This is a genomic window from Pseudoxanthomonas mexicana, from assembly GCF_046736355.1.
Lineage (GTDB): Bacteria > Pseudomonadota > Gammaproteobacteria > Xanthomonadales > Xanthomonadaceae > Pseudoxanthomonas_A > Pseudoxanthomonas_A mexicana_B.
The window spans coordinates 1651252-1708922 of sequence record NZ_CP157201.1 but is presented as its reverse complement, the minus strand read 5'-3'; the positions used below and the strand labels follow the sequence as shown (position 1 = coordinate 1708922).

The following is a 57671-nucleotide window of genomic DNA, read 5'->3' as shown; positions in this document are numbered from 1 at the left end:
CCCGCCTGGACGAGCCGGACGCGGTCAAGGACTACGACGAGCGCATGGCCAAGATCGAGGTCATCGTCGCCGGGCAGCAGAAGCTCTACGAGGCGCTGCCGCACAGCGCCGAAGAAAAGAAGCTGTATGCCGAGGTCAAGCGCAAGCTCGCCGCCTACTTCGACGCGCACCGGCAGATCGAGCAGGCGCTGGCCGCCGGCGATCCGGTCGCCGCGCAGGCGGTTTCCGACGAGCAGTCACGGCCCAAGCGGCGCGATCTGTTCGAGTCGCTGAAGGCGCTGAACGAATACAGCGTCAAGACCCTGGACGCGGAAATCGCCGAATCCAACCAGACCTACCGCGCCAGCGTGGCCGCGCTGATCGTCGGCATCGTCGTGCTCGCGCTGCTGTCCGTGCTGATGGGCGTGCTGATCGCCCGGGCCGTTTCGCGGCCGATCGTCACCGCCGTGCGCGTGGCCGACGAGGTCGCCGGCGGCAAGCTCGATGGCCATATCGACACCAATCGCAACGACGAGATCGGCGCGCTGCTCAAGGCCATGCAACGCATGCGCCAGGACCTGCGCGAACGGATGGAACGCGACCGCAAGGCCGCCGACGAGAACCTGCGCATCCGCGTGGCGCTGGACAACGTCGCCTCCAACGTGATGATGGCCGACGCCGACCGCAACATCATCTACGGCAACCGCCCGCTGATGGAGATGCTCTCGCGGGTCGAGCAGGATCTGCGCCGCGACCTGCCCAGCTTCAACGTCGCCAGCCTCATCGGCAGCAACATCGACATCTTCCACCGCAACCCGGAACACCAGACCCGCGTACTGGACCAGTTGCGCAGCACCCATCGCGTGCAGATCACCGTCGGTGGCCAGATCATGCAGTTGATCATCAACCCGGTGACCGATGCCGATGGCCAGCGCGTCGGCTTCGTGGTCGAGTGGGCCAATCGCACCGCCGAGGTACAGATAGAGCAGGAAGTCACCCGCATCGTCCAGCAGGCGATGGCCGGCGACCTGGACGGGCGCATCGATACCCACAACCAGGAAGGCTTCCTGCTGATGCTTTCCCGGCAGATCAACGAACTGCTGGCGACCACTTCCGGCAGCGTCGCGCAGGTATCGGCCGTGCTCGGCGCGATTTCGGCCGGCGACCTAACCGCGCGCATGGAGGGCGACTTCCACGGCGTGTTCGCCCGCATGCGCGACGACGCCAACGCCACCGTCGCCCAACTGACCGACATCGTCGGCCGCATCCAGCACGCCTCCGGCCATATCAACACCGCCGCCGGCGAGATTGCATCGGGCAACAACGACCTGTCGCGCCGCACCGAGCAGCAAGCCGCCAACCTGGAAGAAACCGCCGCCTCGATGGAGGAGCTGACCTCCACCGTGCGCCAGAACGCCGACTCCGCACGACAGGCCAACCAGTTGGCGGTAGGCGCGGCGTCGATCGCCTCGCAGGGCGGGCAGGTGGTGGGCCAGGTGGTCACCACCATGCGCGACATCGAACAGTCCTCGCACAAGATTGCCGACATCATCTCGGTCATCGACGGCATCGCCTTCCAGACCAACATCCTGGCCTTGAACGCGGCGGTGGAAGCCGCCCGCGCCGGCGAGCAGGGCCGCGGCTTTGCCGTGGTCGCCTCGGAAGTGCGCACCCTGGCCCAGCGCAGCGCCAATGCCGCCAAGGAAATCAAGCAGCTCATCGCCGATTCGGTGGGCAAGGTTTCCGAAGGTTCCACCCTGGTCAACCAGGCCGGCACCACGATGGGCGAAATCGTCGCTTCGGTGCAGCGGGTGACCGACATCATGGCCGAGATTTCCGCCGCCTCGCAGGAACAGTCCGCCGGCATCGAGCAGGTCAACCAGACCATCGCCCAGATGGACGAGACCACCCAGCAGAACGCCGCACTGGTCGAGGAAGCCTCCGCCGCCGCGCGCTCGATGGAAGAACAGGCCACCGCGCTGGCGCACACCGTGGCGGTGTTCAGGCTGGAGGCGCAGCAGGACAAGACTCCACCGGCAACGCGGCCCGCCGCGCGCAAGAGCGCCACCAAGCCGGTTGCCAGGGCGCCCCGACCGGCCTCCATCAGGACCGAACGCCTCGAACCGGCGGTAACCGAGGCCGGCAACTGGCAGGAGTTCTGAGCATTCGATTCAAATGCTTGTCCCGTCGTCCCCGCGAAAGCGGGGACGCGGCGACTTACAAACCTTGAAGCAAGCGCAAGGACACGGGATCTCCGTATTCGCCGGGATGGCAGGAGCCGGCATTCCCACGCTTGAAGGCAAAGGCATTCGCTAAAGTTTTCCGCGATTGCGACCGATGACGGACAGGTACGGCCTCACGCCTTCCTTCCCAACTCGTCAGGTACACCATGACCGTCGCAACGATTCCGGCCAAACCGGCCCGTCAAGGCAGCGTCGCAACGAGACTGATGCTGGGCACCGCGATCATCGCCCTGTTCTCGTTCGGCCTGACCGCCGCCATCAGTTACTGGAAGAGCAGCAGCGCACTACTGGGGGCCTCGCAGGCCTCGATGGAGAACCTCGCCCGGCTGGAGGCCGAACGCATCTCCGCCGAACTGGGCAGCGCCCACGACACCGCGCGGACGCTGGCCAGCGTGCTGCTCGCGCAGCGCCGGCAGGGAACACTGACCCGCGAGGACGCCGCCCAGCTCGTCCGCAGCCAGATCGAGGCGCATCCGGAATGGATCGGCGTGAGCACGCTGTGGGAACCGCAGGCCTTCGACGGCAAGGACGAGGAATACGTCGGCGCCGAGGCGCACGACGAGACCGGCCGCTTCATGAGCTACTGGGCCTGGGACGGCGACACCCTGGTGACCGAGGCGCTGCGCGACTACGAGGTTCCCGGCAACGGCGACTGGTACATGAAGCCGCGCGAGGCCAGGCAACCGATGCTGCTCGAACCGTACGAATACGAGATCGGCGGCAGGAAAATCCTGATGACCACGCTGTCGATGCCGATCCTGGACAACGGCGAATACCTGGGCGTGGTGACGGTCGACATCGCGCTGTCGGCGCTGCAGGAACGGCTGGCAAAACTGAGCCCGATGGGCCGGGGCCATGTCGAACTGATCTCGCCGGCCGGCACGGTGCTGGCCTCGCACGATGCCGCCGCCATCGGCAAGACCCGCGACGACGCGCTCACTCGGCAGATGCTCGCCGGCATCTCCAAGGGCGAGGTCTTCAGCGATTTCCAGTCCGACGCCAACGGCAACGTGGAAAGCTACGCGCCGATGCAGGTCGGCCAGACCCGCGAGCGTTTCGCGCTGGGCGTGGCGGTGCCGCGCACACTGCTGATGCAGCAGGCCCGCGAATTGCTGCTGCTGGTCATCGGCGTCGGCCTGGCGGTGGCCGCGGTGCTCTGCGCCGCCCTGTTCCTGTTGCTGCGCACGCAGGTGATCCGCCCGCTGGGCGAGGCCGTGCGCGTGGCCAACGACGTGTCGGCCGGCAAGCTGGACGGCAGGATCGACACCGGCCGCCAGGACGAGGTGGGCCAGCTGCTGTCGGCGATGGGCCGCATGCAGGCCCAGTTGCAGGCGGTCATCGCCGCGCAGGCCGAGATGGCCCGCCAGCACGATGAAGGCATGGTCAGCTACCGCATGGACGAGTCGGCCTTCCCCGGTGAATACGGCCGCATGATCCAGGGCACCAATGCCCTGGTCGCCTCGCACGTGACGGCCATCCTCTACGCGCTCGACATCATCAAGCGCTACTCGCAGGGCGATCTGTCGATGGATATCGAACGCCTGCCGGGCGAGAAGGCCGTGATGACCAACACCATCGACGCGGTCAAGGCCAGCCTGATGGCCATCAACGCCGAAATCAAGCGCCTGGCCGGCGCGGCGGCGCAAGGCGACTTCAGCCAGCGCGGCGACGTCGAACGCTACCAGCATGACTTCCGCGAGATGGTCCAGGGCCTCAACCACCTGATGGAAACCACCGACGGCAACCTGGCCGAAATCTCCGCCCTGCTGCAAGCCATCGCCCGCGGCGACCTGACCACGCGCATGCAAGGCGACTTCCACGGCGTGTTCGCCCGCATGCGCGACGACGCCAATGCCACCGTGGCGCAACTGACCGACATCGTCGGCCGCATCCAGCAGGCCTCCGGCCACATCAACACCGCCGCCGGTGAGATTGCGTCGGGCAACAACGACCTGTCCCGCCGCACCGAGCAGCAGGCCGCCAACCTGGAAGAAACCGCCGCCTCGATGGAGGAGCTGACCTCCACCGTGCGCCAGAACGCCGACTCCGCCCGCCAGGCCAACCAGCTCGCCATCGGCGCGGCCGGCGTGGCCTCGCAGGGCGGCCAAGTCGTGGGCCAGGTGGTCACCACCATGCGCGACATCGAACAGTCCTCGCGCAAGATTGCCGACATCATCTCGGTCATCGACGGCATCGCCTTCCAGACCAACATCCTGGCGCTCAACGCCGCGGTGGAAGCCGCAAGGGCCGGCGAGCAGGGCCGCGGCTTTGCCGTGGTGGCCTCGGAAGTGCGTACCCTGGCCCAGCGCAGCGCCAACGCCGCCAAGGAAATCAAGCAGCTCATCGACGACTCGGTGAGCCGCGTCACCGACGGTTCGGCGCTGGTCAACCAGGCCGGCACCACGATGGGCGAAATCGTCGCTTCGGTGCAGCGGGTGACCGACATCATGGCCGAGATTTCCGCCGCCTCGCAGGAGCAATCCACTGGCATCGAGCAGGTCAACCAGACCATCGCCCAGATGGACGAGACCACCCAGCAGAACGCCGCCCTGGTCGAGGAGGCCTCCGCCGCCGCGCGCAGCATGGAAGAACAGGCCACCGCGCTGGCGCAGACCGTGGCGGTGTTCCGGCTGGAAACGGAGCAGGCCAGGACGCCGCCGGCTGCAGCAACGCACAAGCACAGCGGCAAACCCGCGCTCAAGGCGGTCAAGCCGGTCGTGCGCGCCGCCGCGCCCAAGGTCCTCGCCGAACCCGCACTGGCCGGCAAGGAGGACTGGCAGGAGTTCTGAGGGCCGCATTCCCTGTCGCACCGGAACACAGCGGTTAAAGAATCGATATCCGGGTCGATATTGAAACAAAGGCCGCACGCCAGAGTGCGGCCTGCCCAGCCTGCACGATGATCATGACGGAAACCGCCGAACCCGACCGGATCGAACCGGTACGGTACGATGAGGAGGACAAGTACCTCCTGCGCAGCGAGCGCGAAATCCGCCAGGTGCTCAACGCCCTGGCGGAAAAGCGCGCGCTGGTCAGCGCGCACGCGGCACCGCGCAACCACGGTTTCCCGACCTCGGTCATCGGGCTGTCCGAGGACGGCGAGCACGTCCACATCGATGGCAGCCTCAACGAAGCCATCAACCGCAGCGTCGCCGAATGCCACCATCTCACCCTGGTCTCGCAACTGGATCGCATCCACATCCAGTTCCGGCTGGCCGGGCTCGAAAGGATGGAGCTGGACGGCCAGGTCGCCTTCCGCGCCCCGTTGCCGACGCAGTTGCTGCGGCTGCAGCGTCGCGAGCACTTCCGCCTGCAGGTGCCGTTGACCCAGTCGCTGACCTGCACCCTGCCGCATCTGCGCGAGCAGGGCCGCATCGAACACGTCGCTTATCGCGTGGTGGACATCAGCGTCGGCGGGCTGGCGCTGGCCGTGCCCGCCGACCATCCCGATTACCGCCCCTACCGCGAGTACACCGGTTGCCGGCTGCAGTTGCCGGACTGCGACCCGCTGGAAGTGCGGCTGATGATCAGGAACCTGTTCCGCCAGGTCAGTCCGAACGGCGTCGAAAGCTGGCGCGCCGGCTGCCAGTTCACCGAACTGCCGCGCGGAGGCGACGTGCTGGTCCAGCGCTACATCTTCCGGATGGAACGCCAGCGCAGCGCCCGCGAGCGCGGCGTGGCCTGATGCGGTTTCCGGCATTCCGTCACATTCCCGCCGGCTAAAGAACCACGCGCGCATGCCGATACCGGAGGTAGATGATTCCGCCATGCCGCCGGGCCGACCGGCGCCCCCCACTCCGGCACGACCGCCGCAGGAGCACAAACGAATGAGCGACACCAAATCCACCAGCGTCGAGGAATTCCTGAGCTTCACCCTCGGCGAGGAGCACTACGGCGTGGACATCCTCAAGGTGCAGGAAATCCGCGGCTACGACGCGGTCACCCGCCTGCCCGACGCGCCCGATTACATCAAGGGCGTGATCAACCTGCGCGGCACCATCGTGCCGGTCATCGACCTGCGCCTGAAGCTGCGCCTGAAGGAAGCGCGCTACGACGCCTTCACCGTGATGATCGTGCTCAACGTGGAGGATCGCGTGGTCGGCATCGTGGTGGACAGCGTCTCCGACGTGATCCCGCTGGAGCAGGAGCAGATCCGCCCGACCCCGGAATTCGGCGCCAGCGTCGACACCCGCTTCATCTCCGGCATCGGCACGGTCGACGAGCGCATGCTGATCCTGCTCGACATCGAGACGCTCATCAACAGCGCCGACCTGAGCCAGCACGAGCTGCCGGAACAGATCGCGGCCTGATCGCAACCGCTTGAAGTTCGCGTTCCATCGACGACCGCAGGCCCGGCCTGCGGTCGTCGCCGTTTGTGGAGTGGCGAAAAGCCGGCATTGCGTGATGCAGGCCCGGGTTTGCGACATGCGTGCCGCCCGCGGCTGCAATTCCCGCTGCCGCTGCCGCTAAGGAAAGGGCGTGACTGCAAACCCGCCTCCCCGGCGCGCCGGGGGTCGGCTTTCGTCACTCCCGCGTCACCGGCCACATGAAGCATCCGCACGCGCAATCGAGTCCCCATGAAGATCCAAGCCAGATTATCGTCCGCGCTTTCCGACATCCCGCTCAAGCGCAAGTTCCTGTTCCAGTCGTTCTGGGTCGCCGTGGGCATCATCGCGCTGGCGGTCACCGCCGCGCGCATGCAGTACCTCGATCTCACCCACACGCGCCAGCAGGGATTGAAGACGCAGACCGAACTGGCGATAGGCGTCATCGACGAATACGCCAGGCGCGTGGAAAAGGGCGAGATGGACCTGGAGTCCGCGCAGCGCGATGCCCTGCTGGCGGTGGGCAGGATGCAGGCCAATGGCGGCGTGGACTACTTCTATGTCCACGACGAGGAACCCAGGATGCTGATGCATCCCCTGCGCGAGGACCTGGTCGGCAAGCCGCTGGGTGACGTGCTCAGCCCGGATGGCAAGCACATCTATCCCGAGTTCGTGAAGGCCGCGCGGGCTGGCGGCGGCTTCGTCGATTTCACCTGGGCCAAGCCCGGCAAGGATCGCCCGATAGCCAAGACCTCCTATGCCGGGCTGTACCAGCCCTGGGGCTGGGTCATCGGCACCGGCATCTACCTGGACGACACCCAGGCGCAGGCGATGAAGTTCACCATCGTCATGACCCTGGTCGGCGGCCTGCTGGTGGTGCTGAACCTGGCGATCGGCTGGCTGATTGGCAACTCCATACTGGAACCGGTCGCTCGCGCCCTGGCCGCGATCAAGGGCGTCTCGCGCGGTGAGCTCACCGTGCGCACCGGCGCGCACGGCCGCGACGAAGTCGGCCAGATGCTCAAGGCCACCGACGAAATGGTGCACATGCTGGAGCGTTTCTCCAGCGAAACCCGGCAGATGATCCGCCTGCATGAGGGCAAGGACATCGGCCACCGCATGCCGCAGGATTTCCCCGGCGTCTACGGCGAGCTGGCCACCGGCATCAACACGATGATGTTCGAGCATCTGGATGCTTTCCACGATGCGATCGCCATCCTGGAGGAATACGCCAACGGCGACCTGAGCCGTGATGCGCGCCGCCTGCCGGACACCCGCGCATTCCTGCACGAGGCGATGGACGCTGCCAAGCGCAGCCTGCTGTCCATCAACTCGGAGATCAAGCGCCTGGCCGGCGCCGCCGCGGCCGGCGACTTCAGCCAGCGTGGCGACGAGAGCCGGTTCCGCGACGATTTCCTGGAGATGATCCGGGGCCTCAACGCGATGATGGAGGTCAGCGACCGCAACCTGGCGCGACTGTCGTCGCTGCTGCGCGCCATCGCCGAGGGCGACCTGACCGCGCGGATGGAAGGCGACTTCCACGGCGTGTTCGCCCGCATGCGCGACGACGCCAACGCCACCGTCGCCCAGCTCACCGACATCGTCGGCCGCATCCAGCACGCCTCCGGCCACATCAACACCGCCGCCGGCGAGATTGCGTCGGGCAACAACGACCTGTCGCGCCGCACCGAACAGCAAGCCGCCAACCTGGAAGAAACCGCCGCCTCGATGGAGGAACTGACCTCCACCGTGCGCCAGAACGCCGACTCCGCCCGCCAGGCCAACCAGCTCGCCATCGGCGCCGCCGGCGTGGCCTCGCAGGGCGGCCAGGTGGTGGGCCAGGTGGTCACCACCATGCGCGACATCGAGCAGTCCTCGCACAAGATTGCCGACATCATCTCGGTCATCGACGGCATCGCCTTCCAGACCAACATCCTGGCCTTGAACGCGGCGGTGGAAGCCGCCCGCGCCGGCGAGCAGGGCCGCGGCTTTGCCGTGGTGGCCTCGGAAGTGCGCACCCTGGCCCAGCGCAGCGCCAACGCGGCCAAGGAAATCAAGCAGCTCATCGACGACTCGGTGAGCCGCGTCACCGACGGTTCGGCGCTGGTCAACCAGGCCGGCACCACGATGGGCGAAATCGTCGCCTCGGTGCAGCGGGTGACCGACATCATGGCCGAGATTTCGGCCGCCTCTCAGGAACAGTCGGTCGGCATCGAGCAGGTCAACCAGACCATTGCCCAGATGGACGAGACCACCCAGCAGAACGCCGCCCTGGTCGAGGAGGCCTCCGCCGCCGCGCGCAGCATGGAAGAACAGGCCACCGCGCTGGCGCAGACCGTGGCGGTGTTCAGGCTCGGAACCGGGCAGGTCCATGCCTTGCCGATCGCAGCAGGCAGAGCCGCCGGCAGGTCCAGGACGGTATCGCATACGTCCCGTGCCCGCTCCGCGGCCGAGCCGGCTCCTGTCCATGCCGATGGCAGCGGGTAGGGGCATCGATCCCCACGCCCAATCCGCAAGCTGTTTCGTGTACCGATAGACGCCTTGCATCGGCGTGATTGGATCCATGTGCCCTTTCGTTGGCCGCAAGGGCTTCAGAGTCGTGCGCCATCGCCGATATGGGAGCATCCCCCGCACCGCGCGGGGCCTATCCTCATGGAACCCTCATGCAAATCGGCAACCTCCGCATCGGACCACGCCTCGCCCTGGGATTCGCCTTCGTCATCATGCTCATGCTGCTGCTCACCATCGTGGGCATCCAGCGCGTGGAGCGCATCGACCATAGCCTGACCACCATCAACGAAATCAACAGCGTCAAGCAGCGTTACGCCATCAACTTCCGCGGCAGCGTGCATGACCGCGCCATCTCCCTGCGCGACGTCGTGCTGGTCGGCGATGCCGGGGAACTGGCCGCCGCCGAGGCCGAGATCGACAGCCTCGCCAGCTTCTATGCCGAATCCGCCGCGCCGCTGGACAAGCTGCTGGCCGAATCCACGGACGGCAAGGAAAAGGAAATCCTGCAGAGCATCAAGGAAATCGAAAGCCATACCCTGCCCCTGATCGAACAGGTGCGCGCACTGCGCGCGTCCGGCGAAAACGAGGCCGCCCACCAGTTGTTGATGGCCGAGGTCCGCCCAGCCTTCGTCACCTGGCTGGCGCGCATCAACCAGTTCATCGACCTGCAGGAAGAGAAGAACCAGCAGGAAACCCGCGTCGCCGCCGCCACCGCGCATAATTTCGAACTGCTGATGCTGGGCCTGACCGGCCTGGCGCTGCTGGTCGGCGCGGTCCTCGCGTTCATCCTGACCCGCAGCGTGACCCGTCCGTTGCGGCAGGCACTGGAAGCGGCCGAGCGCGTCAGCAGGGGCGATCTCGACGGCCATATCGACACCCGCCGCCAGGACGAGGTGGGCCAGTTGTTGCGCACCATGCAGCGCATGCAGGTGCAGCTGCGCGAGGTCATCGCCGCGCAGGTCGAGATGGCCCGCCGCCATGACGAGGGCACCATCAGCTACCGCATCGACGAATCCGCTTTCCCCGGCGAATACGGCCACATGGTGCGCGAGAGCAATGCGCTGGTCGCCCAGCACATCGGCGTGAAGATGCGCTTGGTCGAAGTCCTCAGACAGTACGCGGTCGGCGATCTATCGGTGGACATGGATCGCCTGCCGGGCGAGAAGGCCGTCATCACCGAAACGATGAATACGGTGAAGAACAACCTGTCGGCCATCAATACCGAAATCAAGCGCCTGGCCGGCGCGGCGGCGGCCGGTGACTTCAGCCAGTGCGGCGACGTCGAACGCTATCAATACGACTTCCGCGAGATGGTCCAGGGCCTCAACCACCTGATGGAAACCACCGACGGCAATCTGGCCGAAATCTCCGCCCTGCTCCAGGCCATCGCCCGCGGCGACCTGACCACGCGCATGCAAGGCGACTTCCACGGCGTGTTCGCCCGCATGCGCGACGACGCCAACGCCACCGTCGCCCAACTGACCGACATCGTCGGTCGCATCCAGCAGGCCTCCGGCCACATCAACACCGCCGCCGGCGAAATCGCCTCCGGCAACAACGACCTGTCCCGCCGCACCGAGCAGCAGGCCGCCAACCTGGAAGAAACCGCCGCCTCGATGGAGGAACTGACCTCCACCGTGCGCCAGAACGCCGACTCCGCCCGTCAGGCCAACCAGCTCGCCATCGGCGCGGCCGGCGTCGCCTCGCAGGGCGGCCAGGTGGTCGGACAGGTGGTCACCACCATGCGCGACATCGAGCAGTCCTCGCGCAAGATTGCCGACATCATCTCCGTCATCGACGGCATCGCCTTCCAGACCAACATCCTGGCGCTCAATGCCGCGGTGGAAGCCGCAAGGGCCGGCGAGCAGGGCCGCGGCTTTGCCGTGGTGGCCTCGGAAGTGCGCACCCTGGCCCAGCGCAGCGCCAACGCCGCCAAGGAAATCAAGCAGCTCATCGACGACTCGGTGAGCCGCGTCACCGACGGCTCGGCGCTGGTCAACCAGGCCGGCACCACGATGGGCGAAATCGTCGCCTCGGTGCAGCGGGTGACCGACATCATGGCTGAAATCTCCGCCGCCTCGCAGGAACAGTCCACCGGCATCGAGCAGGTCAACCAGACCATTGCCCAGATGGACGAGACCACCCAGCAGAACGCCGCCCTGGTCGAGGAAGCCTCCGCCGCCGCGCGCTCGATGGAAGAACAGGCCACCGCGCTGGCGCACACCGTGGCGGTGTTCAGGCTGGAACAGGACACCCCTCCGGCGCCGTCGGCCGCCAGGTTGTCCGCCCCCCCGGCGCCGGTCCGGATCCGTCCGCCGGCCGCCAGGCCCACCGCGAAAGCCAGGCCGGCGGCCCGCGCCGCCACGGTCCGGAACGCTCCGGAACCGGCGCTGGCCAGCGAGAGCGACTGGCAGGAATTCTGATCCCGGTCGCGTTTCCAGCCTGGGCGATGACGACACACCCCGGTTCCCACCGGGGTGTGTTCGTTTGCGGCGGAAGCCGCAACGGCACGGCAACCGCGGCCTGCATGACCCTGCCGCGGCGCGGCAAATCACATGCTGCATCACATTTCCAACCTCGATCCGGCCCGGAATCGCGGCAACCGCTAAATCCACGCCTTCTGCCGCCGATATCACATTCGTGGGAGGAGCACCACCGGCACTGCGTCGCGACGCGGCGCCAGCCAGATGAACCATTGCCCGGTCCTGGAAAAGACCCGCGGCAAGTGATCGATCCACGCTTTCAGGGGATCCGCAATCCAGCGATTCCTCCATATCCACAAGCCATACAGAGTCCATGATGAATTCCAAGAAGCAACTGATCGCCCTGGCGATCGCACTGGCCTGCGCGCAGACCGCGCTGGCGCAGGACGGGCAGGACCGGTTCACGCTGAGCGGCTTCGGCACGCTGGGCGTGGCGCACTCGACCGAGGACCTCGCCGACGTGGTTTCCGACTTCCAGTCCGACAAGGGCGTCGGCGCCAGCGACGGCACTTCGGCCCGGCTGGATTCGCGTTTCGCGCTGCAGCTCAACGCCAATTTCACCGATGACTTCACCGGCGTCGTGCAGGCCGTGAGCGAGTACGCGGTGACCGATTCGTACAAGCCGGAAATCTCGCTGGCGCACGTGAAGTACCGCTTCTCGCCGGCCTTCAGCGCCCGCCTGGGCCGCATCACCGCGCCGTTGTACATGCTGTCCGAATACCAGCGCGTCGGCTACGCCATGCCGTGGGTGCGCCCGCCGCACGAGGTCTACAACTACCTGCTGGCGATGGACGGCATCGAGGGCCTCTACACCATCAATGCCGGCGACACCGTCATCGGCGTGCAGGCGTTCTACGGCCAGATCGACTCCGAGAAGGCCGATGTGGACGACCTGCACGGCCTGGGCGTGCAGGTCGATCGCGGTGCTTCCAGCTTCCGCGTCAGCCACATCCGCGGCAACGTCAAATACTCGTCCCCGAGCATCGAGCTGCTGTTCAACACCTATCGCAACCTGCCGTCCCCGCCCTTCCCCGCCAGCCTGGGGACGATCGCCGCGCGCCTGGATCCGCGCGACATGGACGGCAGCTTCAGCGGCATCGGCTACAGCTACGATCCGGGCAACTGGTTCCTGCGCACCGAGGTCATCCAGGCCGACTATGCGCCGTCGATCAGCGCCAAGACCACCTCCGGCTACCTGAGCGCAGGCTTCCGCAAGGGCGCCTGGACGCCGTCGTTCACCGTCGCCCACGTGGACACCAGCGAGCTGGAACTGCCCGGCGCGGCCGACCCGATCGGCACGCTCAACATGGCCGTGGCGCAGAACAACAACAGCCGCCACAGCTATACCGCCTCGCTGCGCTGGGACGTGCGCGACAACGTCGCGGTCAAGCTGCAGGGCAGCCACGTCAAGAACCATGCCGGTTCCTTCGGCAGCCTGAAGAACTACCAGCCCGGGTTCCAGCCCGGTGGCAGCTACAACCTGATCTCGGCCTCGGTCGATTTGGTCTTCTGATTCGGAGCGCGCACATGAAATCCTCATTCATTCCGCGCCTGGCCCTGCTGGCGGCGCTTTCCGCCGCCAGCGCGCTGGCCCATGCCGAAGTGGTCGTCGTGATGTCGGCCAAGAGCGACGTCTCCAGCCTGAGCCAGGCCCAGGTGTCGCAGATCTTCCTGGCCAAGTCGTCCAGCCTGCCCGGCGGCGGCGCGGCCACGCCGATCGACCAGGACGAAGGCGCCGCCGTGCGCAACGAGTTCTACAGCAAGGTCACCGGCAAGGACGCCGCGCAGATGAAGGCCTACTGGTCGCAGCTGATGTTCACCGGCAAGGCGCAGCGCCCGAAGAAGGTGGCGGGCGACGACGCCGTCAAGAAGGCGGTGGCCGCCAGCCCCGGCGCCATCGGCTACATCAACGCCGGCGCCGTCGATGGCAGCGTCAAGGTCGTGCTGAAGCCGTGAGCCCCCGACGCCGCCGCCCGGGCGGCGGCGTCCTATCGTATCCGTCGAGTCCCATGTCATGAATCGCATCCTCGCCCTGCCCCTGTTCTGGAAGGTCCTGGCGCCCGCCGGGTTGTCCATCCTGTGCCTGCTGGCCTACCTGGGCTTCAGCACCTTCGTGTTCAACGGCAACAACGATCGCCTGCAGGCCGTGCGCGACGTGCACTTCCCGGTGCTCGATGCGATGACGCGCAACGTCGCCGCGCTCGACGACGTCATCAACGGACTCAACGGCGCCGCGGCCGCCGGCGACACCGACATGCTGGAGGCCACCCGCGAGGAGGCCGGCAAAATCTCCGCTTCCTACGAGAAACTGCAGAAAATCGATCGCGAGCAGGCCGCCACGATGGCTGCGCTGGGCAAGGAATTCGACGCCTACTACCAGATCGCGTATTCGGTGGCCGGGGACTTCGTCACCCAGAATCCCGACGCCGATCCGGACAAGGTCAGCGCGATGGCCGAGGCGCTGGAGACCTACCGCAACCATCTCACCGCCACCCAGGAAAAGGCCGACGCACGCTTCCGCGCCACCGTACAGGGCGCGGTGGAAAGCTCCAACCGCGCGATGCTGACCGGCCTGCTGCTCGGCGTGATCGGGCTGCTGGCCTGCGTGGGCTTCGGCCTGCTGATCGCCCGCGCCATCAGCCGCCCGCTCAAGCGCGCCATCGACGTCGCCCGTGCCGTGGCCGCCGGCCGGCTCGATGCCGACATCAAGGTCGAGGCGCAGGACGAGGGCGGCAGGCTGCTGGCCGCCATGCGCGACATGCAGACCCAGCTCAAGTCCGTCATCGCCGCGCAGACCGAGATGGCCCGCCAGCATGACGCCGGCGTCATCAGCCATCGCATCGACGAGTCTGCCTTCCCCGGCGACTACGGCCGCATGGTCCAGGGCACCAACCACCTGGTCGCCTCGCATATCGCGGTGAAGATGCGGGTCATTTCCGTGGTCGAGCGCTACGCCCAGGGCGACCTGTCGGTCACGATGGAAGACCTGCCCGGCGAGAAGGCCGTCATCAAGCAGGCCATCGACGCGGTCAAGGCCAGCCTGATGGCCATCAACGCCGAAATCAAGCGCCTGGCCGGCGCGGCGGCGCAAGGCGACTTCAGCCAGCGCGGCGACGTCGAACGCTATCAATACGACTTCCGCGAGATGGTCCAGGGCCTCAACCACCTAATGGAGACCACCGACGGCAACCTGGCCGAAGTCTCCGCCCTGCTGCAGGCCATCGCCCGCGGCGACCTGACCGCACGGATGGAAGGCGACTTCCACGGCGTGTTCGCCCGCATGCGCGACGACGCCAATGCCACCGTCGCCCAGCTCACCGACATCGTCGGCCGCATCCAGCAGGCCTCCGGCCACATCAATACCGCCGCCGGCGAGATTGCGTCGGGCAACAACGACCTGTCGCGCCGCACCGAACAGCAGGCCGCCAACCTCGAAGAGACCGCCGCCTCGATGGAGGAACTCACCTCCACCGTGCGCCAGAACGCCGACTCCGCACGTCAGGCCAACCAGCTCGCCATCGGCGCCGCCGGCGTGGCCTCGCAGGGCGGCCAGGTGGTGGGCCAGGTGGTCACCACCATGCGCGACATCGAGCAGTCCTCGCGCAAGATTGCCGACATCATCTCCGTCATCGACGGCATCGCCTTCCAGACCAACATCCTGGCGCTCAACGCCGCGGTGGAAGCCGCAAGGGCCGGCGAGCAGGGCCGCGGCTTTGCCGTGGTGGCCTCGGAAGTACGCACGCTGGCCCAGCGCAGCGCCAACGCCGCCAAGGAAATCAAGCAGCTCATCGACGACTCGGTGAACCGCGTCACCGACGGCTCGGCGCTGGTCAACCAGGCCGGTACCACGATGGGCGAAATCGTCGCCTCGGTGCAGCGGGTGACCGACATCATGGCCGAGATTTCCGCCGCCTCGCAGGAACAATCCACCGGCATCGAGCAGGTCAACCAGACCATCGCCCAGATGGACGAGACCACCCAGCAGAACGCCGCCTTGGTCGAGGAAGCCTCGGCCGCCGCGCGCAGCATGGAGGAACAGGCCACCGCGCTGGCCTCGGCGATCGCGATGTTCAGGATCGCCGGCGAGGCAGCGCCGCGCCCCACCGTTCCCGCACGGATCCCGCGCGCATCCCGGCCGGCGCCGCCGCGCCCGCGGCCCGCCGAACCGGCGCTGGCGGCCGCCACGGCCCAGGATTGGCAGGAATTCTGAGTGCGATGGCGCCGGTCGCCCATGCCATGAGTCATGGTTCAAGCCATCGGCCCGGCGGCCGATAGAGACAGAAGCGTGCCCCACCACGTCCTTTCGAGTACGTCCACCCGTGAACCCGAGCTTGCGCTCCACCGCAGCAATGACTCCCAGCAAGGAATGCCCATGCCGCGATCTGCCCTGACCGCGCTGGATACGGTGCAAGAAGCGCCGGAGCACGATCCGGCGTTCCTGTCGCAGTCGCTGGAACTGGCTCCCGACGCGGTGCTGGCCGTCGATGGCGAGAACCGCATCGTGCTGTTCAACCGCGCGGCCGAGCGGCTCTGGGCGGTCCCGCGGGAAGCCACCCTGGGCGAGCCGCTGGAGCGGCTGCTGCCGCTGCTGCACGATGCCGACGGCAATGCGGTGGCGGGCAGCGAGATTGGCCAGGCGGCCGACGACACGCTGACGGCGACGCTGGCCCATGCCGATGGTTCGCCGCGCATGCTGTCGCTGCGGGCAATCCGGGTATCCACCGGCATCGAGACATTGTGGGTGCTCTTTGCCCGCGAGGTCACCGACCAGCACCTGCTGCAGGAGCGCCTGCAGCAGATGCTGTTGATGCTGGACAACAGCAACAGCGCGATCTTCGTCACCGGCCCGGATCGTTCGGTGGCCTATGTCAACGGCGGCTTCACCCGCATGTTCGGCTACAGCCGCCAGACGATGATCGGCCAGGTCCCGGCCACCCTGCTGGCCGGACCGGATACCGATCCGCAGTTGTGCGAGCGCATCGGCAATGCCATCGCCCGGCGCGAATCGATCCAGGGCGAGTTCCTGCTCTACACCAGGACGCGCCGCCCGCTGTGGGTGTCGCTCGCGGCCAGCCCGGTGGTCGGCGAAGAAGGCCAGGTGCTGGGGCTGGTCCACGTGCTGACCGACATCACCCGCACCAAGATGCACCAGGTGATGCACGAGAAGGTGCTCAACGCGCTGGTGCGCGACATGCCGATCAGCGACGTGATGACCCTGCTCTGCCGCGAGGTCGAGCACATCTCGCCGGAAGTCGTCATTTCCATCACCGGCATCGACGCCGAGAACCGCATGCGCCCGCTGGCCGCGCCCAGCCTGCCCGGCGTGTTGTCCACGCAGATGACCGGCACCGCGATCGGGCCGCGCGCCGGCGCCTGCGGTGCATCGGCCTGGCACGGCCGGGCGATGCTGATCGACGACATCGCCACCCACCCGGCCTGCGAACCCTGCCGCCACCTGCTGCTGCCGCAGGGCCTGCGTTCCAGCTGGAGCAGCCCGATCAAGTCGAGCCTGGGCCGGGTGATGGGCACGGTGACCCTCTATTATCGCGAGCCGCAGGAACCGAACGAACTCCACCGCAGCCTGATCGACAGCTGCCTGCACCTGTGCACGCTGACGATGGAGCGCGAGCAGGCCAACGAGCGCGTCCACCAGCTGGCGTTCTACGACACCCTGACCGGCCTGCCCAACCGCATGATGTTCAGCGCCAAGGCCGAGCAGGCGCTGGCCAATGCCGGCCGGGTCAACGCGCAGGCGGCGGTGCTGTTCGTCGACCTGGATCGCTTCAAGCTGATCAACGATGCGCAGGGCCATTCCGCCGGCGACGGCCTGCTGCGCGACATCGCCCAGCGCATCGACGGCGAGGTGCAGGAACTGCACATCACCGGCCGCCAGGCCGGCGACGAGTTCGTGGTGGTGGTGCCGCACTGCAGCGCCGAGCAGGCCGGCAGCCTGGCCGAACGCCTGCTGGGGGCGATTTCCGCACCGGCCAGCGTCGGCATCATGACCCTGCACCCCAGCGCCAGCATCGGCGTGGCGATGTATCCCGGCGACGGCCGCGACATCGAGTTGCTGGTGCGCCATGCCGACATGGCGATGTACCGCGCCAAGCGCGAGGGCGGCGGCACATTCCGCTTCTTCAGCAGCGACATGAACAAGGTCGCGCAGGAACGCGTCTCGCTGGAGACCGCCCTGCGCGACGCCATCCGCCTGGAACAGTTGCGGCTGGAATACCAGCCGCAGGTCAGCGGCTGCGCGCAGACGCACATCCACGGCGTCGAGGCGCTGCTGCGCTGGCAGCATCCCGAGCTGGGTGCGATCCCGCCGGGGCGTTTCATCCCGGTGGCCGAGGAAAGCGGCCTCATCAGCGAGCTGAGCCTGTGGGTGCTGCGCCAGGCCTGCGTGCAGATGGCCGACTGGCGCCATCGCGGCGTGCCGATCCCGCGCATCTCGGTCAACATGTCGGCGATCAATTTCCGCGACCGCGCCCTGGCCGGGCTGATTGGCCAGACCCTGTCCGAGCACGGCCTGGCGGCGGACGACCTGACCCTGGAGATCACCGAGAGCGTGATGCTGGATCCGGATCCGGACGTGCTCGGCAACATCGAGGCGATCTATGCGATGGGCGTGCGCCTGTCGCTGGACGACTTCGGCACCGGCTATTCGAGCCTGAGCCACCTGCACCGCCTGCCGATCCACGAGCTCAAGCTGGACCAGAGCTTCGTGCGCGACATCGAGACCAGCGCCATCGCGCGCACGCTGACCACCTCGGTGCTGCGCATCGGCGACAGCCTGGGCATGCGGGTGATCGCCGAAGGCGTGGAGAGCCAGGCCCAGCAGCAATTCCTGGCCGGCCAGGGATGCCCGATACTGCAGGGCTTCCTGTTCTCGCCGCCGCTGTGCGCCAGCGCACTGGAGCACTGGCTGGATCGCAACCAGTGCCAGGCCGCCACGACGGCTTGATCGCGCTCGCCGTCTTCCGGGCCGGCGACGCCTGCCCCCTGCCGCACGCAGGCCGTTCCCGGCATGGGAATTCCCCCTGTCGGGACTTTCCCTACCGCACCCGGAACGACGCGCATCGAACTGTGACGCGGCTTCCAAACGCCATATCCCGCCCCTGTCGCACCGCGACCCCGGCTCAAGTTCACGGCATGCGCGCCGATGTCTGGCATTGCCCCCCCTTGCGTTCCATGCACCATTCCGGAGAACCCCAATGAAAATCGCATCGCTGCTGACCGTCTCGCTGGCCATCGCCGGCACCGCCCTGTTGTCTTCCGCGCCGCAGGCCGTGGGCCAGGCACAGGTCGACAACGCCATCCCCGCCGACATGGCCGTGCGCTTCACCGGCAAGAGCGGCGTGGTCTGCGGCACCGTCGGCAAGGCCCGCTTCGCCGAGAATTCGGAAGGCACGCCGACCTTCCTGTACATGGGCGGCAACTTCCCGCGCCATACCTTCACCGCGCGCATCCCCGGCGAAGCCCGCGACAAGTTCAAGCCGGCGCCGGAAACGCTGGAAGGCAAGGACGTGTGCGTCATCGGCGACATCCAGCGCGACGCCTCGCGCGCGGAAATCGTCGTCAGCTCGCCGTCCAACCTGAAGCTGGCCACCATCCGCTGAGGGATGCCCCACCGCACGGGAGCCCACGCTCCCGCGCCTTCAACCTGCCGCCTGCGCGCCATGCCACGCGATGCCTGGCAAAGTCCCATCAGGAACCCGACACATGCACCGGATCAACCACCTCAAACTTGCACCCAAGCTGATGCTGGCCTTCGGCATAGTGCTCATCCTGATGCTGCTGCAGGGCATCGTGGGCTTCATCGGCATGCGCTCGATGGACAGGGCCGCCGCAGAGATCTCCGACAGGAACCTTCCAAGCGTCAAGTTGACCGGCGAGTTGCGTGGCCTGCTCGGGGAATATCGCGGCGCCACCTACCAGCGCCTGGTGCGCGCCAGTGAAACCGCGAAGGCCGAAGCGCGCGAACGGGCGGCGAAACTGCTGGTGGAGTTGGACAAGAACCTGGGCGATTACCAGAAACTGATCTCCACGCCCCAGGAGAAAAAGACTTTCGACCAATTCCAGGCGGAGTGGAAGAACGCCTTGCAGTCGTACGAGGAAGTGGCCGAGATGGTCGAACTCGACCTTGCCGATGATGCCATCGACACATTCATCAGCACGACCATGCCCTTGCATGAAAAAACCAATGTCGCCCTCGACGCGCTGATCGCAGAGGCCGACCGCCAGACCACCGTCGCCCGCGGCAACGCCCGTACCGCCCACACCACCGCCAGCCTGCTGACGCTCATCATGCTGCTGGCCGGCATCGCCGGCGGCCTGCTGCTGGCCTGGTTCTTCGCCCGCGCCATCTCCCGCTCCGTCGGCGAGGCCGTGCGCGTGGCCAACGACGTGTCGGCCGGCAAGCTGGACGGCAGGATCGACACCAGCGGCCAGGACGAGGTGGGCCAGCTGCTGTCGGCGATGAGCCGCATGCAGCACCAGTTGCAGGCGGTCATCGCCGCGCAGACCGAGATGGCCCGCCAGCACGACGAGGGCATCATCAGCCATCGCATCGACGAGTCGGCCTTCCCCGGCGACTACGGCCGCATGGTCCAGGGCACCAACGCGCTGGTCACCTCGCACCTGGACGCCATCGGCAGCGCCCTGCGCATCATGGAACGCTATTCGATCGGCGACCTGAGCCTGGACATGCAGAAGCTGCCCGGCGAGAAGGCCAACCTCACCGCCACGATGGCCGCCACCAAGGCCAACCTGATGGCCATCAACGCCGAAATCAAGCGCCTGGCCGGCGCGGCGGCGCAAGGCGATTTCAGCCAGCGCGGCGAGGCGGACAAGTACCAGTACGACTTCCGCGAGATGATCGAAGGCCTCAACCACCTGATGGAGACCACCGACGGCAACCTGGCCGAAGTCTCCGCCCTGTTGCAGACCATCGCCGAGGGCGACCTGACCGCACGCATGGAAGGCGACTTCCACGGCGTGTTCGCCCGCATGCGCGACGACGCCAACGCCACCGTCGCCCAACTGACCGACATCGTCGGCCGCATCCAGGACGCGTCCTCCCACATCAACACCGCCGCCGGCGAGATTGCGTCGGGCAACAACGACCTGTCCCGCCGCACCGAGCAGCAGGCCGCCAACCTGGAAGAAACCGCCGCCTCGATGGAGGAACTGACCTCCACCGTGCGCCAGAACGCCGACTCCGCCCGTCAGGCCAACCAGCTCGCCATCGGCGCGGCCGGCGTCGCCTCGCAGGGCGGCCAGGTCGTGGGCCAGGTGGTCACCACCATGCGCGACATCGAACAGTCCTCGCGCAAGATTGCCGACATCATCTCGGTCATCGACGGCATCGCCTTCCAGACCAACATCCTGGCGCTCAACGCCGCGGTGGAAGCGGCGCGTGCCGGCGAGCAGGGCCGCGGCTTCGCCGTGGTCGCCTCGGAAGTGCGTACCCTGGCCCAGCGCAGCGCCAATGCGGCCAAGGAAATCAAGCAGCTCATCGACGACTCGGTGGGCAAGGTTTCCGAAGGTTCCACCCTGGTCAACCAGGCCGGCACCACGATGGGCGAAATCGTCGCCTCGGTACAGCGGGTGACCGACATCATGGCCGAGATTTCGGCCGCCTCGCAGGAGCAATCCACCGGCATCGAGCAGGTCAACCAGACCATCGCCCAGATGGACGAAACCACCCAGCAGAACGCCGCGCTGGTCGAGGAAGCCTCCGCCGCCGCGCGCAGCATGGAGGAACAGGCTGCATTGCTCGCGCAGGCCGTGGCGGTGTTCAAACTCGACGCAGGTGAAGCGCCGCCGGAATCAATCGCACCAGTTACCCGGCCGATCCCCGTCCCGCCGTCCAAGCCTGCCGTGGATGCCAAGCCGGCGCCGCGCGTGCAGCGGACCAGCGAGCCGGTGATGGCCGAAAACGACGACTGGCAGGAGTTCTGATACCCACCCGGCCTGCGAAAGGCCAACGCTCCGCATGATTCATCCCGCCGGGAAGCCCCCTTCCCGGCGGTTCCTCCCCGATGCATCCGACCGAGGCACCGATGCCCGTCACCACTCGCAGCAGCGCTTCCGGAAGCGCCCCGGCACGACGCGCTTCCCATCAGGTGCAGGATGACGAACCCGCCGTCGCCGGGCGCGAGTTCGAATTCGGCGATCGCGACTTCCGTCGCGTCTGCGAACTGATCCGCAGCCGCGTCGGCATCGCCCTGAACGAAGGCAAGCGCGACATGGTGTACGGGCGGCTCTCGCGCCGCCTGCGCACGCTGGGCCTGGACAGCTTCCGCGAATACCTGGATCGGCTGGAGCAGGAGGGCGGCGACGAGTGGCAGGCCTTCACCAATGCGCTGACCACCAACCTGACCTCGTTCTTCCGCGAGCCGCATCACTTCGAGCGGCTCAAGCAGGAACTGTCCGAGCGCCTGGACGCACCCTCGATCAAGCTGTGGTCGTGCGCCGCCTCCACCGGCGAGGAACCCTATTCCATCGCCATCACCGCCTGCGAGGCGTTCGGCACGCTGAACCCGCCGGTGCGCATCCTCGCCACCGACGTCGACACCCAGGTGCTGGCCACCGGCCAGCGCGGCGTCTATCCGCTCGAACGCATCTCCGGCCTGCCCGAGGCGCTGCGCAAGCGCTACTTCCAGCGCGGCAGCGGCCCCAACGAGGGCTATTGCCGGGTCAATCCCGCCCTGCAGCGCCTGATCGAGTTCCGCCAGCTCAACCTGCTGGCGCCGCGCTACGACGTCAGCGGCCCGTTCACCGCGCTGTTCTGCCGCAACGTGATGATCTATTTCGACAAGCCGACCCAGCGCGGCATCCTGTCGCGGCTGGTGCCGCACCTGGCCGAAGACGGCATGCTCTACACCGGCCACTCGGAGAACTACCTGCACGCGGCCGACATCATCCAGCCCTGCGGGCGCACGCTGTACCGCCGCGCCGGGAGCCGCGCATGAGCACCACCGCCGTGGCCATCCGCGAACGGGCGCGCGAACGCGAGCGCGAGGAAGGCGTGATGAGCTACTACGACACGCGCTTCAAGACGCAGGCCTACAAGCTGCTGCCCACCCAGTACCTGGTGGTGGACAGCGACAGCGCGCTGACCACCCTGCTCGGCTCGTGCGTGGCCGCCTGCGTGCGCGACCCGCTGCTGAAGATCGGCGGCATGAACCACTTCCTGCTGCCCGACGGCAACGTCGGCGACGGCGCGCCGGCGCGCTACGGCAGCTATGCGATGGAACTGCTGATCAACGACCTGCTCAAGCGCGGCGCCGCGCGCAACCGGCTCGAAGCCAAGGTGTTCGGCGGCGGCAACGTGCTCAAGGGTTTCACCAGCAACCCGGTCGGCAGCCGCAACGCCGACTTCGTGCTGAAATACCTGCGCGACGAGCGCATCCCGGTGGTGGCCGAAGACCTGCGCGGGATCCATCCGCGCAAGGTGTGGTTCTTCCCGCACAGCGGCCGCGCGGTCGTGCAGCGCCTGCCGCACGCCCACGAGGCCGAGCTGCTGGCCGCCGAAACCGCCGTGCGCGCGCGCCTGTCCAAGACCCCGGTCACCGGTGGAGTGGAGCTGTTCTGATGGATGCCGGACGCTGCAAGGTGCTGATCATCGACGACTCGGCGGTGGTGCGGCAGCTGCTGACCGAGATCCTCTCGCGCGATCCCGGCATCGAGGTGGTCGGCTCGGCGCCGGATCCGCTGCTGGCGCGCGACAAGATCAAGCGGCTCAATCCCGACGTGCTGACCCTGGACGTCGAGATGCCGCGCATGGACGGCCTGGCCTTCCTGGAAAACCTGATGCGGCTGCGGCCGATGCCGGTGGTGATGATCTCCTCGCTGACCGAGCGCGGCGCCGACGCCACCCTGCAGGCGCTGGCGCTGGGCGCGGTGGATTTCGTCAGCAAGCCCAAGCTCGACGTCGCCCAGGGCCTGCAGGACTACGCCAGCGAGATCATCGAGAAGGTCAAGTCCGCCGCCAAGGCGCGCGTGCGGCCACTGGCCCGCGCCGCCACCCAGAAGCAGGAACTGGATGCCGCGCAGCCGGCCATCGCCAGGCCGGCCGGGCCGTCGCTGCGCTTCCGCACCACCGACCGGCTGATCGCCCTGGGCGCCTCGGCCGGTGGCACCGAGGCGCTGCGGGTGGTGCTGGAGCAGATGCCGGCCGACGCGCCGGCGATCGTGATGACCCAGCACATCCCGGCCGGCTTCAGCCGCTCGTTCGCCGAGCGCCTCAACCGCCACTCGGCGATGGACGTGCGCGAGGCCAGCGACGGCGAGGCCATCCTGCCCGGCCACGCCTACCTGCCGCCCGGCGGCCTGCACCTGCGGGTGATCCGCGACGGCGCGCGCTGGCGCTGCCGCATCGACGACGGCCCGGCGGTCAACCGCCACAAGCCGGCGGTGGACGTGCTGTTCCGCTCGGTGGCGCAGAACGCCGGTGCCAACGCCATCGGCGCCATCCTCACCGGCATGGGTGACGACGGCGCGCGCGGCCTGCTGGAAATCGCCCAGGCCGGCGCGCCGACCCTGGTCCAGGACGAGGCCACCAGCGTGGTCTGGGGCATGCCGGGCGCGGCGGTGAAACTGGGCGCGGCGCGCGAGATCGTCCCGCTCGAACGCCTCGCCGAGCGCCTGCTGGCGCTGGCCGCGCAACCGGCCGGCAGCGCCGACTGAGCCCGTGGGAGCGACGTCAGTCGCGACGATGCTTTACCGGCAATCCGTCGCGACTGACGTCGCTCCCACGACTGCGGAAGCCCGCAAGAAAAGCGTCCGCCACGCGCACGCCGCGCTAAAGACGACCCGGCCACGGCCGATACCAGCAATGTGATTCAGCAGAGAGCATCCATGTACTCGCGCATCCTGGTTCAACTGACCGCCCCCCTGATCCTGACCCTCGTATTCCCGTTCGCGGTGGCCTTCGAGTGGCCGGCGCCGGTGCGCTGGGCCCTCCTGACCACGCTGACCCTGGCCTGGCTGATCTTCGCCTTCTACACGGTGCGCAACAGCTTCCGCCCCACGCCCGAGCAGACCGGGCTGCTGCGCGAGCAGGATGCGCTGCTGAGCGAGCTGCGCCGCTTCGTCAGCAACGAGATCGACGGCTCGCGCGACGAGATCGACCGCGCCCGCCAGCTGATCCGCGAGGCGGTGGCCGGCCTGGGTTCCAGCTTCGACGCGATGAACCGCAAGTCGCGCGAACAGGGCCAGGCGATCTCCCGCATCATCGACCGCAACGGCGACGGCGATCGCTCCGGCGTGGACGTGGCGCGCTTCGCCCAGAACGCCAGCCAGCGCATGGAGCAGCTGGTCGAGGCGCTGGAGCAGGTCAGCGGCCAGAGCAGCACCACCGTGCACCACATCGACGAGATGGCCCAGCACCTGGACGGCATCTTCTCGCTGCTGGAGGACGTCAAGTCGATCGCCGACCAGACCAACCTGCTGGCGCTCAACGCCGCCATCGAGGCCGCCCGCGCCGGCGAGGCCGGCCGCGGCTTCGCGGTGGTCGCCGACGAGGTGCGCAACCTGTCCGAGCGCTCGACCGCCTTCAACGAGCAGATCCGCAAGCTGGCGCACAGCTCCAAGGAATCCATCTCCAAGGTCCGCGACACCGTCTCGCACATGGCCTCGCGCGACCTGGACCGCTCCCGCGAGGCGCGCGCCGAGGCCGCCAACATGCTCAACCAGGTGGCCGCCATCAACAGTTCGCTGGGCGACGGCATGCGCGAGATCTCGCAGTGCGGCCAGGCCATCGACCTGAGCGTGGCCGAGGCGGTGCGCGCCCTGCAGTTCGAGGACATCGCCACCCAGTCGCTGGGCAGCGCGGTCACCCATCTGGATCGCCTGACCGCGATCAACCGCGAGGCGGTGGCCCTGCAGGAACTGCTGCACCGCGGCGGCAACGTGATGGACAGCGAACTGATGAGCGCCCTGCGCAGCATCGGCAAGCGCCTGCAGGAACAGCGCAACGAATGGGAGCGCCCGCCGCACAAGCCGGTGGCGCAGCAGAACATGGGCGCAGGCACGGTCGAGCTGTTCTGACCCGCCACGCGCGGGCCGGCGCGACGCCGGTCCGTGCCTCGAAACACCGACGAAAGGCGCGGGTCTTCCCGCGCCTTTCCGTCGTGCTGGCATACTGGCGGGCATCTCCCGCTGCCTTCCGATTGCCCATGGCCTCGCCCGCTCCCGGCGCCGCCCCTGCCATTGCGACCGTTCCCGCCGCCCTGCTCCGGCACGCGCTGGCGGCGCAGGAACACGAATGCCAGGCGCTGGCCAGGGCGCTGCACAACGAGATCGGCCAGGCCGTCTCGGCCATCAAGATGACCAGCGCGCTGGCCCTGGACGAGGACGACGCGCAGCAGCGCCGGCAGGACCTGCAGGACATCATCCGCACCGCCGACGACACCGTCGCGCGCCTGCGCGAGCTGTCGCAGCGGCTGCGCCCGCCGCAGCTGTCCACGGTCGGACTGGAGGCGGCGCTGCGTGGCGAACTCGACTGGCGCGCCGGCGGCGACGCGCCCGCGCTGGCGTTCCGGGCCGACGCGCTGGCCGACACGCCGGACGAGGAAACCGCGCTGGCGGCGTTCCGCATCGTCCAGCAGGCCGTGGTCAACGCACTGCGCCATGCCCATGCCGGCACCATCGAGGTGGCCCTGGCCGATGCCGGCGACGGACGCTTCCGGGTGGCGGTGCGCGACGACGGCGACGGCTTCGACTCCACCGCCGCATCAGCGCCCGGCCTGGCGCTGATGCGCGAACGCGCGCGCCTGTGTGGTGGCCATTGCGAGATCGCCAGCACCCCGGGTGGCGGTGCGCGGATCAGCGCCGAACTGCCCTATCGCGCGCCGGCCGCGCAGCTGCCGGGAGGCCTGGCATGAACAGCGATGCCCTGCTGACCGGACAGCCGCTGCCGGAGGTGGCGATGCAGCGCCTGGGCGCCGGCGAACCGGAACTGGCGCGGCTGGTCCACGAGGCCACCCACGGCGGCGCGCCGCTGATGCTGCTGTACATCGACATCGACCACTTCCGCTCGATCAACGAGAACATGGGCATGGAAGTGGGCGACCTGGCGCTGGCGATGCTGGCCGAGCGCCTGCGCGGCGAACTGGGGCCGGAAGCGCGGCTGTGGCGCCACGCCAGCGACGAGTTCGTCGCCGCCGTGCCGCGCCGGCCCGACCTGCCGGATCCGGAGGCGTTCGGCGACTTCCTGCGCGAGCAGATTGAACTGCCGATGACGGTGCTGCCGTACACGCTGTTCCTCAGCGGCACGGTCGGCGTGGCCCTGTGCCCCGAGCACGCCGACAACGCCTCGGCGCTGCTGCAATGCGCCGAGAGCGCGGTGCAGCAGGCCAAGCACGAAGGCCTCAACCTGACCCGCGTCTACACCCACGGCGCGGCCATCAGCGTGCGCACCGACAGCATCATCGCCCGCCAGATCGTCAAGGCGATGGCCAACAACGAGTTCCGGCTCTGCTACCAGCCGCAGATCGCCGCCCACGACGGCCGCGTGACCGGCATGGAGACGCTGCTGCGCTGGCACTCGCCGGCGCTGGGCATGCTGGTGCCGGAGCGCTTCATGCACGTGGCCGAGAAGCTCGGCGTGATCGTGCAGATCGGCGACTGGGTGATCAAGCAGGCGCTGCAGCAGGCGCGCACCTGGCGCGACTGGGGCTTCGACGACTTCGAGATCGCCATCAACGTCTCCACCCTGCAGCTGCTGCGGCCGGATTTCGTCGACGACCTGCTGATGAGCGTGCGCCAGGCCGGCATCCCGGCCGAGATGGTGGTGCTGGAAGTGCGCCAGAACGCGCTGGCGCGCGACATGAACCTGGTCCACCGCACCCTGGCCAACCTGCACCGCGAGGGCGTGCGGCTGACCCTGGACGAATTCGGCATGGGCGATTCCAACCTGGACTCGCTGATGCGCTTCTCGGTGGACAAGATCAAGATCGACCGCAGCTTCGTCAAGGGCGTGCCGGCCAGCCCGCGCGAGGTCGCCATCACCTGCGCGATCATCGCCATGGGCCACCAGCTCGGCATGAAGGTGATCGCCCACGGCGTGGAGAACGACGTGCAGCTGGGCTTCCTGCGCCGCAACCAGTGCGACATCTTCCAGGGCCACCTGTTCGGCGAGCCGATGAGCGCCGAGGACGCCGGCGCGCTGCTGCGCCGCCGCTACCTGCGCAGCGACGCCTTCACCGCCACCAAGCCCGACCGCACGCTGCTGCTGCTGGACGACGAGGAGAACATCCTGCGCTCGCTGGTGCGGCTGTTCCGCCGCGACGGCTACCGCATCCTGGCCGCCAGCAGCGTCGGCGACGCCTTCGACCTGCTGGCCACCAACGACGTGCAGGTGATCCTGTCCGACCAGCGCATGTCCGACATGAGCGGCACCGAGTTCCTCGGCCGCGTGCGCGTGCTGTATCCCGATACGGTGCGCCTGGTGCTGTCCGGCTACACCGACCTGGCCACCGTCACCGAGGCGATCAACCGCGGCGAGATCTACCGCTTCCTGACCAAGCCGTGGAACGACGACGACCTGCGCGAGCACATCCGCCAGGCCTTCCAGACCCACGAGAACCAGCATCGCAGCGGGCCGGGCTGAAGCGGGCCGCCGCCCCGGCGGGCGACGGCGCCGGCGGGCCTCCTACGCGCCTTCCCGGCCCGGCTGGCGGATCGGCAGCACGATGCGGAAGCAGGCGCCCTGCCCCGGCGTGCTGGTCAGCTCGATGCGACCGTTGTGCTTCTTGACGATGCCGTAGGAAATCGACAGCCCCAGCCCAGTGCCGCTGCCGACCGGCTTGGTGGTGAAGAACGGGTCGAAGATGCGCTGCTGGATGTCTTCGGGGATGCCGCCGCCGTCGTCCTCGATGGCGATGAACACCTCCTCCTCGCCCACCCCGGTGGTGATGGTGATGTTGCCGCGCTCGACGATGGCGTGGCTGGCGTTGAGCAGGATGTTCATGAACACCTGGTTGAGCTCGGACGGCAGGCACTGCACCAGCGGCAGCTGGCCGTAGTGCTTGTGCAGGGCGACCTTGTACTTGAGCTCGTTCCAGATGATGTTGATGGTCGAGTCCAGGCCGGCGTGCAGGTCGGCCAGCTTCCACGAGTCGTCGCGGCCGGAATGGGAGAAGTCCTTCAGGTTGCGCACGATCTGGGTGACCCGCTCGATGCCCTCGCGCGACTCGGTCATCAGCTGCGGCAGGTCGTTGCTGATGAAGTCGATGTCGTAGCGCGCGCGCATGTCCTCGATCTCCGGCAGCATCGCCTTGGGATCGGGCGAGCGCAGCGCGCGCTCGTAGATTTCGATCAGCGAGAACAGGCTGTGCAGGTATTCCTGCAGCGAGCCGAGGTTGGAATGCACGTAGCCGATCGGGTTGTTGATCTCGTGCGCGACGCCTGCGGCGAGCTGGCCGATGGAGGCCATCTTCTCCGACTGCAGCAGTTGCTCCTGGGTACCGGCCAGGCGCACCAGCGTCTGCCGCAGCTGCGCGTGGCGGCGCTGCAGCTCCTGCTGGCGGGCGTGCGCCTCGCTGATGTCGTGGAAGATGATCATCAGGTAGCCTTCGTCGCCGGCGAAGCGATGGTGGTAGGCGCGCACCTGCAGGATGCGGCCGTCGTCCAGCGCCAACTCGCGGCTCCAGCGCCCGGTCATGCGGGCGGCACCGACCGCGCCGCTGGGCAGCAGCGTCATCAGCGCGGCCAGCGGTTGCCCGGCCTCCGGCACCAGCGCGCGCGCGGCGCCATTGGCGTGCAGCGGCCGCCCGTTGCCACGGCACAGCAGCAGGCCGTCGTCCATCAGTTCGGACAAGGCGCGGATGTCGGCAAACAGGGGTTCGTCGGCGATTCGCTCGGCGGTCGGAACGGGCGGAGCGGCGGGAGGCGGAAACGGTGGCTTGTTCACCTCGCCAGTATTCGGGATGCGGGCCTGCGCCGGCAAGCCGTGGTGCACGGCCCCGCTCAGACCACCGCGAGCGGGCGGCTGGGCTGCAGGTTCTCGGCGCGGCCGCTGGCGTCGTAGGCCGGCGCGCTCTCGCTGCGGCCCAGGTGGCGCAGCGCCCAGTTGACCTCACGGCGGCGGCGCGCCAGCAGCGCACCGTTGGCGAGGTTGAGTTGCGAAAGCTCGACCAGCCGCGGCTCCAGCAGCTGGCTGTCGGCGTCGTGGACGCGGGTCTCCAGCGCGCGCAGCGACTCCAGCTTGTCGCGCGTGGACTGGATCAGCGCCTGCACGTCGTGCTCCAGGATGGCGCGGCGCTCTTCATTGAGCGCCGCTTCCAGACGCTCCAGCGACTGGCTCAGCGCCGGATTCATGCGCCCAGCTGGCGTTCCAGCTTCAGCATGCCGTCGGCGATGGCCTCGGCATTGACCTGGTAGGTGCCGGCCTGCAGCGCCTCGCGCACGGCCGCCACGCGGGCGCTGTCGATGGCCGGGGCCGCGGACAGTTCACGCTGCAGGGCCTGCAGGCTGCTGGCTTCGCCGGTCAGGCGCAGGCTGTCGGCGGCCGGGGTCGCCGCGATCGGGCTGGAACGCTCCGCGCCGGCAGGCGCCACGCGTCCCCCGACGGGGCCGGTGGTACGCACGGCCGGGGGGGGCGTACCTTCGATTTTCTGGCTCATGAGGGTCTACCTGTGCGGACTCGAAAAGGTTATCGGCAATATCTATGGGAACTTTAGTGACGGAATCGACAATTCATGGCCCCCGTCACCGGACCGACCCTTCATCCGCATCCGGTAACGGCACGGCCGGGAGGAACTTTAGCCCAGGCGGCGAAAAATTTTTCACCGGCTCACCAGGACCTCGCCGCCGGCCGCCACGGTGCCTTGGATGACCCGCCGCGAGGACAGGTTCTCGACCATCACCCGCTCGTTCTCGCCGGCATCGCCCAGCGCCTTGCCGGCCATGCGCACCTCCACCCCGCCGCGCCGCGACACCAGCGCGACGTTGTCGCCGCGCCGGACCAGCCGCGGGGCCACCAGGTCGCCGCTGGCCAGCACGCTGCCGGCGCCGAGCGTGCGGCGGGCGATGCGCCCGATCGCCTGCGCGGGGTCGGCCAGCGCGGCGCCGACGATGCGGCCGGCGTCGCGGGTCTCGGTGACGAAGGCGTCGGCGGTGATCGGCTCGCCGGCGGCGACGCCGCGGCCGAGCACCAGCACGGTCTGGCTGCGGCGCACCCGCACCGGCACGAACAGCCGCCAGCCGGCCGCCTGCGGGCAGGACACCTCGACCGAGTTGGAACCATTGACGCGCGCCGCCAGCTCACCCTGGCAGCGCGGCAGGCGCAGCGCCGGATCCAGCGTGGCCTCGGCCTCGCTGCCGGGCGCCAGCGCCGCCAGCGCCGCGGCCTTGATCGATTCCACCGGCTGGTAGTCGGCGGCCTGCGCCTGGGCGGCGGCGAGCAGCCCGGCCAGGGCAAGGGCGATACGGCGCATGGGCAGTCTCCAGCGGTTCATCGGCGGAAAGTTTGCAAGGCTTGTGCCAGGGCTAGGGGCTAGGGGCTAGGGGCTAGGGGCTAGGGGCTAGAGGCTAGGGGCTAGAGGCGAGGGGCTAGGGGCTAGAGGCTAGAGGCTAGAGGTTAGAGAACAGCTTGCCGCTTGAACCGTAATACCAACGCAAGCTGGGATGACGAGCAAAGGCGATACGCTTTTTCCTAGCCCCTAGCCCCTAGCCCCTAGCCTCTCGCCCCTCGCCTCTCGCCCCTGCCCTCAAGTGCCCCCGCCCCCCGCCGATATGCTGTCCATGACCCAGGACCTGCTCAACCGCATCGACCAGCGTACCCGCCTGGCCGGCCACAACCGGCTGGCGTTGCTGCTGTTCCGGCTGGGCGGCCGTCAGCTTTTTGGCGTCAACGTGTTCAAGGTGCAGGAAGTCCTGCGCCGGCCGCCGCTGTTCCAGCTGCCCGGCCTGCCCGGCGAGTTCGCCGGCGCCGCCGACGTGCGCGGGCGCTCGATCCCGGTGCTGGACCTGGGCCTGGCCATCGGCCACCCGGAGCGCGACCCCAATCCCGAGAACTCGCCCAACTACCTGGTCATCACCGAGTTCAACCGCTCGGTGCAGGGCTTCCTGGTCAGCGGCGTGGAGCGCATCGTCAACATCGCCGTCGAGGACATCCACCCACCGCCGGAACTGGGCGCCGAGGCCAGCTACCTGACCGCGGTCACCCGCTTCCAGGGCGAACTGATCCAGGTGCTGGACGTGGAAAGCATCCTGGCCGACATCACCCAGGCGCGGATGGACGCCCCGCTGGCCGAGACCATGACCCTGCCGACCTGGGCGCAGGAACTGCAGGTGCTGGTGGTGGACGACTCGCGGGTGGCGCGCTCGCAGATCCGCAGCGTGCTCGACCAGCTCGGCGTCGGCGCCACCCTGCTGTCCGACGGCAAGCAGGCGCTGGACCACCTCTTGCAGCTGCACGCCGCCGGCGAGCGGCCGTCCGAGCGCTATGCGATGGTCATCTCCGACATCGAGATGCCGGCGATGGACGGCTACACGCTGACGACGGAAATCCGTCGCCACCCCGGCCTGAACGACCTGTACGTGCTGCTGCACACCTCGCTGTCGGGCGTGTTCAACAATGCGATGGTCGAGCGGGTGGGCGCCAACGCCTTCGTCGCCAAGTACAGCCCGCACGAGCTGGCCTCCTACGTCCTGGCCCGCCTGAACCAGGTGGTCGCCGCCGCAGCGGCCTGACGGGTGGAGCAGGGGCTAGGGGCTAGGGGCGAGGGGCTAGGGGCTAGAGACTAGGGATGAAACAAAAGCAACGGCAGGATCCGAAGATCCCGGCTCTAGCCTCTAGTCCCTAGCCTCTAGCCCCTAGCCCCTAGCCCCTAGCCCCTCGCCCCTCGTCCCCCGCTCTGGCACAGGACTTGCCTACCCCAAGGCAACGATCCGCCGGAGCGTGCCATGTCCAACCCGATATCCGACTACCTGGGCGTCCATGCCGCGGCGCTGCCGTTGCGCGAGCAGCGCATGAAGGTCATTGCCAGCAACCTGAGCAATGCCGACACCCCGGGCTACAAGGCCAAGGACATCAGCTTCGACGCCGCGCTGCAGGCGGTCGCCGCCCAGGCCAGCCGCTCCCCGTCGCTCAACGTCACCGACGCCCGCCACATCGACGGACTCGGCCTGCCGGTGCAGATCCACGAGCGCCCCGGCGTGCAGCCCAGCCTGGACGGCAACACCGTCGACGCCGACGTCGAGCGCGCCGCCTACGGCCGCGCGGCGCTGGAATACCGCGCCTCGCTCAGCTTCATCGAATCCAAGGTGCGCGGCATGCTCACCGCGATCACCGGCCAGTAAGGGGCGCAGCCATGAGCAACCTGCCCATCTTCGACGTCGCCGGTTCCGCGCTGCAGGCGCAGTCGGTGCGGCTGAACACCATCGCCAGCAACCTTTCCAACGCCGACTCGGTCGCCTCCTCGCCCGACGCGGTCTACAAGCCCATCGAACCCATCTTCAAGGCCAACCCGATCGCCGCCGACGGCTCGCTGACCGGCGTGCAGGTCAAGGAGATCACCCAGAGCCAGGCGCCGCCGGTCAAGCGCTACGAGCCCGGCCACCCGCTGGCCGACGCCGACGGCTACGTCTACGCGCCCGACATCGATCCGGTGGCGCAGATGGTCAACCTGATCTCCGCCTCGCGCGGCTACCAGGCCGGCGTGGAAGTGCTCAACACCGCCAAGGAACTGGCGCTGGCCACGCTGTCGATGGGCCGCTGAGGGCGAACGCACATGCATACAGGGGAACCGCAATGACCACCATCGGCAACGATCCGTTCGCCGCCACCACCGCCGCCGGCGCCACCGCCAGGAAGCCCGAGGCGCTCGGGCAGGCCGACTTCATGCGCCTGATGACCGAGCAGCTCAAGCACCAGGATCCGCTCAAGCCGCTGTCCAACAGCGAGTTCATCGGCCAGTTGGCGCAGTTTTCCACCGTACAGGGGATATCGGACTTGAACACCACCGTCACCGGCTTCACCAGTGCCCTGACCGGCGACCAGGTGCTCAAGGGCGCCTCGCTGGTCGGCCATTCGGTGCTGCTGCCCTCGCAGAAACTCGCCCTCACCGAGCAGGGCGCGGCCACCGGCACGGTGATGGCGCCGGAGGCCGGCGTGGTCAACCTGGAGATCAGCGACGCCAGCGGCGTGGTCGTGCAGAAGCTGGTGCTCGAAGCCGACGGCAAGGGCGAGGTGCCGTTCTCGTGGGACGGCCGCAACGCCAGGGGCGACCAGATGCCGACCGGCACCTATTCGATCAAGGCCACCCACGTCGCCGCCAACGGCACCAACACCGCGCTCAACACCTACGTCGACGCCACCGTCGACAGCGTGACCATCGGCTCGGACGGCCTCTACCTCAACCTGCCCGGCCTGGGCACCGCCCCGCTCGACTACGTGCTGCGCATCGGCAAGTCGGCTTCCTGACCCTGACATCCACGGACCACACGGCCCGGCATCCGCAAGGAGTTCATCATGGCTTTCAACAGTTCGCTCTCCGGCATGAAGGCGGCCAACGCCGACCTCAACGTCACCTCGCACAACATCGCCAACGTCAACACCACCGGCTTCAAGGAATCGCGCGCCGAGTTCGCCGAGGTGTTCTCGACCACCGGCTACGGCCTGCTGCGCAACAGCATCGGCGCCGGCGTGCGGCTGACCAACGTGGCCCAGCAGTTCTCGCAGGGCGACATCAACCAGACCGGGCGCTACCTGGACATGGCGGTGGACCGCGAGGGCTTCTTCACCGTCAGCAACAACGGCACCAACGTCTACACCCGCGCCGGCAACTTCCAGCGCGACCCCAACGGCTACGTCACCACGCCGGACGGCTTCCGCCTGCAGGTGTTCCCGCCGCGCGGCGACGGCCTCGGCTTCGACACCGGCCGCACGGTCGATCTGCAGTTGCTGACCAGCGACAGCCCGCCCAGCCCGACCACCGGCGTGCACCTGGGCGTCACCCTGCCCGGCAACGCCGCCGCGCCGACCATCAGCCCGTTCTCGCCCACCGATGGCAACAGCTACAACGAGACCACCTCGGTCACCGTGTACGACTCGCTCGGCGTGGCCCACCAGCAGACGGTGTTCTACGTCAAGACCGCCAATCCGAACGAATGGGAGATGCACGTCTACGTCGACGGCACCTCGATGGGCACGCCGACCGCCGTGCAGTTCGACGACAACGGCGTCCTGACCTCCCCGCCCAACGGGCGGATCACGCTGGATCCGTTCACCCCCACCACCGGCGCCGGCGTGCTGAACATGACGCTGGACATCAGCGGCACCAACCAGTACGGCGAGGCCTTCGCCAAGAAGGACCAGCGCCAGGACGGCTACGCCAGCGGCAAGCTCAACGAGTTCACCGTCTCGCCGCAGGGCGTGGTGTACGCGCGCTATTCCAACGGCGTCGATCGTCCCATCGGCCAGGTCGCGCTGACCGTGTTCACCAACCCGCAGGGCCTGGTGTCGCAGGGCAACAACACCTGGACCCACAGCTACATCTCGGGCGAGCCGCGCACCGGCGCGCCGGGCACCTCGGACTTCGGCCAGATCGCCTCCGGCGCGCTGGAAGCCTCGACCGTGGACCTGACCGAGCAGCTGGTCAACATGATCGTGGCCCAGCGCAACTTCCAGGCCAATTCGCAGATGCTGTCGACGCAGGATCAGATTACGCAGACCGTCATCAATATTCGTTGAGGCTAGAAGTGAGCGGAGAGGAGTGAGGAGTGAGGGAAGCGCATTCTCGCCTCCCCGACTCCCCCAACTCCTCTCGCTCCCGCTCCTTCCGCTTCTGCTTCTGCTTCTGCTCCTCCCGCTCTTCTCACTCCTCACTCCTCTCCGCTCACTCCTCGCTTCTCGCTCCTCACTCCTCTCCACTCACTCCTCGCCTCTAACCATGGACAAAGCCCTCTACGTCGCCATGACCGGCGCCCGCGCCTCGCTGCAGGCGCAGGGCAACGTGGCGCACAACCTGGCCAACGTGGACACCAAGGGCTTCAAGGCCGCCCTGGCGCACACCGAGGCGTTCAAGATTCCCGGCGCCGGCTTTCCGTCACGCTACGACGCCATGCCGGTGCAGCCCGGCTACGACGCGCGGCCGGGTTCGCAGATGGTCACCGGCCGCACGCTCGACGTGGCGCTGCAGCAGGACCAGTGGCTGGCCGTGCAGGCCGGCGACGGAAGCACCGCCTACACCCGCAACGGCGAGCTGGCGATCACCGCCAACGGCATGCTGGTCACCGCCGGCGGCCACCCGGTGCTGGACGAGATCGGCAACCCGATGGTGGTGCCGCCGGCGCAGTCCATCGACATCGGCGGCGACGGCACCGTCTCCATCGTGCCGCAGGGTGAAGGCCCGCAGACGATGTCGATGGTCGGGCGCATGCGCATCGTCACCGCCACCCGCGAGCAGATCGCCCGCGGCGGCGACGGCCTGATGCGCCAGACCGACCCGCAGGCCGAACTGCCGCAGGCCACCGGCAACAGCCTGACCAGCGGCGTGCTGGAAGGCAGCAACGTCGATGCCGCCGGCGCGCTGGTGCAGATGATCCAGTTGCAGCGCCAGTTCGAGATGCAGGTCAAGGTGATCCGCACCGGCGACGAGATGGCGCAGTCGTCGAACCAGTTGCTGAGGCTGGGGGGATGAGGGGCTGGGGCTAGGGGCTAGGGATTAGGGATTAGGGATTAGGGATTAGGGAAAGCCTATCGCCTCCGCTCGTCATACCAGCGCAAGCGGGATGACGACATACCTCCAAAGCCGGCTTGCGCCGGCTTTCTGACGTCTGGGGCCTGCCGTACCGGACGCTGCGACACCACGCCCTTCCTGCGCGCCGGACTTCCGTCCCCGGTTTCGGCACAGGACTTGCCTTGACCTATCCGCAGGTCCGCTTTTCCGAATCCCCGCTTTCAACGGACGAATGTCCGGTCATCCCCAATCCTCAACCTCAAGGAGCCCCGCCATGAACCAGGCCCTCTGGGTCGCCAAGACCGGACTGGATGCGCAGCAGACGCGCATGTCGGTGGTCTCCAACAACCTGGCCAACACCAACACCACCGGCTTCAAGCGCGATCGCGCCAGCTTCGAGGACCTGCTATACCAGCAGGTGCGCCAGCCCGGCGGCTCGACCTCGCAGCAGACGCAGCTGCCGTCCGGCCTGCAACTGGGCACCGGCGTGCGCGTGGTCGCCACCTCCAAGGACTTCCAGCAGGGCAACCCGCAGCAGACCGGGCGCTCGCTGGACGTGATGGTCAACGGCCGCGGCTTCTTCGAGGTGCTGCTGCCCGACGGCACGCCCGCCTACACCCGCGACGGCAGCTTCCAGATCAACGCCCAGGGCGAGCTGGCCACCAACTCCGGCTATCCGGTGCAGCCCGGCATCCAGGTGCCGGAGGGCGCGCAGTCGATGACCATCGGCAACGACGGCACCATCAGCGTGACGATGGCCGGCGAGGCGCAGGCGCTGGAGATCGGCTCGCTGACCCTGACCGACTTCGTCAATCCGTCCGGCCTGCAGGCCAAGGGCGAGAACCTCTACGTCGAGACCACCGCCTCCGGCCCCGCGCAGAACGGCACGCCCGGCCTCAACGGCCTCGGCAGCCTGGTGCAGGGCTCGCTGGAAGGCTCCAACGTCAACGTGGTCGAGGAGCTGGTCAGCATGATCGAGACCCAGCGCGCCTACGAGATGAACGCCAAGGCCATCTCCACCACCGACGCCATGCTCGGCTACCTCAACAACAACGTCTGAGGCCCATGCGATGAAACGCTCCTCCCTCGCCACCGCGCTGGCCCTGTCGCTGGTCCTGCTGCCCGGCTGCGCGCGCTATTACGGCGACGTGCGCCCCTACGCGCCGATGCAGCCCCTCCAGCCGGTGATGGCCGTGCAGGCGCCGGCCAGCGACGGCGCCATCTACCGCGCCGGCCCCGGCCTGAACCTCTACGGCGACCGCCGCGCGCGCGACGTCGGCGATCTGCTGACCATCAACCTGGTCGAGAACACCACCGCGCAGACTTCGGCCACCACCGCCATCGACAAGGAAAGCGACATCTCGATGGCCGCGCCCAACATCGCCGGCGCCGCGGTGACCTACAAGGGCCGCGACATCCTCAGCGCCTCGGTCAACGGCGAGCGCGGCTTCAGCGGCTCGGGCAACAGCGCGCAGAGCAACCGCCTGGCCGGCAGCCTGACCGTCACCGTGATCCAGCGCCTGCCCAACGGCAACCTGGTCGTGCAGGGGCAGAAGAACATGCGCCTGAACCAGGGCGACGAGCTGGTGCAGATCCAGGGCATCGTGCGCCAGGCCGACATCAACCCGGACAACAGCATCGCCTCCAGCAAGGTGGCCGACGCGCGCATCGCCTACGGCGGCCGCGGCGCCATCGCGCAGTCCAACTCGATGGGCTGGCTGGGACGGTTCTTCAATTCGCCGATCTTCCCCCATTGAGGCGGCCATGAACCTTTTCCGCGGCATCCGTCACCTGCGTCCGCTGCTGGTCCTGCTGGGCCTATCGCTGGCGCTCAGCGCGCAGGCCGAGCGCATCAAGGACCTGGCCCAGGTCGGCGGCGTGCGCAGCAATCCGCTGGTCGGCTACGGCCTGGTGGTGGGCCTGGACGGCAGCGGCGACCGCACCAGCCAGGCGCCCTTCACCGTGCAGAGCCTGAAGAGCCTGCTCGGCGAGCTGGGCGTCAACGTACCGCCCAACGTCAACCCGCAGCTGAAGAACGTCGCCGCGGTCGCCATCCATGCCGACCTGCCCGCCTTCGCCAAGCCCGGCCAGCCGATCGACATCACCGTCTCTTCCATCGGCAATGCCACCTCGCTGCGCGGCGGCAGCCTGCTGATGGCCCCGCTGCGCGGCGCCGACGGCGAGATCTACGCCATCGCGCAGGGCAACCTGGTGGTCGGCGGCTTCGGCGCGCAGGGCAAGGACGGCTCGCGCGTGTCGGTCAACGTGCCCAGCGTCGGCCGCATCCCCAACGGCGCGATCGTCGAGCGCGCGGTGCCCGGCGGCTTCGGCAGCAGCGACGTGGTCACGCTGAACCTGCACAAGGGCGACTTCACCACCGTCTCGCGGATGGTCGCCGCGCTGGAGCAGACCTTCGGCGCCGGCACCGCGCAGGCGATCGACGCGGTCACCGTGCAGGTGCGCGCGCCGGCCGATCCGTCGCGCCGCATCAACTTCATGGCCCAGGTCGAGAACCTGGAGCTGACCCCGGGCAGCGCGCCGGCCAAGGTCATCGTCAACGCGCGCACCGGCACCGTGGTGATCGGCTCGCAGGTGCAGGTGATGCCGGCGGCGATCACGCATGGCTCGCTGACCGTGACCATCACCGAGTCGGCCAACGTCAGCCAGCCCTACGAGTTCTCGCGCGGCGGCCAGACCGTGGTGACGCCGCAGTCGCAGGTGTCGATCAGCGCCGAGGGCAACCGCATGTTCAAGTTCGCCGGCGGCACCTCGCTGGACGAGATCGTGCGCGCGGTCAACGAGGTCGGCGCCGCGCCGGGCGATCTGATCGCCATCCTGGAAGCGCTCAAGCAGGCCGGCGCGCTGCGCGCGGAGCTGGAGGTGATCTGACATGGCCGCGCCCTCGATCAACCTGCTGCAACCCGCCCTGCCGCTCAACGCCGGCGACAAGCCGAGCGCGGCGCGCATCGACGAGGTCGCGCGCAGGTTCGAGGGCCAGTTCGCGCAGATGCTGATCAAGTGCATGCGCGACGCCAGCTTCGGCGACTCGCTGTTCCCCGGCGAGAACCAGATGTTCCGCGACATGTACGACCAGCAGCTGGCCAAGGCGATGACCGAGGGCAAGGGGCTGGGACTGGCGCCGATGATCGCGCGCCAGCTCGGCGGCGGCGATACGGCGGCCACGCCGGTGCCGGCGCGCTTCGGGCTGGAGGAATACCGCCGCATGGCCCCGGCCGCCACCGGCGCGGCGCAGATGCTCGACGCCATCGCCGGCCGCGGCGCCGCGCCGGGCGCGAGCGACGAGGCCGATGCCCTGTCGCTGTCGCCGATGCTCAGGGCGCTGACCGCCGGCGCGGCCTCCGAGGCCTGCGAGCAGGTCGAGCAGGTCGCCGCGGCCAGGCCGGAGAACTACGCCAGGAACACGCCCGAGCGCTTCGTCTCGGAAATCTGGTCGCACGCGCAGGACGCGGCGAAGGAACTCGGCGTCGACCCGCGCGCGCTGGTCGCCCAGGCCGCGCTGGAAACCGGCTGGGGCCGCAAGGTCATCCAGCGCAACGACGGCGGCAGCGCGCACAACCTGTTCGGCATCAAGGCCACCGGCTGGAAGGGCGAGCGCGCCCGCACCGGCACCCACGAATACGTCAACGGCGTGCGCCGCAACGAGAGCGCCGAGTTCCGCGCCTACGCCTCGCCCGCCGAGAGCTTCGCCGACTACGTGCGGCTGCTGAAGAACAACCCGCGCTACCAGCAGGCGCTGGCCGCCGGCAAGGACATCGCCGGCTTCGCGCGCGGCCTGCAGAAGGCCGGCTACGCCACCGACCCGTCCTACGCCGCCAAGATTTCCGCCATCGCCCACGGCCCCACCCTGGGCAAGGTGATCGGCGCGGTCGGCGGCGCCGTGCAATCGGCCCTCGGCCACGTGCAGCGTCGCTGATCCAGGAGTTCCTCCATGTCCAACCTCCTCGCCACCGGCAGTTCCGCCCTCATCGCTTTCCAGCGCGCGCTGTCGACGGTCAGCCACAACGTCGCCAATGTCGCCACCGAGGGCTACTCGCGCCAGCGCGTGGAACTGGCCGCGCGCGAAGGCAGTTTCCGCGGCTACGGCAGCCAGGGCAGCGGCGTGCAGATCGTCGACATCCGCCGCATGGCCGATTCGCTGGCCACCGCGCGCCTGCTCGACAGCGGCGGCGAGCTGAGCCGACTGCAGCAGCTGTCCAGCCTGTCCAACCGCGTCGACAGCCTGTTCTCGGAAAAGGCCACCGGCATCAGCCAGTCGTGGTCGAGCTTCTTCGATTCGGTCAGCGCGTTGTCGTCCAACGCCGCCTCGGCGGCCGAGCGCGAGAACGTGCTGGCGCAGGGCAAGGCGCTGGTCACCCGCTTCAACCAGATGAACGGCCAGATGGACCGGCTCAACGACGAGGTCAACACCGGCCTGGTCGCCAGCGTGGACGAGGTCAACCGCCTGGCCCGGGAAATCGCCCAGCTCAACGGCCGCATCGGCAGCAACGTCACCCACGCCTCCGGCGACCTGCTGGACCGGCGCGACCAGTTGATCAGCCAGCTCGTCGGCCATACCGGCGGCAGCACCGCCAGCCAGGGCGGCGGCCACATCAACGTGTTCACCGCCGGCGGCCAGCCATTGGTGGTCGGCGCGAGCGCCAGCACGCTGGTGACCACCGCCGATCCCTACCGCCCCGAGCGGTTGCAGATCGCGCTGGAAACCAACGGCCAGCGCATCACCCTGGGCGGCAACGGCTTCGGCGGCAGGATCGGCGGGCTGATGGAGTTCCGCAACACCGTGCTCGACCCGGCGATGGCCGAACTCGGCCGCATCGCGGTCTCGCTGGCGCAGACCTTCAACGAAGGCCATGCCGCCGGCATGGACCTGTACGGCCAGATGGGCGGCGACTTCTTCAGCCTGCCGCAACCGCGCGTCAACGCCCATGCCGGCAACAACGGCGACGCGACGCTGCAAGCGGTGCTGGGCGATCTGTCCAAGCTCAACGGGCAGAACGTGCTGCTGCGCTTCGACGGCAGCAACTGGTCCGCCACCCATCCCGACACCGGTGCGGCGATCACCGTCACCGGCAGCGGCGTCGTCGGCGATCCGCTGGTGGTCAACGGCATCGAGCTGGTGATCGGCTCCGGCACGCCGGACACCAACGACCGCTTCCTGCTGCAGCCCACCGCCGGCGCGGCCGGCGGCATCTCGCTGGCGATCACCGATCCGGGCCGCCTGGCCGCCGCCAGGCCGGTCAAGGCCAGCGCCGACGTCGGCAACCTCGGCAGCGGCAAGCTCAGCGATCTGAAGGTGGTCAACCCCGGCCACGCCAACCTGCTGGATCCGGTCGAGATCGCCTTCATCGACGCCACCCAGTACACCGTCGGCGGCGCCGGCCCGTTCCCCTACACGCCGGGCCAGGCCATCGCCCACAACGGCTGGAGCGTGCGCCTGGACGGCGCGCCGGCGGCCGGCGACACCTTCGACATCGCGCGCACCGCGGCCGGTTCCAGCGACAACGGCAACGCCACCGTGCTGGCCAACCTGGACGACGCGCGCGCGCTCAACAACGGCACGCTGACCCTCAACGGCGCCATCAGCGGCCTGACAACCCTGGTCGGCTCGGCCGCGCGGCAGGCCGAATACTCGGCCGATGCGCAGCAGATCATCCACGACCAGGCCCAGCTCGCGCGCGACAGCGTCGCTGGCGTCAACCTCGACGAGGAAGCGGCCGACCTGATGCGCCTGCAGCAGGCCTACCAGGCCGCCGCGCAGATCATCTCCACGGCCGACAACATGTTCCAGTCCCTGCTCAGTGCGGTGCGCCGATGAACTACCGTATCTCCAGCGGCATGATGTACCAGCAGTCGGTCGGCATGATGATGGCCAAGCAGTCCAGGCTGGCCCACACGCAGCAGCAGCTCGCCACCGGCCAGAAGCTGATCAGCGCCAAGGACGACCCGGTCGGCGCCGGCAGCGCCGTGCAGTTCGATCGCGCGCTGGCCGAACTGGAGCGCTTCGCCCTGAACGGCAACGCGGTGCTCAACCGGCTCGGCCTGCAGGAAAACGCGCTGACCTCGGCCGGCAGCGCGATGGCGCGCGTGCACGAACTGACCGTGCAGGCCAACAACGCCGCCCTCGGCAACGACAGCCGCCGCGCCATCAGCACCGAACTGAAATCGATCTACCAGGGCCTGCTGGACCTGGCCAACACCAGCGACGGCACCGGCCGCTACCTGTTCGGCGGCACCGAGGATGGCAGCCCGCCGTTCGCCGTGTCCGCCGGCAGCGTCATCTACGCCGGCAACCAGACCCAGCGCGAGGTCGAGGTGGCGCCGGACACCTTCGTAATGGACACCCTGCCCGGCAGCGAGGTGTTCATCCGCCTGCGCACCGGCGATGGCCGCATGGACGGCCGCGCCGATCCCAACAACACCGGCACCGGCCTGCTGATGAACTTCGGCGTCACCGACACCGCCGCGTGGAACGGCGCCAGCTACCGCATCGAATTCGACACCGCCGACAGCTACGTCATCTACGACGCCGGCAACAACCCGGTCGCCAGCGGCGCCTACCAGGCGGGCGACAGCATCGCCCACGGCGGCATGCAGGTGAGGATCGAAGGCCAGCCGGCCATCGGCGACCGCTTCGACGTCGGCCCGTCCCCCACCCGCGACATCTTCTCCACCATGCAAGACCTGATCGACGCGCTGGAAAGCGACCCGGTCAGCGACGTCGACAAGGCCAGGATGCAGAACGCCCTGCAGGGCGCCATGCGCGACATCGCCACCGCGCAGAACCGCATGATCGACGTCCGCGCCAGCGGCGGCGCGCAGATGGCCGCCATCGACAGCGCCGCCGGCCTGCGCGAGGCCAACACGGTGACCCTGAAAGGCAGCCTCTCCACCCTGCGCGACCTCGACTGGGCCGAGGCCATCAGCCGCTACAACATGGAGAACACCGCACTGCAGGCCGCGCAGAGCGTGTTCATGCAGATGCAGTCGCTGTCGCTGTTCAACCTGATGCGCTGAGGCGGCATGCGCCCGCAGCGCGCGCAATAACAGGCTCGGCCACGATCCTTCCCCGGCGGCATCTTCCGCGGCCTCACCCCTTCCGCGCGCTTGCCGCCCCGGTTATCCCCCGATAATCCATACCGCCCCGAAAATCACGGATAACACCGGCAGCCTGTCCTCGCGGCGCTCCTCGTTGCCATCAGGCAAGCCGTTGATTTGACCTGGCATTTCCCGATTGACAAAGCGGACAGCGGCGTCAAGCATACGGCGCTACCACCCGGGAACGGGATCTAAATAGGTGTTAGGTGCCAGGGATGCGTTATCAGCGACTCATAAATCTCATGGCCATCCTTGTCGGCGGCTGCGTCGCGGCGCTAGGTGTACTGCTGTTAGCAATTGCTGCGTCCGATAATGTCAGTCAGGGACAGACAGGGTTGGCGCTCAGCGGCACAGCGCTCCTGCTTGTCGCAGCCCCAGTTCTCGCTGTTCCATTCTCGGTTCGTGCCGCAAAGTGGCTGCTTCTTCTGGCTTTGGCATGTCTCGCCGGCTTGGCCATTATGCTTACCTTTCGACCGCTGCCTGGCGTCACTCCGTCACCGTTGGTGCAGGGGGCTGCCATAGCTTTCGCTGTGTTGCTCGTTCTCCGGGTGTTCTTAGGTCGGCGTGGCAAGAGCGCCGGCCTTGACGCCTAATGATTCATCCAAGCCGAACACGCTTCGCGGGTCGGCTTAACTCAGCGTTAGGTGGCTCACGTGCATCTCAACAGACGAACCTTTGTCGTTACAGCCGTCATGGGCTGCATGGTGCTCACAGCGCCGTGCATGTCTTCAACCACTGGAGAAAACAGTATGTATGGACTCATCGGCAAAATGCGGGCCACGCCTGGGCAACGTGATACCTTGGAAACAGGGGTCCGGAAACAGGGGTCCGGAAACAGGGGTCCGGAAACAGGGGTCAGAGTATCTTTTCCTTCTCAGCGATTGGCTATAAGAAAGCAGGCGCACAACCCCCATCAGGAAAAAAACGTACTCTGACCCCTGTTTCGACCCCTGTTTCGCCTGTTTCGGCGCCTAAGCTAGGGGAAAGACAAGACATAAGGCGTTAGGTGGCTCACGTGCATCTCAGCAGACGAACCTTTGTCGTTACAGCCGTCATGGGCTGCATGGTGCTCACGGCGCCGTGCATGTCTTCAACCACTGGAGAAAACAGTATGTATGGACTCATCGGCAAAATGCGGGCCACGCCTGGGCAACGTGATGCCTTGGTCGCCATCCTTATCGAGGACGTTTCAAGCATGCCCGGCTGCCTGAGCTATGTTGTCGCTCAAGACCCCGCCGATCCGGACGCAATCTGGATCACCGAGGTTTGGGACAGCCAAGCAAGCCATAAGGCGTCACTGTCGCTGCCATCCGTCCAAGATGCAATCACCCGCGGCAAACCGCTTATTGCATCCTTTGATGAACACCACGAGACTGTCCCGGTTGGCGGTCATGGAATCGGACCCGCCCGCTAACAATTCAAGCCGACGCCGCTTCGCGGCGCGGCGCGGCTTAGGCGTTAGGCCCGGGACTGCATATCCAAGCAATCTGATCCGTTCGATCTTTCTCGCTTCGTTGAAGCCCAACGCGATTCATACGGCATTGTCCTTGCCGAGTTGCGTGCCGGCCGCAAGCGCTCGCACTGGATTTGGTACGTATTCCCTCAGTTGCGGGGCTTGGGCCGCAGTTCCACATCACAGCATTTCGGCCTGTCCGGCATCGCTGAAGCCGCGGCCTACTTGACGCATCCTGTACTGGGCAACCGGCTGCGCGAGGCCGTGCGGACCATGTTGGCCAACGGGTCCGTGCCGGCTGCCACGATTCTCGGCGAGTTGGACGCGATGAAGTTCAGGTCTTGTCTTACCCTGTTCGCCGCAGCTGCGCCGGCAGAACCGTTGTTCGCCTCTGCCCTGGAACATTACTTCGCAGGCCAACCGGACCCGCCAACGCTCCGAGTCATTGGCGATCCGGACGATGGTGAATCAACACCCCAAGCGCAACCCTCGGAATAGCTCTTCGAGCCATGCGGCCATTGCCCATCCCGCATGGTCGTGTAATGACCCAGTGATTTCCTGCTCAGGTGCTACCTTTTGACGGAGAGCACGATGAGCCAAGTGATGGACGAAGAGATCAAGCGATGGACGGCCCGGCGGAAGTCGGCGCTGGTGCTGGAAATCATCCAGGGCAAGACGACGGTGGCCGAGGCCAGCCGGCAGTTCGACCTGACCCCATCAGAAGTCGAGGGTTGGGTCGAGGAAGGCAAGCGCGGGATGGAGAACGCCCTGCGGGCGAAGCCCGAGGACGTTCGGGAGCAGTACGAGCGGCAGCTCAAGGACCTGCAGGAAGCTTACGGCGAGGCGATGCTGGAGCTGCGCGCTCGAAAAAAATTGGCGTCCCTGTTGGGCAAGGACGAGACCTGATGGTCTCAATCCAGCAGGGACTGCGGGAGGACGGCTTCGAGGTCTCGATGGTGAAGCTGTGCCGGTGGTTCGGCGTGGCGCGCAGGACGGTGTACTACCGACCGACCAAGGCACCGCCGACGGTGCGGCCGGAGTTGGCCGAGCCGATCAAGGCGCTGATCGAGGAAGAGCCATCGTTCGGCTACCGGACGGTGGCGGGCCTCCTGGACATGAACAAGAACACGGTGCAGCGGATCTTCCAACTGATGGGCTGGCAGGTTCGCAAACGGGCCGTGGGTGCTCGTCCACGGATCCAGGCGCTGCCGTCGGTGGCGCAGGCCCCGGACGAACGTTGGGCGACCGACCTGTGTCGGATCTGGGGTGGTCGGGATGGCTGGCTCACCCTGGCCCTGGTGATCGACTGCTACACCCGGCAGCTGCTGGGCTGGCAACTCTCGCGCAGCGGCAAGGCCAGCACCGCGGCCGCGGCGCTGGAGCAGGCGTTGATCGCCCGGTTCGGGACCTTGGGCCGGGTGCAGGCGCCATTCCTGCTGCGCTCGGACAATGGCCTGGTCTTTACCAGTCGCAACTACACGCGGCTGGTGCGCGGCTACGGCCTGCAGCAGGAGTTCATCACCCCGCACTGCCCGCAGCAGAACGGGATGGTCGAGCGCCTCATCCGAACGTTGAAGGAGCAGTGCGCGCATCGCCACCGCTTCGAAACCCAGCAACACGCCATGCGCGTGATCGGCGATTGGATCCAGTTCTACAACCACCGGCGCCCCCACCAGGCGCTGGGCATGAAGACACCCGCCGAGGCTTATGCCTTAGCAGCCTGACCTGTGCAGGAACCGCTGGGTCATTACAGTCGCGTCATCCATCCCATGCCAGCATCGAAGGGCAGGCCTTACGAGGCACGCCCCGGCATCATGGGGAAACAGTTCCAAGGACTCAGGCCGCATCCTCGGCGATGCGCTCGGACATGAGTCCGGCCATCTCGCGCCAGGCCGGCAACTGGTTCAGCACGCCCAGCGACTTGAGGTAGTCCTCGTCCACCGGTTCGTTGCCGGCCAGCGCGGTGGCCACGTGTACCGCGCCGGGCACCCAGAAGGTGCGCAGGCTGGAGCGCTGCGGCTGGCGGTGGAAGGCCACCGCCTCGACGATCGGCATCGGCAGGCCCCACAGGCCCATCAGGTAGGCGCCGGCCTCGGTGTGGCCGGGGCGCTCGTCCGGTTCGCCGTCGGGATCGAGCGGTTGGCGTTCGTCGCGCACGCCCGGCAGCAGCAGGCCGACGTCGGCCAGCAGCGCGGCGGTCGCGCCCAGTTCGGCGCTGGTGCGCGGCAGGATCCGCGCGGCCAATCGCGAGGCCAGCAGCGCGCGCTGCTGCAGCGCCGCGCGATCGACGTTGGAACCGGTCTTCATCGAAAATACTTCGCTGGCCAGCACCAGGTCGCGCAGCGTCGCCAGTCCCAGCCGGGTGACCGCGCCGCGCAGGTCGGTGATGGCGCGGCCGTTGGAGAAGAACGCCGAGTTGCACAGTTGCAGCACCTTGGCGGCGATGGCGGGGTCGCCCGATACCAGCTGCGCGATGTCGCCGCTGTTGCCCTCGTCTTCCTCCAGCGCGCGGGTCAGCGCGAAATACAGGTGCGGCGGCGACGGCAGGTGCTCGACGCGACCGATGGCCCGGCGCAGGCGCGGGCTGTCGAGCAGGTCGCGCAGTTCCTCCAGGCTGTGGATGGCTTCCAGCACCGTTTCCGACGCCAGCGGCAGCGGCAGCAGCCGGTGCGCCACGCCGATCAGGCGAATCGACGGCGTGCTGCCCATTTCGGTGGCCTGCAGCAGCGCGATGCGGATGGTTTCCGGGCGCAGCGTGCGGATCTGCCCGAGCAGCACCGGCGGGGCCAGGTCCGGCAGCGAGGGACCGACGATGATCACGTCCACCGTCGTATTGGAGACCGCGAACATCGCCGAGTTGCCATCGCTGACCGTCTCGACCTTCCACTCATCGCCCATGTCGCCGATATAGTCGGCCAGATCTTCAGGCAGACAGGCCGCATCGCCAACGTAAAGGATACGCAAAGCAGTTCCCCCGCAAAGGAATTCCAGACATGCGGCGACGCGCCGCGCGCGCCGCTCGCCCACTCAAAATCTACCAAGGTTGTCGGCGCAGCCACGGCATTCTTGAACGTGGAGAAGGGATAGTGCGGAGCCTTTCACATTCTGCACCGGGCGTTGTCGGGCGATCCCCGACAGCGCGCGCAGGCGGTGGGCTTCGCGCTTCATGGCGTGCGGGCAAGCAGGCGGTTGGCTGGGATGCGCAGCGCCGTGAGCCGGGCTTGCCCGGCTGCGCAGGTTCCGGAGTCGGGAGCAGCGGAGCGAGCTCCGCGTTACAGGACCATTCCCTTCCTCCGCAAGCGGGGGAAGGTGCCCGGAGGGCGGATGGGGGCAAGCTCGGCACGCCGCCTTGTGCGGAAATCAAGCAAGCGCCGTCGTTCAGCGCGGCGCCTCGTAGCCTTCCGGCACGCCCTGCGGCGACAGCACCAGCTGCCACAGCTGCGAGCGACGGCTGCGGAAGGTCGCCATCGACGCGGCCAGGTAGAAGCGCCACATCCGGCGGAAGCGTTCGTCGTAGCGAACGGGATCCAGCGCGGGCCAGGCGGCCTCGATGTTGTCGCGCCAGGCCTGCAGCGTGCGGTCGTAATCGGTGCCGAAGCCGTGCCAGTCCTCCAGCACGAAGCTGCCGTCGAAGGCGCGCGCGATCTGCGCGGCCGAAGGCAGCATGGAGTTGGGGAAGATGTAGCGCGCAATCCACGGGTCGGTGCGGTTGACCGAGCGGTTGGTGCCGATGGTATGCAGCAGGAACAGCCCGTGCGGCGGCAGGCAGCGGCGCACCACCCCGAAGTAGGTCGCGTAGTTGCGCACGCCGACGTGCTCGAACATGCCCAGCGAGAAGGCCGCGTCGAACGGCTCGTCCAGATCGCGGTAGTCCTGCTGGCGTATCTCCACCGGCAGCCCGGCGCACAGCTCGCGCGCGTATGCGGCCTGCTCGCGCGAGATGGTGATGCCGACAGCGCTGATGCCGTAGCGCTCGGCGGCGTACTTCAGCGCCTCGCCCCAGCCGCAGCCGATGTCCAGCACGCGCATGCCCGGTTGCAGGCGCAGCTTGCGGCAGACCAGGTCCAGCTTGTCCTCCTGCGCCTGGTCCAGCGTCGTTGCGCGCCGCCAGTAGCCGCAGCTGTAGACCAGCCGCCGGCCCAGCATCGCGCGGTAGAGGTCGTTGCCGAGATCGTAGTGGCGGCGGCCGACCTGGCCGCTGCGGCGGCGCGACTGCGGGTTGAGCCAGCGCGCGCGCAGCGCGTCCCATAGCTGCCCGGCACCGGGGACGCGCTCGTCCAGCCGCGCGGCGAGCAGGCGGAACAGCAGGCCGTCCAGCGACGGCGCATCCCATGCGCCGTCCATGTAGCTCTCGCCCAGGCCCAGCGAGCCCTGCCCCAACAGCCGTGCGTACGTGCGCGGGTCGTGCACGTGCATGTCCCAGGGCCGCGGGCCGTCGATCCGCACGTCCGCCGCGGCCAGCAGGTCGGCGACCCTGCGCTGGAAGCGTGCGTGCGGCATGTCCGCGCGGCCTATCCGGCGAACAGGCCCGCGTACTCGGGCGCCACGTGCGGCAGCAGCACCGGGGCCGGCACGTCCACCGTCTGGGTTCCGTCCGAATAGGGCCCCACCTGGTAAGGCGGAAACACGAAGCGCAGCGCGGTGATCCGGCCGTCCGCATCCAGCAGCGGCTGGAACTGGCCGAAGTTGTCGGCGTCGGGCTGGGTGCCGGCCTGGATCATCCGGCCGGCGCTCTTGATCAACGCGCTGCGCTCGACCGGCGGCAGTTCGTCGGCCTCCACCCGCAGCGACAGCGCGGTGTGCAGTTGCTCGCGCGCGTAGGCGCCGACCGCAATCAATCCCTGCGCGGTCGGCAGCAGGTCGTGGATGGTCAGCAGCTTCTGTTCCTGCACCAGCCAGACGAAGCGCGCCACCAGCGGCTGGCCGTGCGCGCCGCCGGTGTAGCTGCTGCCGTCGGCGGCCACCACCACCATGCGCGGGTTGTCGGCCAGGACCTGGTAGCCCAGCGACAGTTCGTAGGGCGCGGTGGGCTTGTCGTTGCCCAGGCCGTCGACCGCGGCGATCAGCTCCGCGCGCGCGGCGCCGGAATAGTCCGCCAGCACCCGCGCCAGGCCCGGGTGGCGATCCAGGCCGGGCGGATAGCTGATGCCGACGATGTAGCGATCATTGCTCTCGATGAGGTCGCGCAGTTCGACCGGGCCGGCGTCCTCCGTCGGCGCGGCCGCGGCTTCCCCGTCGGCGGGTGCGGGGGCGGTCGCCGGATCGGCGGCCGGCGCGGTCTCGCGTTTGCAGGCGGCCAGGCCGAGGGCCAGCAACGCCGCCAGGCAGAAAGTACGGGACAGCGGATGCACGATGCGTTCCTTCATGTCGATGCGCCGGCCGATAGTGTAGGACGCCGCCCGGCCCGGCTCCAGCGCCGCTCAGGCGTCCGCGAGCAGGTCCGCATGCTCGGGATGCCGCTGCACGTAGGCGGCGGCATAGGGGCAGGCCGCGACCACCTTCCGGCCCTGCGCGCGGGCATGTTCCAGCGCGGTCCTGACCAGTTCGCCGGCGATGCCGCGCCCGCCGATGGCCTCCGGCACCCGGGTGTGGTCGAGGGTCATGACGGCGCCTTCGAGCGTATAGGCCAGTTCGGCCTCGACGCCATCGAGTTCGGTGGCGAAGCGGCAGGCCTCGGCGTCATGCTGGATGGGAAGGGACATGTGGCCTCCTGGTGGGCACGGGCGGGACGGGGATTCGCCCTGTCGGGATAAAACCGACCCCAAATGGGTCAGTGCGACAGAACTGGACGCAATGCGTCACATCCCATCGCCGCGCCGCACGAGAATTGCGACCGACCCCGCAAGGCAAATGATGGTTCATGAATGTTGGCACGATTGCTGCTTGATTGCTCCCAGACCTAGCCTCTGGAGTTCCGTCATGAGCCTCAACGACGCAGTGCCGGTTGCCGATCAGCACGATGCCTTCGCGCACAGCGACTTCACCCTGCTGGAAGGCCTGTACCAGCTGACCATCAGCGGCAATACCCGCGACTGGGAATTCGAACGCCTCAACAACGCCGTCTACGAGCGCCTGATGTCGGCCTACTCGCATGCCGCGATCGGCAGCGCCAACATCAAGCACAGCATGATGGAGTAAGGCGGCGGCTCCGCCTGCCTTGCGGGGCAAGGCCACGCCCTCCCCCGCCACGGGCCCCGCTGCGGGCCTGCCACGCAATCCTCCCTGGTTCCGCCCACGTTCACCCTTCGCCCGCCAGGCTCGATGCTCGCGCGCGTCGGCATGGGTGCTCTCAGCGATTGTCGCGCTTGCCCTGGTTGAACCTGTTCTTGGCGCTGGCGCTGCCCTGGGTCGCACGCATGCGGCTTTCGGCCGCGTGCAGTTCGGTGAGCTTGGCGGAAAGATCCGGGACCGCCGCGACCTGATCGTCATGCGGTGCGTGCACCGCGGTCTCGTTCAAATGCTGCCAGGGCTGCACTTCGCGGTCGTGCTGCTGCTTCTGTTCCAGCAACTGCCGCGTGGTCTCCAGCGCCTGCGCGGGAGTCACGCGGCGGCGCGTCCGCCTGGGGGCCGTGCGCACGCCATCGGCGGGCGACGATGCGCGCCGGGAGGCTGATGCGGGCGCGGAACGACTGGCAGCCTTGCGCGCGGTTTTACTTGCCGTCCCGCCGGCATTGCCCGGGCTCTTGCGCACCGCCGCCTTGCGCACGCTCGCCTTCTTCGCAACCGCCTTCTTCGTTGCTTTCTTCGCCGGCGCTTTCTTCGCCGACGCTTTCTTCACCGATTTCTTCGCCGTGGCCTTCTTTGTCACGGCCTTCTTCGTCGCAGCCTTCTTCGCCGTGGCCTTGCGGGCGCCGGCGGCACGGGATGCGGCGGACTTGGCCGCGGGTTTGCCGGCGGCGGGCTTCTTCTTCGCGGCGGCCTTTGCCGTCGTCTTGCCGGCGGACTTCTTCGCCGCCTTCTTCGCGGTCTTCGCCTTCTTCGCGGCGCCGGACTTGCGTGCGGTGGCCATCGATACCTCCGGGGTGGTGAGACACCGCCGGGATATCACGGCAAACCTTCACGCCAGGTGATAGCGCGGCGTCAGCCCCAGCGCGGCTGCGACAGCTCGCGCAGGAAATGCCCGAGGATGTCCGGCTCCATCGCCACCATGAACAGCATGCCGAACGCCGCGCCGGCCAGGTGCGCGCCGTGGTTGACGTTGTCGCCGCCCCTGCGGTCCATCCAGATGCTGTAGCCCACGTACAGCACGGCGAACACGATCGCCGGCATCGGGATCACGAACACCAGGATGCGCGCCCACGGGTTGAGCAGCACGAACGCGAACAGCACCGCCGACACCGCGCCCGAGGCGCCCAGGCAGGTGTAGTTGGGATCCTTCTGGTGCTTGAGGTAGGTCGGCAGCACCGACACCACCAGCGCGGCCAGGTAGAAGCCGAGGTAGGTCAGGCCGCTGCCGGTCAGCCGGGTCATCAGCTGCTCGATGTAGCGCCCGAAGAAGAACAGCGTGACCATGTTGAACAGCAGGTGCCAGAAGTTGGCGTGCAGGAACCCGTAGGTCAGCAGCCGGTCGTATTGCCGGTGGCGGTCGATGGCCGGCGGCCACAGGATCAGCCGGCCGATCAGCCTGGGGTTCCTGAACGCGATCAGCGACACCACGCAGGTGGCCGCGATCAGCAGCAGGGTGATGGAAACCGGCATCCCGACCTCAGACCGCCGCGCGGTAGTTGTCCTGCATCGGGTAGGTCCACGCGTACAGCGCGAACGCCACTGCCGCCACGAACGCGAAACCGGCGAAGAAGAACATCAGGAACGCGTTCTCGCTCAGCCCGGTTTCGGCGATGCGGCCGAGCACCGCCTCGTTGCGCACGCCGAAGTTGGTCAGCAGCACCCACAGGCTGCCGAAGGTGCTGGTCAGGTACCAGAACGCCATGATCACGCCCTTCATCGCGTGCGGCGCCTGGCTGTAGGCGAACTCCAGCGCGGTCGCCGACACCAGCACCTCGCCGAAGGTCAGCAGCGCATACGGCAGCGACTGCCAGGCCAGCGCGACCGGGTCGCCGCCGTCGATCCACAGTTGCAGCACCGCCGCGGCGATCCAGGCCACGCCCGAGAACGCGATGCCCCAGCCCATGCGGCGCAGCGCGGTGACCCTGAAGCCCATCTTCCGCAGCATCGGATAGAGCACGATGTTGTTGAACGGAATCAGCAGCATCACCAGCAGCGGGTTCAGCGCCTGCATCTGCGACGGCGACACGAACCAGCCCCGCAGCACGTCGCCGATCCCCTGCGGCAGCCATGAGAAGGTCGGCATCACCATCTCGCGGCCCTGGATGATCCAGGTCGAGGCCTTCTGGTCGAACAGCGACCAGAACGGCGTCACCAGCGCGAACACGATGAGGATGCGCAGCACCGCGCGCACGCCGTCCACCGCCGCGTCCGGGTGGGTGCCGCGCGCGCGCTCCAGCTGCAGGGCCACGCCCATGCCGCCCAGCGCGATGACCAGGCCCAGCGCAAGGCAGGCGGAGATGACGAAGCCGAAGTCCGGCCACCACGACGGCGCCAGCGACAGCAGCGACAGCGCCCACAGCAGCAGCAGCGCCACCGCGCCGATCAGGCCCAGCAGCGCCACGTAAAGGCCCCAGCGCCACTGTCCCGGGCTGCGCGTGCGCAGCGCCGTGGTCACGACCTTGAGGAAGGCGTGCGGGTCCGCGCCCGATGGCGGTACGTGGACGTACTTGTTGCGGCCGAGCCAGAAGATCGCCGTGGCGATGAACATCAGCACGCCGGGGATGCCGAACGCCACCGCCGGGCCGAAGCGGTGCAGCAGGAACGGGGCCAGCAGCGAGGCGAAGAACGAGCCGAAGTTGATGATCCAGTAGAACGCGTCGAAGACGATCTTGGCCTTGTCCTTGTTGCTCTGGTCGAACTGGTCGCCGCAGAACGACACCACCAGCGGCTTGATGCCGCCCGAGCCCAGCGCGATCAGGAACAGGCCGGTGAAGAAGCCGGTGCGGCTCTCCTCGAACAGCGCCAGGCAGGCGTGGCCGGCGCAGTAGATCAGCGAGAACCACAGCACGGTGTTGTACTTGCCGAAGAAGCGGTCCGACAGCCAGCCGCCCAGCAGCGGGAAGAAGTACACGCCGATGACGAAGCTGTGGAAGATGTCCTTGGCGTGCCCTTCGCGGTCGATGACGGGCAGGTAGGCCAGGATGATGCTGCCGACCAGGAACTCCACCAGGATGTTGCGCATCCCGTAGAAACTGAACCGCTCGCACGCCTCGTTGCCGATGATGTAGGGAATCTGCCGCGGCATGCGGCCGGGGGTGGCGTTGGCGGTGGTGCTCATCCGTTCTTCCGGTGCAAATTTCCCGAAGGTTACCGTATCGGCGGCGGCAGGGTCGATCCGCACTGTGACGGACGCGCTTTCGCAGGCATCATCACGCCCCTGTTCATCGATGGAACCGCCGTCCATGCCCTGCCCGCGCCCGCTCGCCGTCGCCGTCCTGCTCGCCGCCAGTTCACTGGCCTCGCCGCCCGCGCGCGCGGACGGGCCGGGGCTGTCCACCGTGTCCGAACGCTCGGGGTTCACCAGGACCGGCCGCTACGACGAGGTTGGCGCGCTGTGCGAAGCCTTCGTCAAGGCCTACCCCAAGGCGGTACGCTGCCTGAGCTTCGGCACCACGCCGGAAGGCCAGCCGATGCGGATGCTGGTCGCCTCCACCAGCGGCGCGCTGACCGCCGACCAGGCGCGCCGGCGCGGCCTGCCGGTGGTGCTGGCGCAGGGCGGCATCCACGCCGGCGAGATCGACGGCAAGGACGCCGGCTTCCTGCTGCTGCGCGAACTGCTGGAAGGCAAGGCCGCGCCCGGCGCGCTGGACAAGCTGGTGTGGGTGTTCGTGCCGGTGTTCAACGTGGACGGGCACGAGCGCTTCGGCGCCTGGAACCGCCCCAACCAGCGCGGCCCGGAGGAGATGGGCTGGCGCACCACCGCGCAGAACCTCAACCTCAACCGCGACTACGTCAAGGCCGACGCGCCGGAGATGCAGGCGATGCTGCGCCTGGTCGGCGAGTGGGACCCGCTGGTCTACGTCGATCTGCACGCCACCAACGGCGCGCAGTTCGAGCACGATATCTCCATCCAGGTCGAGCCGATCCACGCCGGCGACGAGGCCCTGCGCACGGTGGGACGCGATCTGCGCGATGGCGTCATCGCCGACCTGGCGCAGGGCGGCGCGCTGCCGCTGCCGTTCTACCCCTCGTTCGTGAAGTACGACGACCCGTCCTCCGGCTTCGAGGACGGAGTGCCGCCGCCGCGCTTCTCGCACGGCTATTTCCAGTTGCGCAACCGCATCGCCATGCTGGTGGAGACGCACTCGTGGAAGACCTATCCGGTGCGCGTCGGCCTGACCCGCGACACGCTGGTGTCGGTGCTGCGGCGCACCGCCGAGCACGGCGCGCAATGGCTGCAGGCCGCGCAGGCCGCTGATGCGCGCGCCGGTGAACTGGCCGGGCGGGAGGTTCCGCAGGCCTGGGCGGCCAGCGCGCGGGCGCGCACCATCGATTTCCGCGGCTACGCCTATACGCGCACGCCCTCGGAGGTGTCGGGCGCGCTGATGACGCGCTACGACGAGAACGTCCCGCAGATCTGGAAGGTGCCGCTGCGCGACGACCTCCGCCCCAGCGTGCAGGTGGCCGCGCCGCGCGCCGGCTACGTGGTGCCGTCCGCGCACGCGGCCTGGGTCGGCGAGAAGCTGCGCCTGCACGGCGTGCAGTTCCGCCGCATCGCCGCGCAGCCCGACGCAGCGGTGCAGGCCTTCCGTGCCGACGGGGCGGATTTCGCCGCGCGCTCGGTCGAGGGACGCCAGCGGATCGACGCCCGCGGCCAGTGGCGGGCCGAGACGCGCGACATCGCCGAGGGCTCGCTGTTCGTGCCGATCGCGCAGCCGCGCGCACGGCTGGCGATGGCGCTGCTGGAGCCGGCCGCGCCGGATTCGCTGCTGGCCTGGGGCGGGTTCAACAACGCCTTCGAGTCGAAGGAGTACATGGAGGACTACGTGGCCGAGCAGGTCGCGCGCGAGATGCTGGCCGACCCGGCGGTCAAGGCGGAGTTCGAGCGGCGGCTGCGCGAGGACAAGGAGTTCGCAGGCAGCGCCGAGGCGCGCCTGCGCTTCTTCCACCAGCGCCATCCGTCCTGGGACGAGCGCTACCGGCTCTATCCGGTGATGCGCGTGGACGTCGCGCCGCGCTGATTCGCCGTTCCCCCTCCCCTTCAAGGGGAGGGCCGGGGTGGGGATGGTGTTCTCCGACGACGTCAAGAATCCTTCAATACCATCCCCGCCCAACCCTCCCCTTGAAGGGGAGGGCTTAGAACACAGGCCTTCGCGCCCGGCGCTCAGGCGTTCGAGCCGATGCGGCCAGTGGCTCGCAAGTATCGGCCCTTCCCCTTGAAGAAAGCTCGATACGACGCGCCCCTCACGCCGCCAGCGCGGTGTCCAGCACCATCATCACGCAGAAGCCGATCGCCAGTCCGAGCGCGGCCAGGCGCGAGTTCCCGCCGCGGGTGGACTCGGGCACCACGCTGTGCACCACCGCGATCAGCATCGCGCCGGCGGCGAACGCCAGGCCCCACGGCAGCAGCGCGGTCGAGATCGTCATTGCCCAGGCACTGGCCACCGCCGCCAGCGGTTCGGCCACGCCCGACAGCACCCCGACGAACACCGCCTTGGTCCGTGCCATGCCGGCGCCCGCCAGCACCAGCGCCACCACCAGGCCTTCGGGAATGTCCTGCAGTGCGATGCCCATCGCCAGGCCCGCCGCTTCCGGCAAGCCGCCACCGGCGGCGACGCCGACCGCCATGCCCTCGGGGATGTTGTGCAGCGCGATCGCCAGCACGAACACCATCACCCGCGACGGCACCAGTTGCCGCTGCGTTTCGGGCGCGTCCTCGGCCAGCACGCGATCCAGCAGCAGCAGGCCCATCGCGCCCAGCAGCAGGCCGATGCTGACCAGGCCGCCCGCGCCCCAGGACGAGTAACCCTGCCCCTGCGCCGCCTCCAGCCCCGGCAGCACCAGCGAGAACGCACTGGCCGCCAGCATCACCCCGGCGCCGAAGCCGAGCAGCGCATCGCCGAGCCGGCGCGGGATGCCGCGCACCACCAGCACCGGCAAGGCGCCGAGCGCGGTCGCCAACCCGCACAATGCGCCGCCGCGCAGGCCGCGCCATACGCCATGCGATTGCAGCTCCGGCGCCGAACTCCAGTGCAGCGCGAGCAGTCCGGACGCCAGCAGCACGACGATGCCCAGCAGCGACGGCCACGCCGTCGTGGACACATGCGCCAGTGGCCGCAGCACACGGTTCATCGCGCAGACTCCCGAAAACCCGCCTTCTCCGCGCCGATGATAGGCCCGTTGGCGTGACGGGCATGAACAGGCGGCGGCGTCCCCCGCCGTCCTGTCCTCACGAAACGCTCAGGTCCAGGGACTATGCTCGAACGGTTGAAAAAGGAGAAATCAATGCACAGTCGCACGATCCCGATGGCCGCCCTGCTGGCGGCCCTGCTCGCCGGCTGCGCCAGCGCGCCCGCGCCGCAGCCGGACCCGGCCGCCGCCGTCATCGAAACCTACTGGCAGTGCGGCGACCAGCGCATCGCCGCCACGTTCGACAACGCGCGCGATCAGGCAAGGCTGTCGATGGGCGGCGGCACGCTGGTCCTGCCGCATGCGCGCTCGGCCTCGGGCGCGCGCTACGCCGACGCCCGCGGCAACGAGTTCTGGACCAAGGGCGACAGCGGCACGCTGACGCTGGCCGGGCAGCCGGCGGCGGAATGCCGGCAGGCGACGGCGGCCGGGCCGTGGGAACAGGCCCGCGCGCGCGGCGC

The 57671-nt window shown here is 68.2% G+C and carries 49 protein-coding genes (2 of these 49 only partly in view); 37 read left to right on the top strand and 12 right to left on the bottom strand.

Annotation, left to right across the window (positions count from 1 at the left end; all coding sequences use genetic code 11):
- From AAG688_RS07880 to AAG688_RS07795, 18 genes are all read left to right on the top strand, one after another.
- Positions 1-2141 carry the 3' portion of a methyl-accepting chemotaxis protein gene (locus AAG688_RS07880; protein ID WP_411834786.1) on the top strand. 223 nt of this gene lie to the left of the window's left edge, so the window shows 2141 of its 2364 coding nt (coding positions 224-2364); the start codon falls outside the window, past its left edge; the stop codon is at positions 2139-2141.
- Positions 2142-2428: 287 nt separating this feature from the next.
- Positions 2429-5011 (top strand): methyl-accepting chemotaxis protein, encoded by a 2583-nt coding sequence (locus AAG688_RS07875; protein WP_411834785.1) that lies wholly within the window; start codon positions 2429-2431, stop codon positions 5009-5011.
- Positions 5012-5124: 113 nt separating this feature from the next.
- Complete coding sequence (locus AAG688_RS07870) at positions 5125-5904, top strand: flagellar brake protein (RefSeq protein ID WP_411834784.1); 780 nt, start codon at positions 5125-5127, stop codon at positions 5902-5904.
- A gap of 142 nt (positions 5905-6046) precedes the next feature.
- Complete coding sequence (locus AAG688_RS07865) at positions 6047-6529, top strand: chemotaxis protein CheW (protein ID WP_411834783.1); 483 nt, start codon at positions 6047-6049, stop codon at positions 6527-6529.
- A 267-nt stretch (positions 6530-6796) separates the two neighbouring features.
- A complete protein-coding gene (locus AAG688_RS07860; protein WP_411834782.1) occupies positions 6797-9031 on the top strand; it encodes a methyl-accepting chemotaxis protein in 2235 nt (744 codons plus the stop codon).
- A gap of 176 nt (positions 9032-9207) precedes the next feature.
- Positions 9208-11478, top strand: coding sequence for a methyl-accepting chemotaxis protein (locus AAG688_RS07855; protein WP_411834781.1), 2271 nt, complete (start codon positions 9208-9210; stop codon positions 11476-11478).
- A 376-nt stretch (positions 11479-11854) separates the two neighbouring features.
- Positions 11855-13051, top strand: a complete 1197-nt coding sequence (locus tag AAG688_RS07850) for a hypothetical protein (protein WP_411834780.1) — start codon at positions 11855-11857, stop codon at positions 13049-13051.
- Positions 13052-13065: 14 nt separating this feature from the next.
- A complete protein-coding gene (locus AAG688_RS07845) occupies positions 13066-13494 on the top strand; it encodes a phosphate ABC transporter substrate-binding protein (RefSeq protein WP_411834779.1) in 429 nt (142 codons plus the stop codon).
- Between the two features lie 58 nt (positions 13495-13552).
- Positions 13553-15748, top strand: coding sequence for a methyl-accepting chemotaxis protein (locus tag AAG688_RS07840; RefSeq protein WP_411834778.1), 2196 nt, complete (start codon positions 13553-13555; stop codon positions 15746-15748).
- Between the two features lie 162 nt (positions 15749-15910).
- Positions 15911-18499: an EAL domain-containing protein gene (locus tag AAG688_RS07835; RefSeq protein ID WP_411834777.1), complete on the top strand. Its 2589-nt coding sequence runs from the start codon at positions 15911-15913 to the stop codon at positions 18497-18499.
- Positions 18500-18749: 250 nt separating this feature from the next.
- The gene (locus tag AAG688_RS07830; RefSeq protein WP_411834776.1) at positions 18750-19154 is read left to right on the top strand and encodes a hypothetical protein; all 405 of its coding nucleotides are present in this window, start codon (positions 18750-18752) and stop codon (positions 19152-19154) included.
- A 103-nt stretch (positions 19155-19257) separates the two neighbouring features.
- A complete protein-coding gene (locus AAG688_RS07825) occupies positions 19258-21498 on the top strand; it encodes a methyl-accepting chemotaxis protein (RefSeq protein WP_411834775.1) in 2241 nt (746 codons plus the stop codon).
- A gap of 164 nt (positions 21499-21662) precedes the next feature.
- A complete protein-coding gene (locus AAG688_RS07820; RefSeq protein WP_411834774.1) occupies positions 21663-22511 on the top strand; it encodes a CheR family methyltransferase in 849 nt (282 codons plus the stop codon).
- Positions 22508-23134, top strand: coding sequence for a chemoreceptor glutamine deamidase CheD (gene cheD / locus AAG688_RS07815; protein ID WP_411834773.1), 627 nt, complete (start codon positions 22508-22510; stop codon positions 23132-23134). Before AAG688_RS07820 ends, cheD begins: the two co-directional genes overlap by 4 nt.
- Complete coding sequence (locus tag AAG688_RS07810) at positions 23134-24228, top strand: protein-glutamate methylesterase/protein-glutamine glutaminase (protein WP_411834772.1); 1095 nt, start codon at positions 23134-23136, stop codon at positions 24226-24228. Before cheD ends, AAG688_RS07810 begins: the two co-directional genes overlap by 1 nt.
- A 171-nt stretch (positions 24229-24399) precedes the next feature.
- Positions 24400-25590 (top strand): methyl-accepting chemotaxis protein, encoded by a 1191-nt coding sequence (locus AAG688_RS07805; protein WP_411834771.1) that lies wholly within the window; start codon positions 24400-24402, stop codon positions 25588-25590.
- Between the two features lie 128 nt (positions 25591-25718).
- Positions 25719-26426, top strand: coding sequence for a sensor histidine kinase (locus tag AAG688_RS07800; protein WP_411834769.1), 708 nt, complete (start codon positions 25719-25721; stop codon positions 26424-26426).
- Positions 26423-28153 (top strand): EAL domain-containing protein, encoded by a 1731-nt coding sequence (locus tag AAG688_RS07795; protein ID WP_411834768.1) that lies wholly within the window; start codon positions 26423-26425, stop codon positions 28151-28153. Before AAG688_RS07800 ends, AAG688_RS07795 begins: the two co-directional genes overlap by 4 nt.
- A gap of 42 nt (positions 28154-28195) precedes the next feature.
- Here AAG688_RS07795 and AAG688_RS07790 read toward each other — a convergent pair whose 3' ends face one another.
- The 4 genes from AAG688_RS07790 to flgA form a co-directional block, all read right to left on the bottom strand.
- Positions 28196-29350, bottom strand: a complete 1155-nt coding sequence (locus AAG688_RS07790; RefSeq protein WP_411834960.1) for an ATP-binding protein — start codon at positions 29348-29350, stop codon at positions 28196-28198.
- A gap of 161 nt (positions 29351-29511) precedes the next feature.
- On the bottom strand, positions 29512-29862 hold the full coding sequence (locus AAG688_RS07785; protein WP_411834767.1) for a flagellar protein FlgN: 351 nt from the start codon (positions 29860-29862) through the stop codon (positions 29512-29514).
- Positions 29859-30167 (bottom strand): flagellar biosynthesis anti-sigma factor FlgM, encoded by a 309-nt coding sequence (gene flgM / locus AAG688_RS07780; protein WP_411834766.1) that lies wholly within the window; start codon positions 30165-30167, stop codon positions 29859-29861. Before flgM ends, AAG688_RS07785 begins: the two co-directional genes overlap by 4 nt.
- A 162-nt stretch (positions 30168-30329) precedes the next feature.
- Positions 30330-30980, bottom strand: coding sequence for a flagellar basal body P-ring formation chaperone FlgA (gene flgA, locus AAG688_RS07775; protein ID WP_411834764.1), 651 nt, complete (start codon positions 30978-30980; stop codon positions 30330-30332).
- Positions 30981-31287: 307 nt separating this feature from the next.
- Here flgA and AAG688_RS07770 point away from each other — a divergent pair, with 307 nt between their 5' ends.
- The 16 genes from AAG688_RS07770 to AAG688_RS07695 all read left to right on the top strand — a co-directional run bounded on the left by AAG688_RS07770 (position 31288) and on the right by AAG688_RS07695 (position 46517).
- Positions 31288-32238, top strand: coding sequence for a chemotaxis protein (locus AAG688_RS07770; protein WP_411834763.1), 951 nt, complete (start codon positions 31288-31290; stop codon positions 32236-32238).
- A 213-nt stretch (positions 32239-32451) separates the two neighbouring features.
- The gene (gene flgB / locus AAG688_RS07765; RefSeq protein WP_411834762.1) at positions 32452-32847 is read left to right on the top strand and encodes a flagellar basal body rod protein FlgB; all 396 of its coding nucleotides are present in this window, start codon (positions 32452-32454) and stop codon (positions 32845-32847) included.
- Between the two features lie 11 nt (positions 32848-32858).
- Positions 32859-33266, top strand: coding sequence for a flagellar basal body rod protein FlgC (flgC, locus tag AAG688_RS07760; protein WP_411834761.1), 408 nt, complete (start codon positions 32859-32861; stop codon positions 33264-33266).
- 32 nt (positions 33267-33298) lie between these two features.
- Positions 33299-33970, top strand: a complete 672-nt coding sequence (locus tag AAG688_RS07755) for a flagellar hook capping FlgD N-terminal domain-containing protein (RefSeq protein ID WP_411834760.1) — start codon at positions 33299-33301, stop codon at positions 33968-33970.
- Positions 33971-34018: 48 nt separating this feature from the next.
- On the top strand, positions 34019-35239 hold the full coding sequence (gene flgE / locus AAG688_RS07750; protein ID WP_411834759.1) for a flagellar hook protein FlgE: 1221 nt from the start codon (positions 34019-34021) through the stop codon (positions 35237-35239).
- Between the two features lie 199 nt (positions 35240-35438).
- Positions 35439-36188, top strand: a complete 750-nt coding sequence (locus tag AAG688_RS07745) for a flagellar basal body rod protein FlgF (RefSeq protein WP_411834758.1) — start codon at positions 35439-35441, stop codon at positions 36186-36188.
- A gap of 313 nt (positions 36189-36501) precedes the next feature.
- Positions 36502-37287 (top strand): flagellar basal-body rod protein FlgG, encoded by a 786-nt coding sequence (gene flgG / locus AAG688_RS07740; RefSeq protein ID WP_411834756.1) that lies wholly within the window; start codon positions 36502-36504, stop codon positions 37285-37287.
- Between the two features lie 10 nt (positions 37288-37297).
- Positions 37298-37984: a flagellar basal body L-ring protein FlgH gene (gene flgH / locus AAG688_RS07735; protein WP_411834755.1), complete on the top strand. Its 687-nt coding sequence runs from the start codon at positions 37298-37300 to the stop codon at positions 37982-37984.
- 7 nt (positions 37985-37991) lie between these two features.
- Positions 37992-39116 carry a flagellar basal body P-ring protein FlgI gene (locus tag AAG688_RS07730; RefSeq protein WP_411834754.1) on the top strand — a complete coding sequence of 375 codons (1125 nt, stop codon included), beginning with the start codon at positions 37992-37994 and terminating at the stop codon, positions 39114-39116.
- Between the two features lies 1 nt (position 39117).
- Positions 39118-40161 (top strand): flagellar assembly peptidoglycan hydrolase FlgJ, encoded by a 1044-nt coding sequence (flgJ, locus tag AAG688_RS07725; protein ID WP_411834753.1) that lies wholly within the window; start codon positions 39118-39120, stop codon positions 40159-40161.
- A gap of 15 nt (positions 40162-40176) precedes the next feature.
- Positions 40177-42060 carry a flagellar hook-associated protein FlgK gene (gene flgK, locus AAG688_RS07720; protein WP_411834752.1) on the top strand — a complete coding sequence of 628 codons (1884 nt, stop codon included), beginning with the start codon at positions 40177-40179 and terminating at the stop codon, positions 42058-42060.
- Entirely contained in the window at positions 42057-43259 is a 1203-nt protein-coding gene (gene flgL, locus AAG688_RS07715; protein ID WP_411834751.1) for a flagellar hook-associated protein FlgL, read from the top strand. The genes flgK and flgL overlap by 4 nt, the downstream gene beginning before the upstream one ends.
- 1192 nt (positions 43260-44451) lie before the next feature.
- Positions 44452-44754 carry a putative quinol monooxygenase gene (locus tag AAG688_RS07710; RefSeq protein ID WP_411834750.1) on the top strand — a complete coding sequence of 101 codons (303 nt, stop codon included), beginning with the start codon at positions 44452-44454 and terminating at the stop codon, positions 44752-44754.
- A 141-nt stretch (positions 44755-44895) separates the two neighbouring features.
- On the top strand, positions 44896-45291 hold the full coding sequence (locus tag AAG688_RS07705) for a DUF1810 domain-containing protein (protein WP_411834749.1): 396 nt from the start codon (positions 44896-44898) through the stop codon (positions 45289-45291).
- A gap of 93 nt (positions 45292-45384) precedes the next feature.
- On the top strand, positions 45385-45699 hold the full coding sequence (locus AAG688_RS07700) for a DUF1153 domain-containing protein (RefSeq protein WP_411833340.1): 315 nt from the start codon (positions 45385-45387) through the stop codon (positions 45697-45699).
- Positions 45699-46517 (top strand): IS3 family transposase, encoded by an 819-nt coding sequence (locus AAG688_RS07695; RefSeq protein WP_411833735.1) that lies wholly within the window; start codon positions 45699-45701, stop codon positions 46515-46517. The genes AAG688_RS07700 and AAG688_RS07695 overlap by 1 nt, the downstream gene beginning before the upstream one ends.
- A 112-nt stretch (positions 46518-46629) precedes the next feature.
- Here the strand turns inward: AAG688_RS07695 and AAG688_RS07690 are convergent, their stop codons facing one another.
- The 4 genes from AAG688_RS07690 to AAG688_RS07675 all read right to left on the bottom strand — a co-directional run bounded on the left by AAG688_RS07690 (position 46630) and on the right by AAG688_RS07675 (position 50495).
- Complete coding sequence (locus AAG688_RS07690; RefSeq protein ID WP_411834748.1) at positions 46630-47757, bottom strand: HDOD domain-containing protein; 1128 nt, start codon at positions 47755-47757, stop codon at positions 46630-46632.
- Positions 47758-48171: 414 nt separating this feature from the next.
- On the bottom strand, positions 48172-49293 hold the full coding sequence (gene cfa, locus AAG688_RS07685; protein ID WP_411834747.1) for a cyclopropane fatty acyl phospholipid synthase: 1122 nt from the start codon (positions 49291-49293) through the stop codon (positions 48172-48174).
- Positions 49294-49304: 11 nt separating this feature from the next.
- Positions 49305-50159, bottom strand: a complete 855-nt coding sequence (locus tag AAG688_RS07680; protein ID WP_411834746.1) for a hypothetical protein — start codon at positions 50157-50159, stop codon at positions 49305-49307.
- A gap of 54 nt (positions 50160-50213) precedes the next feature.
- Positions 50214-50495 carry a GNAT family N-acetyltransferase gene (locus AAG688_RS07675; RefSeq protein ID WP_411834745.1) on the bottom strand — a complete coding sequence of 94 codons (282 nt, stop codon included), beginning with the start codon at positions 50493-50495 and terminating at the stop codon, positions 50214-50216.
- 217 nt (positions 50496-50712) lie between these two features.
- Here AAG688_RS07675 and AAG688_RS07670 point away from each other — a divergent pair, with 217 nt between their 5' ends.
- Positions 50713-50931, top strand: coding sequence for a hypothetical protein (locus AAG688_RS07670; RefSeq protein ID WP_411834744.1), 219 nt, complete (start codon positions 50713-50715; stop codon positions 50929-50931).
- Positions 50932-51082: 151 nt separating this feature from the next.
- On the opposite strand, the gene AAG688_RS07665 is transcribed toward AAG688_RS07670, so the two are convergent.
- The 3 genes from AAG688_RS07665 to AAG688_RS07655 all read right to left on the bottom strand — a co-directional run bounded on the left by AAG688_RS07665 (position 51083) and on the right by AAG688_RS07655 (position 54139).
- Positions 51083-51802, bottom strand: coding sequence for a hypothetical protein (locus AAG688_RS07665; RefSeq protein WP_411834743.1), 720 nt, complete (start codon positions 51800-51802; stop codon positions 51083-51085).
- 71 nt (positions 51803-51873) lie between these two features.
- On the bottom strand, positions 51874-52491 hold the full coding sequence (locus tag AAG688_RS07660; protein ID WP_411834742.1) for a rhomboid family intramembrane serine protease: 618 nt from the start codon (positions 52489-52491) through the stop codon (positions 51874-51876).
- A 7-nt stretch (positions 52492-52498) separates the two neighbouring features.
- The gene (locus AAG688_RS07655) at positions 52499-54139 is read right to left on the bottom strand and encodes an oligopeptide:H+ symporter (RefSeq protein ID WP_411834741.1); all 1641 of its coding nucleotides are present in this window, start codon (positions 54137-54139) and stop codon (positions 52499-52501) included.
- A gap of 124 nt (positions 54140-54263) precedes the next feature.
- Between AAG688_RS07655 and AAG688_RS07650 the strand changes: the two genes are divergently transcribed.
- Positions 54264-56042, top strand: a complete 1779-nt coding sequence (locus AAG688_RS07650; RefSeq protein ID WP_411834740.1) for a M14 family metallopeptidase — start codon at positions 54264-54266, stop codon at positions 56040-56042.
- Between the two features lie 223 nt (positions 56043-56265).
- Here the strand turns inward: AAG688_RS07650 and AAG688_RS07645 are convergent, their stop codons facing one another.
- Positions 56266-57153, bottom strand: a complete 888-nt coding sequence (locus AAG688_RS07645; RefSeq protein WP_411834739.1) for a ZIP family metal transporter — start codon at positions 57151-57153, stop codon at positions 56266-56268.
- Between the two features lie 153 nt (positions 57154-57306).
- Here AAG688_RS07645 and AAG688_RS07640 point away from each other — a divergent pair, with 153 nt between their 5' ends.
- A protein-coding gene (locus AAG688_RS07640; protein ID WP_411834738.1) for an MliC family protein crosses the window boundary here: on the top strand, positions 57307-57671 show its 5' portion. The gene runs 322 nt beyond the window's last position; the window shows 365 of its 687 coding nt (coding positions 1-365); it begins with the start codon at positions 57307-57309; its stop codon lies off the right edge, out of view.

Excerpts from the sequence above, each read along its gene's own strand:
- AAG688_RS07795 (WP_411834768.1), top strand. The coding sequence starts at position 26,423 with ATGAACAGCGATGCCCTGCTGACCGGACAGCCGCTGCCGGAGGTGGCG.
- AAG688_RS07855 (WP_411834781.1), top strand. The coding sequence starts at position 9,208 with ATGCAAATCGGCAACCTCCGCATCGGACCACGCCTCGCCCTGGGATTC.
- AAG688_RS07665 (WP_411834743.1), bottom strand. The coding sequence starts at position 51,802 with ATGGCCACCGCACGCAAGTCCGGCGCCGCGAAGAAGGCGAAGACCGCG.
- AAG688_RS07680 (WP_411834746.1), bottom strand. The coding sequence starts at position 50,159 with ATGAAGGAACGCATCGTGCATCCGCTGTCCCGTACTTTCTGCCTGGCG.
- flgA (WP_411834764.1), bottom strand. The coding sequence starts at position 30,980 with ATGCGCCGTATCGCCCTTGCCCTGGCCGGGCTGCTCGCCGCCGCCCAG.
- cheD (WP_411834773.1), top strand. The coding sequence starts at position 22,508 with ATGAGCACCACCGCCGTGGCCATCCGCGAACGGGCGCGCGAACGCGAG.
- flgB (WP_411834762.1), top strand. The coding sequence starts at position 32,452 with ATGTCCAACCCGATATCCGACTACCTGGGCGTCCATGCCGCGGCGCTG.
- AAG688_RS07850 (WP_411834780.1), top strand. The coding sequence starts at position 11,855 with ATGAATTCCAAGAAGCAACTGATCGCCCTGGCGATCGCACTGGCCTGC.
- AAG688_RS07830 (WP_411834776.1), top strand. The coding sequence starts at position 18,750 with ATGAAAATCGCATCGCTGCTGACCGTCTCGCTGGCCATCGCCGGCACC.
- AAG688_RS07835 (WP_411834777.1), top strand. The coding sequence starts at position 15,911 with ATGCCGCGATCTGCCCTGACCGCGCTGGATACGGTGCAAGAAGCGCCG.
- AAG688_RS07745 (WP_411834758.1), top strand. The coding sequence starts at position 35,439 with ATGGACAAAGCCCTCTACGTCGCCATGACCGGCGCCCGCGCCTCGCTG.
- AAG688_RS07770 (WP_411834763.1), top strand. The coding sequence starts at position 31,288 with ATGACCCAGGACCTGCTCAACCGCATCGACCAGCGTACCCGCCTGGCC.
- AAG688_RS07805 (WP_411834771.1), top strand. The coding sequence starts at position 24,400 with ATGTACTCGCGCATCCTGGTTCAACTGACCGCCCCCCTGATCCTGACC.
- AAG688_RS07860 (WP_411834782.1), top strand. The coding sequence starts at position 6,797 with ATGAAGATCCAAGCCAGATTATCGTCCGCGCTTTCCGACATCCCGCTC.
- AAG688_RS07840 (WP_411834778.1), top strand. The coding sequence starts at position 13,553 with ATGAATCGCATCCTCGCCCTGCCCCTGTTCTGGAAGGTCCTGGCGCCC.
- flgH (WP_411834755.1), top strand. The coding sequence starts at position 37,298 with ATGAAACGCTCCTCCCTCGCCACCGCGCTGGCCCTGTCGCTGGTCCTG.
- AAG688_RS07700 (WP_411833340.1), top strand. The coding sequence starts at position 45,385 with ATGAGCCAAGTGATGGACGAAGAGATCAAGCGATGGACGGCCCGGCGG.
- AAG688_RS07650 (WP_411834740.1), top strand. The coding sequence starts at position 54,264 with ATGCCCTGCCCGCGCCCGCTCGCCGTCGCCGTCCTGCTCGCCGCCAGT.
- flgG (WP_411834756.1), top strand. The coding sequence starts at position 36,502 with ATGAACCAGGCCCTCTGGGTCGCCAAGACCGGACTGGATGCGCAGCAG.
- AAG688_RS07845 (WP_411834779.1), top strand. The coding sequence starts at position 13,066 with ATGAAATCCTCATTCATTCCGCGCCTGGCCCTGCTGGCGGCGCTTTCC.
- flgC (WP_411834761.1), top strand. The coding sequence starts at position 32,859 with ATGAGCAACCTGCCCATCTTCGACGTCGCCGGTTCCGCGCTGCAGGCG.
- AAG688_RS07660 (WP_411834742.1), bottom strand. The coding sequence starts at position 52,491 with ATGCCGGTTTCCATCACCCTGCTGCTGATCGCGGCCACCTGCGTGGTG.
- flgK (WP_411834752.1), top strand. The coding sequence starts at position 40,177 with ATGTCCAACCTCCTCGCCACCGGCAGTTCCGCCCTCATCGCTTTCCAG.
- AAG688_RS07875 (WP_411834785.1), top strand. The coding sequence starts at position 2,429 with ATGCTGGGCACCGCGATCATCGCCCTGTTCTCGTTCGGCCTGACCGCC.
- flgL (WP_411834751.1), top strand. The coding sequence starts at position 42,057 with ATGAACTACCGTATCTCCAGCGGCATGATGTACCAGCAGTCGGTCGGC.
- flgE (WP_411834759.1), top strand. The coding sequence starts at position 34,019 with ATGGCTTTCAACAGTTCGCTCTCCGGCATGAAGGCGGCCAACGCCGAC.
- AAG688_RS07800 (WP_411834769.1), top strand. The coding sequence starts at position 25,719 with ATGGCCTCGCCCGCTCCCGGCGCCGCCCCTGCCATTGCGACCGTTCCC.
- cfa (WP_411834747.1), bottom strand. The coding sequence starts at position 49,293 with ATGCCGCACGCACGCTTCCAGCGCAGGGTCGCCGACCTGCTGGCCGCG.
- AAG688_RS07730 (WP_411834754.1), top strand. The coding sequence starts at position 37,992 with ATGAACCTTTTCCGCGGCATCCGTCACCTGCGTCCGCTGCTGGTCCTG.
- AAG688_RS07810 (WP_411834772.1), top strand. The coding sequence starts at position 23,134 with ATGGATGCCGGACGCTGCAAGGTGCTGATCATCGACGACTCGGCGGTG.
- AAG688_RS07825 (WP_411834775.1), top strand. The coding sequence starts at position 19,258 with ATGCACCGGATCAACCACCTCAAACTTGCACCCAAGCTGATGCTGGCC.
- AAG688_RS07870 (WP_411834784.1), top strand. The coding sequence starts at position 5,125 with ATGACGGAAACCGCCGAACCCGACCGGATCGAACCGGTACGGTACGAT.
- flgM (WP_411834766.1), bottom strand. The coding sequence starts at position 30,167 with ATGAGCCAGAAAATCGAAGGTACGCCCCCCCCGGCCGTGCGTACCACC.
- AAG688_RS07670 (WP_411834744.1), top strand. The coding sequence starts at position 50,713 with ATGAGCCTCAACGACGCAGTGCCGGTTGCCGATCAGCACGATGCCTTC.
- AAG688_RS07755 (WP_411834760.1), top strand. The coding sequence starts at position 33,299 with ATGACCACCATCGGCAACGATCCGTTCGCCGCCACCACCGCCGCCGGC.
- AAG688_RS07865 (WP_411834783.1), top strand. The coding sequence starts at position 6,047 with ATGAGCGACACCAAATCCACCAGCGTCGAGGAATTCCTGAGCTTCACC.
- AAG688_RS07695 (WP_411833735.1), top strand. The coding sequence starts at position 45,699 with ATGGTCTCAATCCAGCAGGGACTGCGGGAGGACGGCTTCGAGGTCTCG.
- AAG688_RS07675 (WP_411834745.1), bottom strand. The coding sequence starts at position 50,495 with ATGTCCCTTCCCATCCAGCATGACGCCGAGGCCTGCCGCTTCGCCACC.
- AAG688_RS07645 (WP_411834739.1), bottom strand. The coding sequence starts at position 57,153 with ATGAACCGTGTGCTGCGGCCACTGGCGCATGTGTCCACGACGGCGTGG.
- AAG688_RS07710 (WP_411834750.1), top strand. The coding sequence starts at position 44,452 with ATGTATGGACTCATCGGCAAAATGCGGGCCACGCCTGGGCAACGTGAT.
- AAG688_RS07785 (WP_411834767.1), bottom strand. The coding sequence starts at position 29,862 with ATGAATCCGGCGCTGAGCCAGTCGCTGGAGCGTCTGGAAGCGGCGCTC.
- AAG688_RS07655 (WP_411834741.1), bottom strand. The coding sequence starts at position 54,139 with ATGAGCACCACCGCCAACGCCACCCCCGGCCGCATGCCGCGGCAGATT.
- flgJ (WP_411834753.1), top strand. The coding sequence starts at position 39,118 with ATGGCCGCGCCCTCGATCAACCTGCTGCAACCCGCCCTGCCGCTCAAC.
- AAG688_RS07790 (WP_411834960.1), bottom strand. The coding sequence starts at position 29,350 with ATGGACGACGGCCTGCTGCTGTGCCGTGGCAACGGGCGGCCGCTGCAC.